This window comes from Streptomyces sp. NPDC014882 (genome assembly GCF_043081325.1).
Classification (GTDB): domain Bacteria; phylum Actinomycetota; class Actinomycetes; order Streptomycetales; family Streptomycetaceae; genus Streptomyces.
In genome coordinates, this window is record NZ_JBIBWL010000001.1 from 398,834 (window position 1) to 456,504 (window position 57,671).

General features: G+C 73.4%; 44 protein-coding genes, 1 pseudogene and 1 riboswitch (1 of these 46 cut by a window edge). Of the genes and pseudogenes, 25 read left to right on the forward strand and 20 right to left on the reverse strand.

Annotated elements, in window-relative coordinates:
* Window positions 1–24: 24 nt before the first annotated feature.
* Window positions 25–201: a hypothetical protein gene (locus ACF09K_RS01810; protein ID WP_392240483.1), complete on the forward strand. Its 177-nt coding sequence runs from the start codon at window positions 25–27 to the stop codon at window positions 199–201.
* 250 nt (window positions 202–451) lie between these two features.
* Here ACF09K_RS01810 and ACF09K_RS01815 read toward each other — a convergent pair whose 3' ends face one another.
* Entirely contained in the window at window positions 452–601 is a 150-nt protein-coding gene (locus tag ACF09K_RS01815) for a hypothetical protein (protein ID WP_392240484.1), read from the reverse strand.
* Window positions 602–870: 269 nt separating this feature from the next.
* Between ACF09K_RS01815 and ACF09K_RS01820 the strand changes: the two genes are divergently transcribed.
* From ACF09K_RS01820 to ACF09K_RS01830, 3 genes are all read left to right on the forward strand, one after another.
* Window positions 871–3,738, forward strand: a complete 2,868-nt coding sequence (locus tag ACF09K_RS01820; RefSeq protein WP_392240485.1) for a putative dsRNA-binding protein — start codon at window positions 871–873, stop codon at window positions 3,736–3,738.
* 44 nt (window positions 3,739–3,782) lie between these two features.
* Entirely contained in the window at window positions 3,783–4,385 is a 603-nt protein-coding gene (locus tag ACF09K_RS01825; RefSeq protein WP_392240486.1) for a hypothetical protein, read from the forward strand.
* 211 nt (window positions 4,386–4,596) lie between these two features.
* Window positions 4,597–5,007, forward strand: coding sequence for a hypothetical protein (locus ACF09K_RS01830; RefSeq protein ID WP_392240487.1), 411 nt, complete (start codon window positions 4,597–4,599; stop codon window positions 5,005–5,007).
* Between the two features lie 64 nt (window positions 5,008–5,071).
* On the opposite strand, the gene ACF09K_RS01835 is transcribed toward ACF09K_RS01830, so the two are convergent.
* From ACF09K_RS01835 to ACF09K_RS01860, 6 genes and pseudogenes are all read right to left on the reverse strand, one after another.
* A complete protein-coding gene (locus tag ACF09K_RS01835; RefSeq protein ID WP_392240488.1) occupies window positions 5,072–5,500 on the reverse strand; it encodes a hypothetical protein in 429 nt (142 codons plus the stop codon).
* 67 nt (window positions 5,501–5,567) lie between these two features.
* Window positions 5,568–6,032 (reverse strand): RloB family protein, encoded by a 465-nt coding sequence (locus ACF09K_RS01840; protein WP_392240489.1) that lies wholly within the window; start codon window positions 6,030–6,032, stop codon window positions 5,568–5,570.
* 44 nt (window positions 6,033–6,076) lie between these two features.
* A pseudogene (locus tag ACF09K_RS01845) lies at window positions 6,077–6,190 on the reverse strand (hypothetical protein); the annotation flags it as partial.
* 302 nt (window positions 6,191–6,492) lie between these two features.
* The gene (locus ACF09K_RS01850; RefSeq protein WP_392240490.1) at window positions 6,493–7,182 is read right to left on the reverse strand and encodes an ester cyclase; all 690 of its coding nucleotides are present in this window, start codon (window positions 7,180–7,182) and stop codon (window positions 6,493–6,495) included.
* 190 nt (window positions 7,183–7,372) lie between these two features.
* Window positions 7,373–8,146: an SDR family NAD(P)-dependent oxidoreductase gene (locus ACF09K_RS01855; RefSeq protein WP_392240491.1), complete on the reverse strand. Its 774-nt coding sequence runs from the start codon at window positions 8,144–8,146 to the stop codon at window positions 7,373–7,375.
* 98 nt (window positions 8,147–8,244) lie between these two features.
* A complete protein-coding gene (locus tag ACF09K_RS01860; RefSeq protein WP_392240492.1) occupies window positions 8,245–8,913 on the reverse strand; it encodes an MOSC domain-containing protein in 669 nt (222 codons plus the stop codon).
* Window positions 8,914–9,006: 93 nt separating this feature from the next.
* Here ACF09K_RS01860 and ACF09K_RS01865 point away from each other — a divergent pair, with 93 nt between their 5' ends.
* Window positions 9,007–9,909, forward strand: a complete 903-nt coding sequence (locus tag ACF09K_RS01865) for a LysR family transcriptional regulator (RefSeq protein WP_392240493.1) — start codon at window positions 9,007–9,009, stop codon at window positions 9,907–9,909.
* A gap of 75 nt (window positions 9,910–9,984) precedes the next feature.
* Here ACF09K_RS01865 and ACF09K_RS01870 read toward each other — a convergent pair whose 3' ends face one another.
* On the reverse strand, window positions 9,985–10,311 hold the full coding sequence (locus ACF09K_RS01870) for a WhiB family transcriptional regulator (protein WP_392240494.1): 327 nt from the start codon (window positions 10,309–10,311) through the stop codon (window positions 9,985–9,987).
* Between the two features lie 379 nt (window positions 10,312–10,690).
* On the opposite strand from ACF09K_RS01870, the gene ACF09K_RS01875 reads away from it, so the two are divergent.
* The 4 genes from ACF09K_RS01875 to ACF09K_RS01890 all read left to right on the forward strand — a co-directional run bounded on the left by ACF09K_RS01875 (window position 10,691) and on the right by ACF09K_RS01890 (window position 15,650).
* Complete coding sequence (locus tag ACF09K_RS01875) at window positions 10,691–11,302, forward strand: response regulator transcription factor (RefSeq protein ID WP_003948568.1); 612 nt, start codon at window positions 10,691–10,693, stop codon at window positions 11,300–11,302.
* A 757-nt stretch (window positions 11,303–12,059) separates the two neighbouring features.
* Window positions 12,060–12,647 (forward strand): sigma-70 family RNA polymerase sigma factor, encoded by a 588-nt coding sequence (locus ACF09K_RS01880; protein WP_392240495.1) that lies wholly within the window; start codon window positions 12,060–12,062, stop codon window positions 12,645–12,647.
* 270 nt (window positions 12,648–12,917) lie between these two features.
* Complete coding sequence (gene guaB, locus ACF09K_RS01885) at window positions 12,918–14,420, forward strand: IMP dehydrogenase (RefSeq protein WP_392240496.1); 1,503 nt, start codon at window positions 12,918–12,920, stop codon at window positions 14,418–14,420.
* 105 nt (window positions 14,421–14,525) lie between these two features.
* Window positions 14,526–15,650 carry a GuaB3 family IMP dehydrogenase-related protein gene (locus ACF09K_RS01890; RefSeq protein ID WP_392240497.1) on the forward strand — a complete coding sequence of 375 codons (1,125 nt, stop codon included), beginning with the start codon at window positions 14,526–14,528 and terminating at the stop codon, window positions 15,648–15,650.
* Window positions 15,651–16,230: 580 nt separating this feature from the next.
* Here the strand turns inward: ACF09K_RS01890 and ACF09K_RS01895 are convergent.
* Window positions 16,231–17,439 carry a nucleotide sugar dehydrogenase gene (locus tag ACF09K_RS01895; protein ID WP_392240498.1) on the reverse strand — a complete coding sequence of 403 codons (1,209 nt, stop codon included), beginning with the start codon at window positions 17,437–17,439 and terminating at the stop codon, window positions 16,231–16,233.
* A gap of 291 nt (window positions 17,440–17,730) precedes the next feature.
* Here ACF09K_RS01895 and ACF09K_RS01900 point away from each other — a divergent pair, with 291 nt between their 5' ends.
* From ACF09K_RS01900 to ACF09K_RS01935, 8 genes are all read left to right on the forward strand, one after another.
* Window positions 17,731–19,437, forward strand: coding sequence for a glycerol-3-phosphate dehydrogenase/oxidase (locus tag ACF09K_RS01900; protein WP_392240499.1), 1,707 nt, complete (start codon window positions 17,731–17,733; stop codon window positions 19,435–19,437).
* 618 nt (window positions 19,438–20,055) lie between these two features.
* Complete coding sequence (locus ACF09K_RS01905; protein WP_392240500.1) at window positions 20,056–22,170, forward strand: serine/threonine-protein kinase; 2,115 nt, start codon at window positions 20,056–20,058, stop codon at window positions 22,168–22,170.
* A 360-nt stretch (window positions 22,171–22,530) separates the two neighbouring features.
* Window positions 22,531–25,065, forward strand: a complete 2,535-nt coding sequence (locus ACF09K_RS01910; RefSeq protein ID WP_392240501.1) for a protein kinase — start codon at window positions 22,531–22,533, stop codon at window positions 25,063–25,065.
* A 171-nt stretch (window positions 25,066–25,236) separates the two neighbouring features.
* Window positions 25,237–27,084 (forward strand): serine/threonine-protein kinase, encoded by a 1,848-nt coding sequence (locus tag ACF09K_RS01915; RefSeq protein ID WP_392241000.1) that lies wholly within the window; start codon window positions 25,237–25,239, stop codon window positions 27,082–27,084.
* Window positions 27,085–27,241: 157 nt separating this feature from the next.
* Complete coding sequence (locus ACF09K_RS01920) at window positions 27,242–28,852, forward strand: serine/threonine-protein kinase (RefSeq protein ID WP_392240502.1); 1,611 nt, start codon at window positions 27,242–27,244, stop codon at window positions 28,850–28,852.
* Window positions 28,853–28,944: 92 nt separating this feature from the next.
* Window positions 28,945–30,846, forward strand: a complete 1,902-nt coding sequence (locus ACF09K_RS01925; protein ID WP_392240503.1) for a serine/threonine-protein kinase — start codon at window positions 28,945–28,947, stop codon at window positions 30,844–30,846.
* 298 nt (window positions 30,847–31,144) lie between these two features.
* Entirely contained in the window at window positions 31,145–32,758 is a 1,614-nt protein-coding gene (locus ACF09K_RS01930; protein ID WP_392240504.1) for a succinic semialdehyde dehydrogenase, read from the forward strand.
* Window positions 32,759–32,992: 234 nt separating this feature from the next.
* Window positions 32,993–34,789, forward strand: coding sequence for a GMC family oxidoreductase N-terminal domain-containing protein (locus tag ACF09K_RS01935; protein WP_392241002.1), 1,797 nt, complete (start codon window positions 32,993–32,995; stop codon window positions 34,787–34,789).
* Window positions 34,790–34,947: 158 nt separating this feature from the next.
* Here the strand turns inward: ACF09K_RS01935 and ACF09K_RS01940 are convergent, their stop codons facing one another.
* Together ACF09K_RS01940 and ACF09K_RS01945 are read right to left on the reverse strand one after the other, a co-directional pair.
* A complete protein-coding gene (locus ACF09K_RS01940; RefSeq protein ID WP_392240505.1) occupies window positions 34,948–35,982 on the reverse strand; it encodes an LAETG motif-containing sortase-dependent surface protein in 1,035 nt (344 codons plus the stop codon).
* 742 nt (window positions 35,983–36,724) lie between these two features.
* Window positions 36,725–37,048, reverse strand: a complete 324-nt coding sequence (locus ACF09K_RS01945; protein ID WP_392241004.1) for a chorismate mutase — start codon at window positions 37,046–37,048, stop codon at window positions 36,725–36,727.
* A 382-nt stretch (window positions 37,049–37,430) separates the two neighbouring features.
* Here ACF09K_RS01945 and guaA point away from each other — a divergent pair, with 382 nt between their 5' ends.
* Complete coding sequence (gene guaA / locus ACF09K_RS01950) at window positions 37,431–39,011, forward strand: glutamine-hydrolyzing GMP synthase (protein ID WP_392240506.1); 1,581 nt, start codon at window positions 37,431–37,433, stop codon at window positions 39,009–39,011.
* Window positions 39,012–39,059: 48 nt separating this feature from the next.
* Here the strand turns inward: guaA and ACF09K_RS01955 are convergent, their stop codons facing one another.
* Window positions 39,060–39,551 (reverse strand): pyridoxamine 5'-phosphate oxidase family protein, encoded by a 492-nt coding sequence (locus ACF09K_RS01955; protein ID WP_392240507.1) that lies wholly within the window; start codon window positions 39,549–39,551, stop codon window positions 39,060–39,062.
* A 172-nt stretch (window positions 39,552–39,723) separates the two neighbouring features.
* Window positions 39,724–40,350 carry a hypothetical protein gene (locus ACF09K_RS01960; protein ID WP_392240508.1) on the reverse strand — a complete coding sequence of 209 codons (627 nt, stop codon included), beginning with the start codon at window positions 40,348–40,350 and terminating at the stop codon, window positions 39,724–39,726.
* Window positions 40,351–40,818: 468 nt separating this feature from the next.
* Here ACF09K_RS01960 and ACF09K_RS01965 point away from each other — a divergent pair, with 468 nt between their 5' ends.
* Together ACF09K_RS01965 and ACF09K_RS01970 are read left to right on the forward strand one after the other, a co-directional pair.
* Window positions 40,819–42,096, forward strand: a complete 1,278-nt coding sequence (locus ACF09K_RS01965; RefSeq protein WP_392240509.1) for a hypothetical protein — start codon at window positions 40,819–40,821, stop codon at window positions 42,094–42,096.
* A gap of 223 nt (window positions 42,097–42,319) precedes the next feature.
* Window positions 42,320–42,853, forward strand: coding sequence for a DoxX family protein (locus ACF09K_RS01970; RefSeq protein WP_392240510.1), 534 nt, complete (start codon window positions 42,320–42,322; stop codon window positions 42,851–42,853).
* A gap of 34 nt (window positions 42,854–42,887) precedes the next feature.
* Here ACF09K_RS01970 and ACF09K_RS01975 read toward each other — a convergent pair whose 3' ends face one another.
* Together ACF09K_RS01975 and ACF09K_RS01980 are read right to left on the reverse strand one after the other, a co-directional pair.
* On the reverse strand, window positions 42,888–43,181 hold the full coding sequence (locus tag ACF09K_RS01975; RefSeq protein WP_392240511.1) for a hypothetical protein: 294 nt from the start codon (window positions 43,179–43,181) through the stop codon (window positions 42,888–42,890).
* Window positions 43,168–44,598 (reverse strand): PspC domain-containing protein, encoded by a 1,431-nt coding sequence (locus tag ACF09K_RS01980; protein WP_392240512.1) that lies wholly within the window; start codon window positions 44,596–44,598, stop codon window positions 43,168–43,170. The genes ACF09K_RS01975 and ACF09K_RS01980 overlap by 14 nt, the downstream gene beginning before the upstream one ends.
* Window positions 44,599–44,777: 179 nt before the next feature.
* Between ACF09K_RS01980 and ACF09K_RS01985 the strand changes: the two genes are divergently transcribed.
* Window positions 44,778–46,064, forward strand: coding sequence for a PspC domain-containing protein (locus ACF09K_RS01985; protein ID WP_392240513.1), 1,287 nt, complete (start codon window positions 44,778–44,780; stop codon window positions 46,062–46,064).
* Complete coding sequence (locus tag ACF09K_RS01990; protein ID WP_392240514.1) at window positions 46,064–46,804, forward strand: LuxR C-terminal-related transcriptional regulator; 741 nt, start codon at window positions 46,064–46,066, stop codon at window positions 46,802–46,804. The genes ACF09K_RS01985 and ACF09K_RS01990 overlap by 1 nt, the downstream gene beginning before the upstream one ends.
* A gap of 10 nt (window positions 46,805–46,814) precedes the next feature.
* Here the strand turns inward: ACF09K_RS01990 and ACF09K_RS01995 are convergent, their stop codons facing one another.
* Window positions 46,815–47,885: an NlpC/P60 family protein gene (locus tag ACF09K_RS01995; RefSeq protein WP_392240515.1), complete on the reverse strand. Its 1,071-nt coding sequence runs from the start codon at window positions 47,883–47,885 to the stop codon at window positions 46,815–46,817.
* 494 nt (window positions 47,886–48,379) lie between these two features.
* Here ACF09K_RS01995 and ACF09K_RS02000 point away from each other — a divergent pair, with 494 nt between their 5' ends.
* Window positions 48,380–48,733 carry a hypothetical protein gene (locus ACF09K_RS02000; RefSeq protein WP_392240516.1) on the forward strand — a complete coding sequence of 118 codons (354 nt, stop codon included), beginning with the start codon at window positions 48,380–48,382 and terminating at the stop codon, window positions 48,731–48,733.
* On the opposite strand, the gene ACF09K_RS02005 is transcribed toward ACF09K_RS02000, so the two are convergent.
* On the reverse strand, window positions 48,711–49,685 hold the full coding sequence (locus ACF09K_RS02005) for a tellurite resistance/C4-dicarboxylate transporter family protein (protein ID WP_392240517.1): 975 nt from the start codon (window positions 49,683–49,685) through the stop codon (window positions 48,711–48,713). The genes ACF09K_RS02000 and ACF09K_RS02005 overlap by 23 nt on opposite strands.
* Window positions 49,686–49,852: 167 nt before the next feature.
* A complete protein-coding gene (locus ACF09K_RS02010; protein WP_392240518.1) occupies window positions 49,853–51,028 on the reverse strand; it encodes an NlpC/P60 family protein in 1,176 nt (391 codons plus the stop codon).
* A gap of 8 nt (window positions 51,029–51,036) precedes the next feature.
* Window positions 51,037–51,211, reverse strand: a riboswitch (cyclic di-AMP (ydaO/yuaA leader).
* Between the two features lie 231 nt (window positions 51,212–51,442).
* Here ACF09K_RS02010 and pcrA point away from each other — a divergent pair.
* Window positions 51,443–53,926, forward strand: a complete 2,484-nt coding sequence (pcrA, locus tag ACF09K_RS02015) for a DNA helicase PcrA (protein ID WP_392240519.1) — start codon at window positions 51,443–51,445, stop codon at window positions 53,924–53,926.
* 64 nt (window positions 53,927–53,990) lie between these two features.
* Here pcrA and ACF09K_RS02020 read toward each other — a convergent pair whose 3' ends face one another.
* Together ACF09K_RS02020 and ACF09K_RS02025 are read right to left on the reverse strand one after the other, a co-directional pair.
* Window positions 53,991–55,520 (reverse strand): M23 family metallopeptidase, encoded by a 1,530-nt coding sequence (locus ACF09K_RS02020; RefSeq protein ID WP_392240520.1) that lies wholly within the window; start codon window positions 55,518–55,520, stop codon window positions 53,991–53,993.
* A 348-nt stretch (window positions 55,521–55,868) separates the two neighbouring features.
* Window positions 55,869–56,786, reverse strand: coding sequence for an esterase/lipase family protein (locus ACF09K_RS02025; RefSeq protein ID WP_392240521.1), 918 nt, complete (start codon window positions 56,784–56,786; stop codon window positions 55,869–55,871).
* Window positions 56,787–57,259: 473 nt separating this feature from the next.
* On the opposite strand from ACF09K_RS02025, the gene ACF09K_RS02030 reads away from it, so the two are divergent.
* Window positions 57,260–57,671: the 5' portion of a cobalamin B12-binding domain-containing protein gene (locus ACF09K_RS02030; RefSeq protein ID WP_392240522.1), read on the forward strand. 5 nt of this gene lie beyond the right edge of the window; only the first 412 of its 417 coding nucleotides appear in the window; the start codon lies at window positions 57,260–57,262; its stop codon lies off the right edge, out of view.

The following is a 57,671-nucleotide window of genomic DNA, read 5'->3' on the forward strand; positions in this document are numbered from 1 at the left end:
GCACAGGAGCTGAGTGGGAGCGGCGTGGGTGGGTCCGGTGAAGAGCCGCCGGCCTGGGACTTCCGGCTCGACCGCTCTGGACTGGTCGTCAAGGCGGGGCGGCACCTGCAGCTCCAGGTCTCCCTGGCACTGCTGCTGTGGCTGGTTGCGGCTGTAGCCGGTCTGGGGGCCTTCCATGGGGAGTGGCCTCCTGTGCCGTAGACCCACCGTCATGACCCCATGAGGCAAACGCGTGAGGGACCCCCGCTTTCAGCGGGGGTCCCTCACGCGTTTGCCTATAACCGGGGAAGGGTCATGGGCGCCGCTCCGGTTCGATCATCTCCCCCAGGCCGTCGAGAGCGGCGGGACACCACGCCCCGTGCCTCCCGGCCCGCGGAAAACCCGGCTCAGCTTGCCGCCGGCACCGACCGCAGTCCCTTCACGAACAATCCGGCCGGCACCTCCCACTCCGTCACCCGGCCCACCACTTCCACCGGCCGTCCGTCCAGCGGCTGCAGGACACTGGGCCCAGTCCTATCCGCCAGTGGACGAGCTCGGCCGTGCGGCCCGCCGCGTCCTGTGCGGTGAAGACCTGGACCGGGCCGTCGACTCGGGCCGTCACGACGGTGAGGGGCAGCAATGCGGTGCCGTGAGGGGTGGGCTCCCCGACTTGGGAGAGCCGGCGGGAACCTACTCGGAAACCCTCCCGAGCCGATCGATGGAGACGTACGCTCACCTGGGAGTTCGCCGTGATCACCGAGGTCGGTGGGGCGCGGTGGAACGAGAAGGGGAACCGAGAATGCCGGGCAGGGTCCGCCCGGACGCGCCGGGGAGCGCGTCGACGCCGCGCGCGGCGGTCCGGGCCGCGCCGCATCCGGCCGGGGGAGGGACATGAACCGCTGGGTCGGCATCGTGGCGCTGCGGGAGACCCCGGCGCCGACACCTGTGCACAGGATCGCGCTCGCCATCGAGGCCGCGCGGAAACGGACGTCGTACAGCCTAGGCGGCCAGAAGGTGTCCTACGCCCGGATGCGAGCCGCGCTGCGAAGGGTCGGCCAGGGGTACGCGGCCCGCTCCGAGTGGGACCGGTGGTCGTACTGCGTCGACCTGGCCGGAGAGTTCTTCGACGGTGGTGAGCCGCTGGGCGGGCTGCCCCGCTGGCTCACCGACGACCTCCGCGTCACGCTCGACCACGACAGGACGGCCACCGACGGCAGGCGCGCCCGCAGGCGGAAGCCGGAAACCGCCCGTTCCGGCAGCCCCCGGCCCCGACCGACGCTCCGGAAGGCCGCGCCCGCCCGGCCGGCCCCGCCCCGCGGGTCCCATGCGAGCCCCCGGCCGCAGTCCGCGCCCGTCGAGCCGTACGTCCGTGTCGTCCGGCGACTCGGGTGCCGGGACGTCACCCACCCGGCGTTGTCCGAGCCGCCCGCCCCGCTGGTCGGCACCTTCGGCGACACGGTCCGCACCGCGGTGGTGGAGGCCGTCGGAGGGTGGGACGCGAGGCCCGAGGCGACCGCGTGGCTCGGGCTCGCCGCCTCGCACCGCAGTCACCTCTACGAGAGCGGACTCGCCGAGACGGCCGTCACCCCGTTCGTGCTGGGCATGCTCGACCGGCTGGGACGCAGCACGGTCGGCGTGATCCTCATCGACGCGTACACCGGGGCGCACCGGCCGGAGAAGGTCGGCGTCCAGTCCACCGAACACAACCGGCGCCGGACGGTCGCCCGGCACGCGCTCGGCCGGTGGGCGGCCGGACACGGCCTCGTCCGCATGGGAGCGGGCGAAGCGCAGCGGCCCGCCCCCTCGGTCGCGGAGGCCGTCGCCTTCCAGATCCTCGGCGTGCTGAGCCTCCTCGACGCCCACGACATCGCGAGGCGGCTGGTCGAGGCCGTCTGCCCCGACCTGGACCGGCCCGCCGACGAGATCGGCGGCGCGGATCCCACCACCGAGGCACAGATCGTCTTCGCCAAGGACGACCTGACCTACGACTTCACCGAAGAGGGCCCCGAACACGGCAAGACCTTCCTGGCCACCGCCCGCACCCGCACCGGCCGCACCGCCCGGGGGACCGGCCTGAACAAGAAGGCGGCACGGGCCGCCGCCGCCCGCGCCCTGCTGAGCGTCCACCCGCCGGGCGGCGGAAAACCCGGCGGCGGACGGGTCGCGGACACGGCCGCCGCGCGACCCGCCCCGGCACCACAGCCGTACCTCACCCCGTCCCTGCGCCACAAGGACGCCCTCGCCGACCTGAAGACCATGTTCGACCTGGGCGGCGGCCGAGTGGACGGGCTGCTCGCCCAGGCCCTCACCCACTCCTCCTACGCCTACGAGAACCAGACCGCCGCGGCCGCCGTCCACCAGCGCGACAACCAGCTACTCGCACACCACGGCTCCGTGGTCCTCGACCACCTGACCACGCACGCCCGGGTCCGTCGCGTCCTGGCCCACGGACTCGTGCCGGACGAGGACGAAGCCCGCATCCACACACCCGCCAACGAGGACACCACCCGACTCGGCGACGAACTCGCCCTCGCACAGGGCCTTATGACGGGACGAGGAGCAGGCCTCCAACGGGAGACCATGGTCGCCGACGCCGCACAGGCCGTCACGGCCGCCGCCTGGCGCATCCACGGGGCACGTCTGCTGCACCGCAGGCCCGCCGCCCTCGACGACTGGCTCACCGGGCTCCAGCACCACCACGACCCGATCACCGTGCTGACGTACACGGCGAGCACGTTCGGGATGACCCTTTCCTTCGAGCACGAGCGCTCCGGCCCCGACCACCTCCAGACCTACACGTCGACCCTCGTCCTGCGCGACGCGCGAGGCCGCGTCCACCGGTGGACCGTGCCCCCGGACGGGCCCTGTTCCAAGACCGAAGCCGACCGCGCGACCGCCCGGGACGTCCTGGACCTCCTCACCGCGCCGGCCGACGACCTCCTCGACACCCTCACCGGCGAGGAGCGCGACCTGCTGAGCCACTTCCTCCGCGCTCAGATCGACGGTCTCGGACAGACGAACGAACGGCAGCGCGCCCGCATGATCGGCAGGGGTGACCTCGGCACGGACCTCCTCGCCACCGGGGACACCGAGGCCTTCCAGGCCTGGGCCGAACGCGTCCGTACACTGCTCGGCCCGGACGGCGCTACCGTGCCCGACACCCTGCACGACCTGTACCGGCAGATCGTCGCCGACACCCGTCGCGGCCCCCGCTCCCTCCTCCGGCGCATGGCCGCCGGCCAGGACGCGGACACCACGAGTGCCCTCCGACGGCACGCCGCCGACGCCGTGCGGCGTGCCCTGGACACCGGGCCCTGGCAGAAGCCCGTCCGCGACCTCGTCCAGGACTGGTGGCGCGACCAGGCGCCCGACACCGGCGTCACCGTCCGCGACCTGATGCGCCGGGAGACCTTCACGCCGCTGCGCGTACAGCTCGGCGCACTGCACGAGACGCTGAAGTGGTGCGGCGATGCGGCCGACGCGGCCAGTACCCCGGTCGACGTCGAACTCACCGTCCAGGACGGCACGCTGCACGCCTGGATCGGGCTGCACAGCGTCGACGTCAGGGCCGCCTGCGACGACTTCGCCCAACTCCTGTCCCGGACCCTGCCGTACACCGACTGCCTCGTCGACGACGACCACGTCCTGCTCCGGCTGCACGGCCGGCCCGACCCGCAGGATCTTTCCCCGCTCGCGGCGGCGGGGCTCGGCGCCTACCTCGGAGAGGAGGACACGGGACGGCCGACCGAAACCGCCTGACCCACATCCGTCCGACCGAACAAGAAAGAGAGAACCGACTCTCCATGTCTCCTCGTCCCCTCTCTCCCTCCACCGACTCCGACCCCGGCGACTGGGCGGTCCCGTACCAGCCCGCCGACTTCACCGACTTCGACCCGGCGTCCGTGACATGGCGGGGCAAGACGCCGGACCCCGCCCTGCTGGACGCCGTACGCAGGCTGGTACGAGGGGAAGGGCCGATCCACCGGGAAGTGCTCCGCCTCCACCTCGGCGAGGTGCTCTACCAGCCCAGGCTGACCGCGGCGAAGAAGCGTCTCGTCGACGCAGCCGAAGCCATGCTGACCGACGACGCAGACATCGTGGAGGCGAACGACTTCCTCGACGTGCCCGACCGGCCCTGCACGCAGGCACGCCGGCCACTGCCCGGTCTCACCCGCCGCCCGGTCGAGCACGTCGCCCCGGCCGAGCGACGGCGAGCACTCCTGGGACTCGTCGAGGACCGGCCGCGCGCCCTCAGCGCCGAGCAGGCCGTTGCCGAGGCGGTCGCCTTCTTCGGCTGGTCCCCGAGGACCGGCAGCGCGCCGGGGCGGCTGATGGCAGACCTGTACCGACTCCGCGACAGCGGCGCCCTCACCGGCTGGCCCGACAAGCTGGAACCTGTGGGCTGAACCACCACCGGCCCGCGCCGGACCGATTCCGCGACCGGCACAGGTGGCTCCTCGACTCCTACCAGGCCCCTCGGAACAGAAGGGCTGACATGATTCACTCATGCCGAGTGAGCATCCGATATCTCTCACCAAAACGCCGAAGCCGGGTTCCGTCCCCCGTCCCACGCGGCGCCTCGCCATCGGCCTGGCAGCCTTAGCTTCTCTGGCCGCTGTGGGCACGGCACTCCTCGTCTGGGAGCCGTGGGTCGACAGGACCCCGTTCACCGCCCGGAACTACGGCGTGCTGGGAGGGGCGATGTTCGTGGACGACGGCGACGGCTCGTGCCATGCGGAGGGCGCGGCAGCACGGGACAAGTTGCTCGGGGAGGACAAGAGGGTCCTGGCGACGGGCAGCTCTTGGGGTGGGGAGATCCTGTCGTCCGAGTACGGAGACCTCGCCGGCCGCTGTCTCGCCTATACGGAGTTCTCCGACGTCCCCGCCGGTGAGGACGCCTACTTCATCGTCTCAGGTGAGCGGTTGTACACAGCTGACGGCAAGGAACTGGGGCCGGCCGAAACGACCGAAGCCCTGTTGCGTCAATCCATGGCCGAGGCCGAGCAAGAATGGCTGAAGCCCAGGTAACCGGTTGACTGGTGTCACAGTCTCCCACTGCCGGCGTGACGTCTCCTCCACACATGGTCCACGCCTAGGCCAGGATGCGGGCCGGGAAAGACCCGCGGGAGACCAACGGCAGCTGCCCCTTCGGCCCGGAGATCCTGAGTTGCCTGCCCTGGTGAGCCGCGACCTTGACGGTCGAGGAGGTGGAAACGGTGAGGGGGATGAGCTGTGACAGCTCGTCCCGGGTGATCCCGGTGACCACTTCGGTGCCGCAGACCAGAACGGCGAAGACCAGGGGGGCCGGTTCGGACCCGATTCTCCTCTTGTCCTCGCCGGAGAAGGTGAAGAAGTAGTCTCCGGGGCCGTTGCCGTCGTTGTACTTGATGAACAGGTGGCGGTCGTGGTTCACCACGTAGTGCCCGTACTTCACGCTGGCGCGGTTGAGCGCGGTGAACTTCTCGGAATCGGCGATCGCCACCAGCGCGGCGCCGTGCATGAAATCTTTATGATCGATCACTTTTGTCCCCCTTCGGTCGACCATGGATCGACGAGCGATCACCAGAACGGACGCGTCCGCGCGGAAGTCAGTTCTGCAGATGTGCTGGGACGATCTCCCGGACCAGTCGCCACATCCCGCTCGACGGATTCCTCTTGTGTTCCTCGCCCGGCTTCGCCAGCGCCCGTGCCCGTTCCACAGCCTGCGGCCACGTCTCCCGGTAGAGGTCGAAGGTGAACCTGTCCGCAGCCTTGCTGTAACCGCGGTGGTGGGGGAAGAAGATGTCGTTCAGCCTGTCGGAAACCGTCGACGGGACGCTGTGGGCGCGGAAGTGGAGCAGGAGCCACAGTTCGAAGCACGGGTTCGACAGGGCGATGTCGATGCGCTCGGCACGGGCCAGCCGCAGCGCCTCGTCCAGGTGAGCGAAATCGTCCACGTCGAGGACGCACCACGTGTGGTCGTAATGATCGCTGGTCCGTGCGCGCTCACCGGCCGCGTGCCGGACCACGGACACCGGGTCCTGCGGGCAGACCTTGACCCGCACATCTGCCATGTGTCGCCGTGGTTCACCACCCGGCCGGGGTGCCCCTTCAACTCCAGCAGATAGAGGCCACCGGGTACGGCGATCAGTGCGTCGCACTCATTGATCCGGCCCGACGCCCCGGTGAGCTGAAACGCCGCCCAGGCCCGGTTCGGCTCGGTTGCCGGCATGAGCCCGCGAAGGTGGTCCAATCCCTCCTGCTCTCAGCGGAATCCGGATCGCCGGGGCTGGAACCAACGCTCCCGCGGAGCGAGGGCTGTCGGCTTGGGGACAGCGGGCACCGAGCACCTGCGAGACGGCACTGACACAGAGGAGGGAATCCTGAGGCCGAGCCGTCCGGGCGTCCTCCGAGGTCAGGCGGAAATCCTAGTCGCCCTCTACGACAGCCGGCCCGTGCCCTCTCGACGCAGGAAGACGGGGAGTCCCGTCCCCCGACGAGCGGGGCACGGGACCCTGGACGGCTCCTCGCGGGCTACCTCCCGGGTACCCCCAGTTGCTCCATCAGACCCGCGCGGTCGTACTGCCACCAGGCCTCGCAGATCATCCCGTCGCGGAACCGCTGCCAGGTCATGCCGGTCATGGCGACGGCCTGCCCGGTGGCGGGGAGGCCGAGGAAGGCGCCCTCGTGCCGGGCGGTCCAGGTCCAGCGGGTGCACACCCGGTCGCCCTGGGCGATCTGGTCGTCGACCCGGAAGGAGAAGTCGAAGGCCCGCCGCCAGCCCGCGAACTGCTCGCGCGCCGCCGCCAGGTCGCTGTCCTGCGGGCCGGCGGGATCGTGGTCCACGTAGTCGTCGGTGACCCGTTCGAACATCGCGCCGAGGTCGATCGTCCCGGCCCGCTCGAACCACTCCCGCGCCGTCGCGCAGTTCAGCTGCTCGTCGCGCACCACTTCCAGGTCGGTGAAGGTCGGCATCTCGTCACAGAGCGCGACCATGTCGTCGAAGATCTTCTCGGTCTCCGGCAGGCCCGAGTTCCGCATCGCCTCCTCGTACGACGGGAACTCCACGATCTCGACGACGTGCGACGCGTCCGACCGGTCCTTGCCGACTACCGCGTGCGTCGCCGTCCGCTTTCCCCTGGTCTTCTCGACCCAGGTGTCCATCAGCCGGTTCATCTCGTCGAACCGGCTCGTCCTGCAATCGATGAGCTGTACGAAGGTCATCGCGCCGCCTCCGGCCCCCCTGGGTCCGGCCCTGTCAGGGCCATTTTCCCACCGGAGCACCGAGACCGCCGCCCGCCACCGCGACCCGTGCACTCGCCCACCGGGGCGCGTGCGTCCGCCCACCGCAGCCCGTGCGCCCGCCCACCGGGGCGCGTGCGTCCGCCCACCGGGGCCCGGGTGCGGCCACCCGTTACTGCGGCCCGTACTTCCGCCCCGTCCGCGAGCTGATCCCGCCCAGCAGCGACCGGGGCGTCACCTTCACCAGGCCCATCAGCGCCTTGTAGCGCGCGTCGGGAATCGACACCGACTTCCCGCGCGCCAGGTCCGCCAGCGCCGCCGCGACCAGCTTGTCCGCGTCGAGCCACATCCAGCCGGGGATGTTGTCCGTGCCCATCCCGGCCCGCTCGTGGAACTCGGTGCGCACGAACCCCGGGCACAGCGCCATCAGCCGCACCCCGCTGCCCGCCAGGTCCTTCGCCGCCCCCTGCGTGAACTGCACGACCCACGCCTTGGAGGCGCCGTACGTCCCGCGCGGCACGAAGGCCGCCACCGAGGCCACGTTGACGACGCCCCCGCGCCCCCGCTCCCGCATCGCCGCGGTCGCCGCCGACGTCAGCCGCAGCACCGCCTCGCAGTGCACCTTGAGCATCCTCAGCTCGTCGGCCATCGACACGTCGAGGTAGCGGCCCTTGTTGCCGAAGCCGGCGTTGTTGACCAGCAGGTCGACGGGGTTCCTGGGGTCGCCGAGCCGGGCGGCCACCGTCTCGATGCCCCGGTCCGTGGCCAGGTCGGCCGTCAGCACCTCCGCCTCGATGCCGTGCCGGTCGTGCAACTCGGTCGCCTGCTCGCGCAGCCGCTGGGTGTCCCGGGCGACGAGGACGAGGTCGTGCCCGTCCGCCGCGAGCCGTCGCGCGAACGCGGCACCGATGCCCGCGGTCGAACCTGTGATCAGAGCCGTTGTCATGGCAGAAGGTTAGTGACCCGGACTCCGGGCGTCCGCTCCGCGCACACGGCCTGCGGAAAGTGGAGGAACCGTGCGCGCGGCCGCCGGTGGCCGACGGCTCAGCCGCCGTACTTCTCGACGTGCGCGCGGGCCGCCGCCAGCGCCTCCGGGTGCAGCGCCTCGCCGGCCGCCAGCAGCCGCGGCAGCAGTTCCCGGTGGGTGGTGGTGGCCTGGAACTCCATCCGGGCCGTCACCTCGTGCTCCGGCAGGTGGACGATCTCCACGGCGTCCCCCGCGCGTATCTCGCCCGGCGTGATCACCCGCAGGTAGGCGCCCGTCGCGGCCTTCCGCGTGAACCGCCTGACCCAGCCCTTCTCCCCCAGGTGCCCCTGGAAGGTGCGGCAGGGGATCCGCCCCGACGTCACCTCCAGCACCACCCGCGGGCCGATCCGCCAGCGCTCGCCGATCCTCGCCCCGGACACGTCCAGCCCGGTGGTGGTGAGGTTCTCGCCGAACGCCCCGTTGGGGAACGCGCGTCCCAGCTCGCGCTCCCAGTCGTCCAGGTCCTCGCGCGCGACGGCGTACACCGCCTGGTCGTCCCCGCCGTGATGGCGCAGGTGGCACACCGCGTCCCCGGCGAGCCCGCTTCCGCCGACCCCCTTCGGACCGGGCGCGGCCACCCGCACCGGCCCCTCGACGGGCCGCTTGTCGATACCGGTCAGCCCGTCCGGCTGGTCGGTGTACGGCACGGCCTTCGGACGGCCCACGTTGACGGACAGAAGCCTCATGGCGGCACGCTAGGCGACCGGCGGTCAAAGTGTCGACGCATTATCCGCCCCCTCTCCCAAGGCTCCCTTATGCCACTCGCCTATGCTCGAAGGATGATCGAGGCCCGTCACCTGCGCGTGCTGCGCGCCGTCGCCGCCACCGGCTCCTTCTCGGCGGCGGGCCGCGAGCTGGGCTGCACCCAGCCCGCGGTCAGCCAGCAGATGAAGGCGCTGGAGACGTCCGTCGGCACACCGCTGCTGGTGCGCAGCGGCCGCGAGATGCGCCTGACCCAGGCGGGCGAGGCCCTCGTGCGGCATGCCGCCGGGATCCTCGCCGGACTCACCGCCGCCGAGGAGGAGGTCGCCGCGATCGCCGGTCTGCGGGCCGGCCGGGTCCGCCTCGTCTCCTTCCCCAGCGGCAGCTCCGCGCTCGTCCCGACCGCGCTGGCCGCCCTGCGCGCCGCGCACCCCGGGACCCGCGTCTCGCTGGAGGAGGCCGAGCCGCCCGCGTCGGTCGACAAGCTGCGCGCCGGCGACTGCGACGTCGCCCTCGCCTTCCGCTACGAGGACGCGCCGGGCGCCGAGGAGTGGTCCGACCTGGTCGTCCGCCCCCTGCTGACGGACCGGCTCGTCGCCCTCCTGCCCGAACGCCACCCGCTCGCGCGCGCGGACTCCCTCGCCATCGGCGAACTCGCCCGCGAGCCGTGGATCGCCGGCTGCCCGCGCTGCCGGGGCCGGCTGGTGGAGGTGTGCGAGGCCGCGGGCTTCACCCCCCGCATCGACTTCGCGACCGACGACTACCCGGCGGTGGCCGGCCTGGTGGGCGCGGGCCTCGGCGTCGCCGTCCTCCCCGGGCTCGCGATCGAGTCCGTACGGCCGCGGGGCGCGCGTGCGGTGACCCTGGAGCCGGCGGTACGGCGCGAGGTCGTCGCGCTCACCCTGCCCGACCTGGCCCAGGTGCCGGCGGTGGCGGCGACGCTGGAACACCTCGCGCACGCGGCGGCACGCCAGCCGTGACGAGAGGTGCCGGCCGCACCAAGAGTGGAGGGCACGCGCGTGTGCGTGCCCTCGGATGAATGAAGAAACGTTCCTTCAGCTGTTCGAGCCGCCGCTCGCGCCGGCCGACGCCGGCACCAGGCGGTTGCGCGCCCGCCCCATGAGCTCCTCGCGCTCGTCCTCGGTCAGGCCGCCCCAGACGCCGTACGGCTCCCTCACCGCCAGCGCGTGTGCCGCGCACTGCGCGCGCACCGGGCACCTCATGCAGACCTCCTTGGCCGAGTTCTCGCGAGCGCTCCGCGCCGCCCCGCGCTCGCCCTCGGGATGGAAGAAGAGCGAGCTGTCCACCCCGCGGCAGGCGGCCAGGAGCTGCCAGTCCCACAGGTCCGCGTTCGGTCCGGGAAGGCGGGAGAAATCTGCCATTGCGTGACCCCTTGTAGCCGTGCTGAGCGGATACGGTGCCCACGACCGTACAACTACGATCTAAGGAGATGAAAATATGACTCATTGCGAATCTAGCCTCAGACACCAGTAAATGGGAAGAAATAGGGCTGAACGGGGCACGGGTTGTGAGGAAAGCTCGTGGGACCGCGCGGCACTCTCGGCCGTGTTCGCCTCCTCACGTAGAGTGCCGAAGAATGCACGCGGCCCCGTAACTCTTTCGAGTGACCATCGTTGAGTGTGCGATGGCGGTTGAAAACGCAAACGCTCGGGCAGGCGTCCGAGACGGTCGACCGCACAGGTGACGATACGTACCAGCCTGGAGGCACAAGGTGACGCGCATCAGCTGCGGAGGACGGCCATGACTTCCGTCCTCGTCTGTGACGACTCCCCGCTTGCCCGAGAGGCGCTCCGCCGCGCGGTCGCGACCGTGCCCGGCGTCGAGCGCGTGACGACGGCGGCCAACGGCGAGGAAGTCCTCCGCCGCTGGGGCGCCGACCGCTCGGACCTCATTCTCATGGACGTGCGCATGCCGGGGCTGGGCGGTGTGGAAACCGTCCGCCGGTTGCTGTCCGCCGACCCGGGCGCACGCATCATCATGCTGACCGTCGCCGAGGACCTCGACGGCGTCGCGCTCGCGGTGGCCGCCGGCGCCCGCGGCTACCTGCACAAGGACGCCTCGCGCGCCGAACTGCGCGCGACGGTCACCCAGGCCCTGGCCGACCCCACGTGGCGGCTCGCCCCGCGGCGGCTGCGCTCGGCCGAGATGGGCGCCGCGCCCACGCTCACCGCGCGGGAGATCCAGGTCCTGGAAGGCATGAGCCACGGCCGCTCCAACGCCGAGATCGGCCGCGAGCTGTTCCTCTCCGAGGACACCGTCAAGACCCATGCCCGCCGTCTGTTCAAGAAACTCGGCGCCTCGGACCGTGCCCACGCCGTGGCGCTCGGCTTCCGGTGGGGCCTGGTCCGCTAGGGCGTGTCTGACCATGCGCGTCGGATCAGCGCGCGGCGTCCGGTGCGGTGCATCGCAAGGCGGAGGGTCGCCCGTGTACTGGGTGTACTCGGGTGGTCCGACGACGCGGCGGTGGGGGTCCCTCCCGCGCGAGCGAAGCCGAGCGTGGGGGAGCCGTGCCGGGCGTCGCGCGCCCGACGGGAATGGTCAGACACGCCCTAGGGCCTCTCCGGCCCGGTCCCGGCCTGCCCCCGCCCGTCCGGCGCACCGCTTCCGGTGGGCGGCGGCACGTGCTGGACCGCCGGTGAGCGGGGTCCGGCGCGTGAGGCCGCCGGAAGCGGCCGGCGCGGCCGGCACGGTGGTCTTCGCGGCTGTCGGCGCTCGCGGGTGCCGGCGGCGAGGGCGCGCGTGCGGTGCCGGACCGCCTCCTCGGAGTCACCGTCCCGCCGGGCCGCGCGGCGCACTTTTCGAGCAACCGATCCCAGGGACAGGAGCGGGGGAATGGACGAACCTCCCTGCTCGCGCGGGGTGCAGGAGGTGCGGGAACCCCCGGCCGGCCGGCCGGGGCCCGGCGGCGGCGCGGTACCTCGCCGGATGCCCGCTGCTCGTTTCGCCGCGGATGCCGCATCCTTGAGGTGTGGAGTTCCTCGGGGACGAGTCGGTCGAGCGGGACGGGAGGGCGCAGGGGATGAGTTCCGGCGCACCTGCTCATAACGCTTCGGTGCACAACGAAGGGCACGGTGCCGCGGCCGGTCCGGCCGCAGTGCACCATGGACCGATGCGCGAAGACGAGGCGGTCCGTGCCCCCGGGCCCATCGGCGGACTCGTCCACCGCGCGGTGGACGGCGACGAGCAGGCCACCCACGACCTGCTGGCCCACGTCCACCCCCTCGCCCTGCGCTACTGCCGTACCCGGCTGTCCCGGCTCCCCGGTGACGCGCGCCACTTCGTGGAGGACCTCGCGCAGGAGGTCTGCGTGGCCGTCCTCCTCGCCCTTCCGCGCTACAAGGACACGGGCCGTCCCTTCGAGGCCTTCGTCTTCGCCATCGCCGCCCACAAGGTCGCCGACCTCCAGCGCGCGGCGATGCGCCACCCCGGTTCCACGGCGGTCCCCTCCGACGAGATGCCGGAACGCCCCGACGACTCCCTCGGCCCGGAGGAGCGGGCCCTGCTCAGCAGCGACGCCGAATGGGCGAAGAAACTGCTGGCCAACCTGCCCGAGAACCAGCGGGAACTGCTCCTGCTGCGCATCGCGGTGGGCCTCACCGCGGAGGAGACCGGCCAGATGTTGGGAATGTCACCCGGGGCCGTGCGCGTGGCCCAGCACCGCGCGCTGAGCAGGCTGCGGGCCCTCGCCGAGCAGTAGCACCGCCGCGGTCACGCCGTGCTCCCGCCCGGGTCCCCCCGAGCGGACCGGACGGCGTCCGGCGCCGGACAGCCCCTAGGCTGGACGGTGCTGGTGGTCCGCCCGCCGCACGGGTGCCGGCGGCCCGCCCGCTGAACGGGCCGAGCGCTGTCGCCGTACGAACATACGAACATGTGAAGTCCTGAGCCATGCCGGAGCGTGGAATTCCGGGGGTGCGCTTCCCGTTAGCATGGACATCCGCACCGATCAAGGCCATTTGGGGAAGGTGTCATGACTGCCAACGTCGACGGAGTGCCCGCCAAATTCGCGACCCTCGGGCTCACCTACGACGACGTGCTGCTGCTGCCGGGCGCATCCGAGGTGCTCCCCAACGCGGTCGACACCTCGTCCCGCATCTCCCGCAACGTCCGCGTCAACATCCCGCTGCTCTCGGCGGCGATGGACAAGGTGACCGAGTCCCGCATGGCCATCGCGATGGCCCGCCAGGGCGGCGTCGGCGTGCTGCACCGCAACCTCTCCATCGAGGACCAGGTCAACCAGGTCGACCTGGTGAAGCGCTCGGAGTCGGGCATGGTCACCGACCCCATCACGGTGCACCCGGACGCGACACTGGCCGAGGCCGACGCACTGTGCGCCAAGTTCCGCATCAGCGGCGTCCCGGTGACCGACGGCGGCGGCAAGCTGCTCGGCATCGTCACCAACCGTGACATGGCCTTCGAGTCGGACCGCACCCGTCAGGTGCGTGAGGTCATGACCCCGATGCCGCTCGTCACCGGCCACGTCGGCATCTCCGGCACGGACGCCATGGAGCTGCTGCGCCGCCACAAGATCGAGAAGCTCCCGCTGGTCGACGAGGCGGGCGTCCTCAAGGGCCTCATCACGGTCAAGGACTTCGTCAAGGCCGAGCAGTACCCCCGGGCCGCCAAGGACGCCGAGGGCCGGCTGCTCGTCGGCGCCGCCGTCGGCGCCAGCCCCGAGGCGCTCGAGCGCGCCCAGGCCCTCGCCGAGGCCGGCGTGGACTTCCTGGTCGTCGACACCTCCCACGGCCACAACAGCAACGCCCTCGCCTGGATGGCGAAGATCAAGTCGAGCGTGCGCGTCGACGTGATCGGCGGCAACGTCGCCACGCGGGACGGCGCCCAGGCCCTGATCGACGCCGGCGTCGACGGCATCAAGGTCGGCGTCGGGCCCGGCTCGATCTGCACCACCCGCGTGGTCGCCGGCATCGGCGTCCCGCAGGTCACCGCCATCTACGAGGCGTCCCTCGCCGCCCGCCCGGCGGGCATCCCGCTGATCGGCGACGGCGGCCTGCAGTACTCCGGCGACATCGGCAAGGCGCTCGCCGCCGGCGCCGACACGGTGATGCTGGGCAGCCTCCTCGCGGGCTGCGAGGAGTCGCCGGGCGAGCTGCAGTTCATCAACGGCAAGCAGTTCAAGTCGTACCGCGGCATGGGCTCGCTGGGCGCCATGCAGTCCCGCGGCCAGGGCAAGTCGTACTCCAAGGACCGCTACTTCCAGGCGGAGGTCGCGGCCGACGACAAGCTCGTGCCCGAGGGCATCGAGGGCCAGGTGCCCTACCGCGGCCCGCTCGGCACCGTGCTGCACCAGCTCGTCGGCGGCCTGCGCCAGACCATGGGCTACGTGGGCGCCGCCACCATCGCGGAGATGGAGACCAAGGGCCGCTTCGTCCGGATCACCTCCGCGGGCCTCAAGGAGAGCCACCCGCACGACATCCAGATGACGGTCGAGGCACCCAACTACAGCAGCAAGTAGCCGCACGGGCTTCCCAGGGCGGTCCCGGAACCTCCGGGGCCGCCTTCGCCGTGCCCGTCGGCGATACTGGAAGACGCTGCAACGCATCAGGGAAAGGCCACACACGTGACTGAGATCGAGATCGGGCGCGGCAAGCGCGGCCGCCGGGCGTACGCATTCGACGACATCGCCGTCGTCCCCAGCCGCCGTACGCGGGACCCGAAGGAGGTCTCGATCGCCTGGCAGATCGACGCCTACCGTTTCGAGCTGCCGTTCCTGGCCGCCCCCATGGACTCCGTCGTCTCCCCGGCCACCGCGATCCGCATCGGCGAGCTGGGCGGCCTGGGCGTGCTCAACCTCGAGGGCCTGTGGACCCGGTACGAGGACCCGCAGCCGCTGCTGGACGAGATCGCCGAGCTGCCCGCCGACCGGACGACCCGCCGGCTCCAGGAGATCTACTCCGCGCCGATCAAGGAAGAGCTGATCGGGCAGCGCCTCAAGGAGGTGCGCGACTCGGGCGTGGTCACCGCCGCCGCGCTCTCCCCGCAGCGCACGGCCCAGTTCTCCAAGGCCGTCGTCGACGCCGGCGTGGACATCTTCGTCATCCGCGGCACCACGGTCTCCGCGGAGCACGTCTCCGGCTCGCACGAGCCGCTGAACCTGAAGCAGTTCATCTACGAACTCGACGTCCCGGTCATCGTCGGCGGCTGCGCCACCTACACGGCGGCCCTGCACCTGATGCGCACGGGCGCGGCGGGCGTCCTCGTCGGCTTCGGCGGCGGCGCGGCGCACACCACGCGCAACGTGCTCGGCATCCAGGTCCCGATGGCGACGGCGGTGGCCGACGTCGCCGCCGCCCGCCGCGACTATATGGACGAGTCCGGCGGCCGGTACGTCCACGTGATCGCGGACGGTGGCGTCGGCTGGTCCGGCGACCTGCCCAAGGCCGTCGCCTGCGGCGCCGACGCGGTGATGATGGGCTCCCCGCTCGCGCGCGCGACCGACGCGCCCGGCCGCGGCCACCACTGGGGCATGGAGGCCGTCAACGAGGAGCTGCCGCGCGGCCAGAAGGTCGACCTCGGCACGGTCGGCACCATCGAGGAGGTCCTCACCGGCCCGTCCCACACGCCGGACGGCTCGATGAACTTCTTCGGCGCCCTGCGCCGCGCCATGTCCACCACCGGTTACAGCGAGCTGAAGGAGTTCCAGCGCGTCGAGGTGACGGTGGCGGACTCGGTGCACCGGCGGTAGACCGCACGATTCCGGCATCGGCAGGGGCCGGTCGACTCACTCGGGTGAGGCGACCGGCCCCTTTCGCATGCCCGGACGGGCGCGGGGGCGCGGCGCGCGGAGGTGTGGGGGCGTGCGGCGCGTTGAGGGGGCGCACGGTTGCCTTCGGGGGGAATGCGGGCTGGTCAGGGGTGTCGCGGACGGTAGCGTCCGGATCGGCGCCCCAGTCGTGTGGGGTGCCCCCTTCCCAGGACATGGTTCCGGACCCGAGCCCTCGGGGCCCGGCCCGATTTCCTGAGCGAGCCGTCCACCGGGCCACTGGGCGGCTTCGTGGAAGGGGGCGCCCGTGGGACGCCACCGCAAGCCCACCCGCTGGGACCGACTCCGTCTCCGGACGGTGCAGTGCCGGAGGAGGTGGATCTTGCGGCTTTTCGGATGGTGAGCGGCCGCCCCCACACACACTAGGGGCGGACACTCCGTGAACCATCAGGCGCCTGCCGCAGTGGCCACTGCGGTGGGCGCCACCCGTTCGTACCGTACCGGCGGGCCGTGTCGTACGCCACCAGCGTCCGGAGCCCGGGTCCGCCTCGTGCGCCCCGGTTCACAACCGGTGCGCCGCCCCCGTCGGCGTGGCCCCCCGCGTGTCGAGCAGCAGCTGCGCCTTCACCGAGAGGCCCTGGAGGTCGTACGTCCGGTGCTGCTGGAGGAGGATCGTCAGGTCGGCGTCGGCGGCGGCCTCGTAGAGGGAGTCGGCGCGGGGGACCGGGCGGTCCAGGACGCTCCAGGACGGGACGTGCGGGTCGTGGTAGCTGACGGCCGCGCCGAGTTCCATGAGGCGGATCGCGATCTCCCGGGCCGGGGTGCCCTGCTGGTCGGCGAGGTCGGCCTTGTAGGTGACGCCGAGCAGCAGCACGCGCGCGCCCCGCGCCGACTTGCCGTACTCGTTGAGAAGGGTCGCGGCGCGCTGGACGACGTAGCGGGGCATGCGGCTGTTGACCTGCTGGGCGAGTTCCACCATGCGCAGGGGACTGCCGTGCTGGCCGGTGCGGTCCAGGGGCACGGAGTGGCCGCCGACGCCCGGTCCGGGGCGGAAGGCCTGGAAGCCGAACGGCTTGGTCTCGGCGCACCGGATGACGTCCCAGAGGTCCACCCCCAGGTCGTTGCACAGGACGGCCATCTCGTTGACGAGGGCCATGTTGACGTGCCGGAAGTTGGTCTCCAGGAGGGTCACCGTCTCGGCCTCCCTGAGGCCGCGCGCGCGGACCACCTTGTCGGTGAGACGGCCGTAGAAGGCGGCGGCGGACTCGGTGCAGGCGGGGGTGAGGCCGCCGATGACCTGCGGCGTGTTGGCGGGGGTGAAGTCGCGGCGGCCGGGATCGACCCGGCTGGGGGAGTACGCGAGGTGGAAGTCGCGGCCCGCCCGCAGCCCGGACATCTCCTCCAGGAGCGGCCGCAGGAACTCCTCGGTCGTCCCCGGGGGCACGGGCGACTCCAGGATCACGGTGGTGTGCGGGCGCAGGTGTCCGGCCAGGGTGCGGGCGGCCGCCTCCACCTGGCTCAGGTCGGGCCCGCCGTCGGCGTCGCGCGGCGCGGGGGCGCAGATGACGGCGGTGCGCACCCGGCCCAGTTCGGCCGGGTCGGTGGCGGGCCGGAAACCCCCCGAGAGCATCCGGCGCAGTTCGGCGGGGCTCAGGGAACCGGGTTCGGGTCCGGTGCGGTAGCCGAGCGTGGGGATGCCGGCGGCCACGGCGGCCTGGGCCAGGGGCAGGCCGAGCGGGCCGAGTCCGATGACGGCGAGATCTGCGGGCATGGCGTGGGCCGTCCTTCCCAGTAACCGAAGCGGGACAGGTGCGCAAGCCCTGTGGACAGGACGGGCGAGCGCAATGTCAGACTAGGAGTAAATATGACCGATTTACGGGATTGATCGGCTGCGTTTTCCGGTCGGCCGGCCGCGGGCGGGTGCGCTTCCGGGGAGTTGTCCACAGGCTGGGGCGAGTGGTGGCTGAACTCGGGCAACGCGGTCACCATGGGGGCAGAGGGACACGGCCGGGCCTCGCCCCGAAGGCGGTGCGGCCGACGCGACCGACAGCGGGAGGCAGCGGTGAGGACAGCGACACTGGGGCCGGCGCAGCGAGCCGAGTCACTTGCGGCCATGGCCGAGGGCGAGCTGGACGTGCTGGTCGTGGGAGGCGGGGTGGTCGGCGCGGGCACCGCCCTCGACGCCGTCACCCGCGGTCTGTCCACGGGGCTGGTCGAGGCGCGGGACTGGGCGTCGGGCACGTCGAGCAGGTCCAGCAAGCTGATCCACGGCGGGCTGCGCTATCTGGAGATGCTCGACTTCGCCCTCGTCCGCGAGGCGCTGAAGGAGCGCGGACTGATGCTGGAGCGGTTGGCGCCGCACCTGGTCAAGCCCGTGCCGTTCCTCTACCCGCTCCAGCACAAGGGCTGGGAGCGCTGGTACGCCGGTTCCGGCGTCGCGCTCTACGACGCGATGTCCATGGCCCGCGCCCACGGAAGGGGCCTGCCGACCCACCGTCACCTGAGCCGCCGTCACGCCCTGCGGATCGCACCCGCCCTGAAGAAGGACGCGCTCGTCGGAGCCCTCCAGTACTACGACGCCCAGGTGGACGACGCCCGCCATGTGGCCACCCTGGTGCGCACGGCGGCGGCGTACGGCGCGAGGACCGCCAACCGCGCGCGCGTGAGGGCCTTCCTGCGGGAGGGCGAGCGGGTCGTCGGCGCGCGCGTCCAGGACCTCGAGGGCGGCGGGGAGTACGAGATCCGCGCCCGTCAGGTCGTCAACGCCACGGGCGTCTGGACCGACGACACGCAGTCCATGGTGGGGGAGCGGGGACAGTTCCACGTCCGCGCCTCCAAGGGCGTCCACCTCGTCGTGCCCAAGGACCGCATCCACTCCTCCACGGGTCTCATCCTGCGCACCGAGAAGTCCGTACTGTTCGTCATCCCCTGGGGCCGGCACTGGATCGTCGGCACCACCGACACCGAGTGGGACCTCGACAAGGCCCACCCGGCCGCCTCCAGCGCCGACATCGACTACGTGCTGGAGCACGTGAACTCCGTCCTGGCGGTGCCGCTCACCCGGGACGACGTCGAGGGCGTCTACGCCGGACTGCGCCCGCTGCTCGCCGGCGAGTCGGACGCCACCAGCAAGCTCTCCCGCGAGCACACCGTCGCCCATCCCGTGCCCGGGCTCGTCGTGGTGGCGGGCGGCAAGTACACGACGTACCGGGTGATGGCCAAGGACGCCGTCGACGCGGCGGTGCACGGTCTCGACCTGCGGGTCGCCGAGTGCGTCACGGAGGACGTGCCGCTGCTGGGCGCGGAGGGCTACCGTGCGCTGTGGAACGCGCGGGCGCGCATCGCCGCCCGGACCGGGCTGCACGTGGTGCGCGTCGAGCACCTGCTCAACCGGTACGGCTCGATGACCGAGGAGCTCCTCGCGCTCGTCGCCGAGGACCCCACGCTCGGCGAGCCGCTCCACGCGGCCGACGATTACCTGCGCGCCGAGATCGTCTACGCCGCCTCGCACGAGGGGGCGCGGCACCTGGACGACGTGCTGACCCGGCGCACCCGCATCTCCATCGAGACCTTCGACCGGGGCACCCGCAGCGCCCGGGAGGCGGCGGAACTGATGGCGCCGGTCCTCGGCTGGGACAAGGGCCGGATCGAGCGCGAGGTCGAGCACTACGAGAAGCGGGTGGAGGCCGAGCGGGAGTCGCAACGGCAGCCCGACGACCTGACGGCGGACGCGGCGCGGCTGGGGGCGCCGGACATCGTGCCGCTGTGAGGGCAGCCCCGCGGGGTGCCGAACGTCGTGATGCGCGCCCACCGCCGGCCGCTCACCGCCGGTCGCCGGCTCCCGGCCGCCCGGCCCTGGCCGTCCGGCCCGGCCGGGCTCGGTCCAACCCGGCCGGGCCCGGCTTGGTCTGACCCAGTCTCACCTTGCCCGGTTCACGTCGGCCCGGCTTGGCCCGGCTCAGCCCGGCCCGGCTTGGCCGTACCGGAGGCGGACCAAGGGGCGCGGGGGCGGGCGGGGGAGGACCGTGGCGGGTCCCAGGAGGGCCGGGGCCGCGGGGACGGTCAGGAGCCCGCGCGGTGGCCGGACCGCGGGCCGCTCCCCTTCCGCTTCGTGTTCCCGGTGTGTCCGTCGTGCAGAGCGGGTGAGGAGGTCTCGCACCGGGGGCCTGAGCGGGCTCCGCGGCGGGTACCCGGTCGCCGTCGGGCTCACAGAAGGGGCTTTTCGTACACAGAGGAGTGCCGTTTCCGCCCGTTGGCCGGAGTCTGCTGCACCTTCTGGCCGAAATGCGTCGGTCCTGAGGGGTGGTGAGGGGCACCCTGGGCGTCGGGCACTTGTCGGGTGAGGGACAATGAAGGCTCTGTCAGGGCGGGTTGCATGAGGGGACGCATGTCGGAGGCGGAGCGGGCGGGAGCATCCCGTCAGGACAAGAGCGCACGTCTCCTCGCCGGGCGGTACCGGCTGGGAGACGTACTCGGCCGCGGCGGCATGGGGACGGTGTGGCGAGCGGAGGACGAGACCCTCGGACGCACGGTCGCCGTCAAGGAGCTGCGGTTCCCGGGGAACATCGACGACGAGGAGAAGCGCCGGCTGATCACCCGGACGCTGCGTGAGGCCAAGGCCATCGCGCGGATCCGCAACAACAGCGCGGTGACGGTCTTCGACGTGGTCGAAGAGGACGACCGGCCGTGGATCGTGATGGAGCTCGTCGAGGGCAAGTCGCTCGCCGAGGTCATCCGCGAGGACGGAGTGCTGGAACCCCGGCGCGCGGCGGAGGTCGGGCTCGCGATCCTCGACGTCCTGCGGTCGGCCCATCGCGAGGGCATCCTGCACCGCGACGTGAAGCCGTCCAACGTGCTGATCGCCGAGGACGGCCGGGTCGTGCTCACCGACTTCGGCATCGCCCAGGTCGAGGGCGACCCGTCCATCACCTCGACCGGCATGCTCGTCGGCGCGCCCTCCTACATCTCGCCGGAGCGCGCCCGCGGCCACAAGCCCGGGCCGGCGGCCGACCTGTGGTCGCTGGGCGGTCTGCTGTACGCGGCGGTCGAGGGCACACCCCCCTACGACAAGGGCTCCGCGATCGCGACGCTCACCGCGGTGATGACCGAGCCGCTGGAGGAGCCGAAGAACGCGGGTCCGCTGCGGGACGTCATCTACGGCCTGCTCACCAAGGACCCGGTGCACCGGCTGGACGACGCCGGGGCGCGGGCGAAGCTCAACGCGGTGCTCCACGCGCCGGAGCCCCGGGAGGCCGAACCGGCGGACGCGACGAAGCTCGTGCCGTTGCCGATGCAGCCGGACGCCTCCCGGAGCCGGTCGGGTGCGTCCGGGGGAGAGGCGGCCGAGAAGCTGCGCGGGGCCCTGCGGTCCGTGCGGAAGGCGGCGGCCGCCGCCGGGACGGCCGGCTCGGCCGCCGCCCGCGCCAAGTCGGCCGACGCGTCCTCCGCTCCGGCCTCGCCGGGCACGCCGGAGGAGACGCGGGGCGGTGCGGCCACCGGGGCCGTCACCTCGGCGTCGGCCGTGGCGGCCGCCAAGGCCGCGGGGACCGCCCGCGGGAGGACGACCACCACCGCGGCCTCCGCCTCCATGCCGGTGACCCGCACCACGACCGGGGCGGCCGGCGGCGCCGGAGCCACGGGACAGGAGGGACGCGGGGCGAACGGGCAGCCCGCCGGACGCAGTTCGGGGTGGCCCGTGATGACGCCGCCGGACCTGCCGCCGCGGCCCGTTCCCAGGGCGCCGCTGACCGACGTGGTGCCGAAGAGGACGCTGGTGATCATCGCCGTGGTGGTGGCGCTCGCCGTCCTCGGCACGGTGCTGGCCCTCACCCTCGGCGGTGGCGGCGACGACGCGAACGGCGCGGACGGCGCCAAGAGCGGCGGCGGTTCGCAGGCCGCCGCCAGCGACAGCGCCGCCGCCGACACCAAGGAGGACGAGAACGGCGGGACGCGGGCCGACGGCTCGGCGTCCCAGTCCGCGACGGCCGGCTCGGCCTCCGGCGACACCTCGCCCGGCAGCACCGCCACGGCCGACGGCACCGCTTCGGGCGGCTCCGCCACCGGAGCCGGCGCGGCCGTGACGACGTACAAGGGGAAGCAGGGCTACTCGATCGGGCTGCCCGCCGGCTGGAAGTACCAGTCCGCGAGCGCCGCGGGGGACCGTTTCACGGGGCCCGACGGACAGAAACTGCTGGTGGCCTGGACGACCACGCCCAAGGACGACCCGGTCGCGGACTGGGAGAACCAGGAGCGCTACATGAAGCGCTCCCAGTACCAGAAGGTCCGCATAGCGGAGGTGGACTACCGAGGCTGGAACACGGCCGACTGGGAGTTCACCTACACGGAGGGCGGGACGGCGTACCGGACGATCGACCGCGGCTTCGTGGTCGACGACCACCTCGGGCACGCGCTGATGTACACGGCGAAGGCCGCCGCGTGGGACGGCGATCTCCGGGTGAACACCTGGAAGACGCTCACGCAGACGTTCACGCCGAAGAAGTAGTGCCGGGCGAGGGCGAGGGCGAGGGCGAGGGCGGGAGAGGGCGCGGGGGCAGGGCTCCGCGGCTCCCCGCCCGTGCCGGTCCGCGTCCCGAAGGTTCCTGACGGGCCCTCGACGGTCCTTCGCCAGGTCCTCGGGGGGCCTCGGGGGCCCCGGGGGGCCTTCGGCAGGTCCCCGAACGGCTCCGGGCAGGGTTTCGGCGCGTGAGATCTGCCATCCCCTCTTTCCGGGTTGCCTCCGGCACGTATCGTGAGTGGCCGCGGACCGTAAGCAGTCGGCTGTCCGGCTGAATCCGGCTCGATCCGGCTGGAACGGCCCGCGGGACGAACGGATCTGACCGACCGGCCGGCCGGGGGAGGCATCGTGGACGACTACGCGGGACGGGTACTCGCCGGCCGCTACCGCCTGCCGTTGCCGCCCTCCGACGAGTACGAACTCACCGAGACCCGGGCCTTCGACACCTACAGCGGGCAGGAGGTCCTGGTCCGCCAGGTGCCGTTGCCGGAGGTCGTCGAGGCCGAGGTGCTCGACGCGGACGGGCTGCCCGAGGGGTTCACCGCGCGGGAGCCCGGAGCACGCCGGCCGGCGGGGGGCCCCGGCCCGGGCGCGAGCACGCGCCGGCCCGCCGATCCCGTCGTACGGCGGGCCGTGGAGGCCGCGCAGGCCGCCGCGAGCATCCCCGACCATCCACGGCTCGACCAGGTCTTCGACGTGTTCGCCGAGGGCGGCTCCCTCTGGGTCGTCAGCGAACTGGTGTCCGCCCGGCCGCTGGCGGCGCTGCTCGCCGAGGAGCCGCTGACGCCCTACCGGGCGGCGGAGATCGCCTCCGACGTGCTCATGGCGTTGCGGGTGCTGCACGCGCACGGCTGGGTGCACCGCAACATCACCCCGCGCACGGTGCTCGTCTGCGACGACGGCCGGGTCGTGCTGACCGGGCTGGCGGTCGGCGCGGCGGAGGAGACGCTGTGCGGGTACGACCCGGTGCCGGTGGACGAGGAGCAGGCGCGGGAGCAGCGGCGACAGGGAGAGCAGCCGCCCCACGGGCGGGAGGGCGCCGGGCCCGCGGGACCCGGGGACCCGGGCCCGGGGCGGGCGGGCATCGCGGTCGCCGGGACCGGCGGTGCCGGTGGCGGGGACCCCGAGGCCGCACGGCGGGCGGCGATCGAGGCACGGGCCGCCGGCGGGCTGCCCGCGGCGGGGGTCGAGCCGGCTCCCGGGGCCTCCGGGGCGGTGGCCCGCCGGCCCGTGGAGACGGGCGGGGACATCCGCGCCGCGCGGGCCGGGGCGATCGCGGCCTACCGCGCGGGCGCGCGGGCGGCGGCGCGGGTGCACGAGGCGCAGCAGGGCGGCGGGCCGGCGCTGCCGGGTTCCCGCACCCCGGCCGGGGGCGACACCGGCACCGGGCCCGGCACCGCGGGCGCGGCGCCGTCGCCGTACGTCCTCGGCGGTGGCCCGGAGCAGGGACCGGGCGGCGCGGGGAGCGCGCCGCCCGGGCAGATCGCCGACCCCTACGGCGTGGCCGGCGCCCCCGGCCCGAGGCCGCTCGGGACCGGTGCGGTGTCCCTGCCGGAGCGGAGCGGCGGCGGGGCGCCGGCGGGGCCGCGCTGGGACGAGCCGGCCGGCGGGACCGGAGCACGGCGCGGGCCGGCCACGGCGCCGGCCGCGGAACGGGCGCGCCAGGCGCGGATGGCCGTGGTCGGCCCCGTCACCGAGCGCTGGGCGCCGGAGCAGGCCGGACCCGTGCACGAGAACTGGCAGCTGGCCGCGCCCATCGGGCCCGCGACGGACCTGTGGGCGCTCGGCGCGCTGCTGTTCCGCGCCGTGCAGGGCCACGCCCCCTACCCGGAGGAGTCGACGGCCGAACTGGTGCAGCTGGTGTGCGCCGAACCGCCCGCCTTCGCCGAGGAGTGCGGGCCGCTGCGACCGGTCGTGGAGTCGTTGCTGCGTCAGGACCCCATCGACCGGCTGGGCTTCGAGGAACTGCGCGGCTGGCTGCGGTCGCTGGTGCGCTCGGCACCCGAACCGGAGGCGGGGACCTACGTGGTCGCCGCGCCGCCCGCCGACCCGCGCCGGCTGCCGATCGTGCGCCGCAAGGGCGAGCTGGTGCGCAGACGGCGCGCGGGGCTGCCCGCGGCGCACGGGCGGCACAAGCGGGGCCGGCCGGACACGGGGCGTTCGCCCCGCAGCCTGGGTCGCACCCTGGTCGTGCTGGTGCTGCTCCTGCTGGCCGCGGCGGTCGGCTACGCCGTGATGTTCATGCCCAAGGCGGACGAGGCGGGCACCGGCGGCGCGGGCGGCGCGGAGCGCACCGGTGCCGCCGGCCAGGTGAACCCGGCTCCCGACGCGAGCAGCGAGCCCCGGCCCGACGACGGCAGCCCTCCGGCCTCGGGCAACAGCCCCTCCGGGTCGGCCTCCGGGAGCACCGGGACGCAGTCCGGCGGCCTGCCCGGCGGCTTCACGCTGCGCAAGGACGCCGAGGGCTTCCGGATCGCCGTCGCCGACGGCTGGGACCGCACCCCGAAGAACGGACGCGGTCAAGTCGTGTACACGCACGCGGGCTTCGAGCTGATCGTGGTGCCGGGGCGGGACTCCGCCGCCCGGTACGGCAGCGATCCGATGGTGTACCAGCGGGAGAAGGAGGGCGAGTTGCAGCCCTACCGAGACTCCAGCTGGGCGACCGCCTCCGGCCTGCGGACCATCCAGGTGGGCGGACGGACCTCGGCCGAGGGGCAGTTCACCTGGACCGGCGGCGACGGGCGCGAGCTGTTCGTGCGCAACGTCGCGCTGCTCCTCGACGGGCGCTACCACGTCGTGCAGGTGCGCGGACCGGAGGCCGAACGGGACGAGGTGACACGGCTGTTCGAGCAGGCGTCGGCCAGTTACCGCTACACGGGCTGAGCGGCCGCCCGGCGGCAGGCGCGGTTTCCCGGCCGGCGCCGACGGTTCCCTCGCGCGGGCAGAAGCGACAACCGTCACAGTGCGGTCTCCGTGGCCCCGCGCAGGTTCCCCGGACGCGGGCCGGTCTTTACGCTGATCCTGTCAAGAGCATTGCGGGGCAACGTGAATCAGATGCAGGGCCTGCTCGTCGCGGGCCGTTACCGGCTCGTCGACGCCATCGGCAGCGGCGGCATGGGCCGCGTATGGCGCGCGCACGACGACCTGCTGCACCGGTCGGTCGCCCTCAAGGAGCTGACCGCCGCGCTCTACGTCTCCGAGAGCGACCGTCCGGTCCTGCTGGCGCGCACCAGGGCCGAGGCCCGCGCCGCCGCGCGGATCAACCACTCCGCCGTCGTCACCGTGCACGACGTACTCGAACACGACGGCCGCCCCTGGATCGTGATGGAGCTGGTCGAGGGCCGTTCACTGGCCGACGCGGTCAAGGCGGACGGGCGTGTCGAGCCGACCGAGGCCGCCCGGATCGGCCTGTGGGTGCTGCGCGCCCTGCGCGCCGCGCACACCGCGGGCGTCCTGCACCGCGACGTCAAGCCCGGCAACGTGCTGCTCTCCGACGACGGCCGGGTCCTGCTCACCGACTTCGGGATCGCCCAGATCGAGGGCGACACCACCATCACCCGCACCGGAGAGGTCGTCGGGTCCGTCGACTTCCTCGCCCCCGAGCGCGTCCGCGGCCACGACCCGGGGCCGTCCTCCGACCTGTGGGCGCTCGGCGCCACGCTGTACACGGCGGTGGAGGGCCGTTCGCCGTTCCGCCGCACCTCGCCGCTGACCACGATGCAGGCGGTCGTCGAGGAGGAGGCCGCCGAGCCGCGGTACGCCGGCCCACTCGCCCCCGTCATCGCCGCGCTGTTGCGCAAGGAACCGGCCGCCCGGCCCGACACGGCCGCCGCGGAACGCCTGCTCGCGGAGGCGGCGGAGGGCCGCCGGCCGGACGAGGCCCAGGCGTACGTACCGACGCGCTACACGGGGCAGGGGCAGGACGCCCGGGGCGGCGGTGCGGCCGGGGCGGCGACCGGTGGGCGGGGCCACCTCACGGACGGCGAGGGCACGCCGTACCCGTCCGGGTCCACGCACGCCGGCGGCACGCCGTACCCGACCCCCGGCCCGTACGCCACGGCGGCCGCGGGGCCGGGCGCCCCCGCCACTCCCGCCTCCGCGACCCCCGTCCCGGCCGTCTCCGGGACGCACGCGCACCCCGTCACCGGTCCGACCGCCGTCGGCCCGACCGGGCCGGGAGCAGGGCCGGGAGCAGGGCCGGGAGCAGGGCCGGACGCCGGGCAGGCCCCGGCGGGCCGGCCGCCCCGGCGCCGTCGGCTGCGCACCCTCGCGCTGGTGGTGGTCGTCGCCGCGCTGGTCGGCGGCGGTACGGCGGTGGCCCTGCGGACCTGGGGCGGCGACGGCACGACGCGGGGCTCCGGTTCGCAGAGCCCCACCCCCACCCCCGGCCCCACCGCCACCGGCGGGCAGCAGGACCAGGGCGCCGCTCCCGACGCCTGGGTGGACGTCGACGACCCCCTCGGCTTCGGGCTCTCACTGCCCCGGACCTGGGAGCGGAAGCTGTTCCAGGACGACGGCGACCTGAAGCAGGTCGACTACTCGCCCGACGGCGGCGAGCACTTCGTCCGCATCGCCATCGACACCTCCCCGGACTTCGACGACCCCTACGCCCACCAGGCCGACCTCGAACAGCAGCTCCGGCGACTGGCCGACTACGAGCGGGTCACCCTCGAACCGAACACCTACCGCGACCGCGAGGGCGCCCGGTGGGAGTACACCTGGACCGCGCTCGCCAAGGACACGGACTTCCCCGGTCCGCGGCACGCGGTCGAGGAGGCGTACATCGCCCGCGACGGCACCGAGTACGTCATCTACATGTCCTCGCCCGCCGAGGACTGGGCGCGCACCGCCCGGCAGTTCACCTCGGTGCTGCAGAGCTGGCGGGAGCCGCCGGGCGCCTGAGGACTCTCCCGCGGATCAGGCCGGACCCCGCGGGGTCCGGCCTGATCCGCACCCGGGAGTCCGGCGGGTCCGGGCCCGTCCCGGCGGGGCGGCGCCGCGCGTGACTTGGCCGATCAGCGCCCCGGAGGCGTGACGTCCGGTGGGGCATGATGGGCGCATGGGGACCGAGGGGGACGCCGTCCGGGTCATCGCGGGCCGCTACCGGCTGGAGGCGAAGCTCGGGCGTGGCGGCATGGGGATCGTGTGGCGGGCGACGGACCACCTGCTGGGACGGCGTGTCGCGGTCAAGGAACTCGTCCAGGACGACTCCCTGTCCGCCGAGGAGGCCCGCGCCCGCCGCGACCGGACGCTGCGCGAGGCCCGCGCGGTCGCCCAGCTCAGTCACCCGCACGTCATCGTGGTGCACGACGTCGTCGTGGAGGACGAACGCCCGTACATCGTGATGGAGTTGATCGAGGGCGGCTCGCTCGCCGACCGGATCGCGGAGCACGGCCCGGTCGACCCGCGCGAGGCCGCCCGGATCGGCGCCGACCTGCTCGGCGCGCTGCGCGCCGCGCACGCGGCCGGGGTGCTGCACCGGGACATCAAGCCCGCCAACGTCCTGGTCGACTCCGCCACCGGCCGCGCCGTCCTCACCGACTTCGGCATCGCGCAGGTCGCGGGCGCCACCACCCTCACCGAGACGGGCTCCTTCGTCGGTTCGCCCGAGTACACCGCGCCGGAACGCATGTCCGGGGAGCGGACCGGTCCCGCGTCGGACCTGTGGTCGCTGGGCGCGCTGCTGTGCACGGCGCTGAGCGGCGAGTCGCCGTTCCGCCGCGACTCGCTCGGCGGCATCCTGCACGCCGTCGTCTTCGCCGACATCCGTACGCCCCCGCAGGCCGAGCCGCTCCTGCCCGTCGTACGGGGGCTGCTGGAGCGGGATCCGGACCGGCGGCTGGACGCGGAGCGGGCCGAGCGGATGCTGCGCGCCTTCCTGGACACCGGGCGCACGCCGGCCGACCGGACCGGGTACACGCCCACGCAGGCCGACCTGCCGCGGCAGCGGCCCGCCCGCCCCGCCCCGGACCCGCCGCTGCGCGAGCGGTCCACACGGGGCGCGCTGGTGGCCGCGCTGCTGGTCGCCGCGATGGCGGGCGCCGGCGTGTCGGCGGCGCTGCTGCTCGACCGGGGCGGCGACGGGGGCGGCACACCGTCGGCCTCGGCGCCGGGGGGACCGGGCGGCGCGGTGGGGACGGCGTCCGGCGGCACGCCCGCCCCCGCCTCCTCCACGCCGCACTCTCCCACCCGCGGCCCTTCCGGCACCCCGTCCCCGGGCCGCCCCAGCGCACCCTCCGGCTACCGCGTCGTCGACGACCCGGCCGGGTTCACCCTCGCCGTGCCGCAGGGGTTCACCCGCGACCCGCAGGGCGAACGGGTCTACTACCTGTCCCCGGGGCAGGTCTTCCGGATCGGCGTGAAGATCGGCGTGCCGCAGCCCGGGGGTCCCCTCGGGGTGATGGAACGCGCCGCGCTGGAGGGCCCCGACACCAACCCCGGCTACCGCGACGGCCGTGTCACCGAGACGACGCGCGCCGGACGGCCCGCCGCCCTCTGGGAGTTCACCTGGGACGGCTTCGACGCGGCGGAGGGCGCCCGGCACACGTACGACCTGTGCTGGGAGGACGGCGGGCGGCTGTACGACGTGTGGGTCTCGGCGCCGGCCGGCAGGGCGCGGGAGGCGCGCGGGTACTTCGACGTGGCCGTCGACACACTCGTACCGGAATAAGAGGGAGATAAGGGGCGGACCGCGTCACGGGTCTGTGACCGGTGGCGGCCGCTGGTGGATATCGGCCCGCGTGGCGCGATAAGGATGGACGCATGAGTCACGACGGGGGACCGGGCCACGGGGCCGACGACACCACGAGTTTTGTTCTGCAACCGCCACGGCAGGCGCAGTCGCCCGAGCCTCCCCAGGCTCCCCGGTCGTCCCTGCCTCCGCAGGCTCCCCGGTCCCCGCAGGTGCCCGGGCCCCAGCAGCCGCCGCGGTCCCACCCGCCGCAGGCGTCCCACGACACGCCGGCCCCGCACCCCGGCAACCCCTACGCGATGCCCGACGGGGCCGCGTCCGCCCCGCGGGAGAACGGCGTCGGGCGGCTCATCGCGGGCCGCTACCGGCTCCTCGCCAGACTCGGGCACGGCGGCATGGGCACGGTGTGGCGGGCCAAGGACGAGACGGTGGACCGGGAGGTCGCCGTCAAGGAGCCGCGCATACCGGACCACCTTCCCGAACGTGAACGCGCCAACGCGTTCGAGCGGATGCGGCGCGAGGCGCGGGCCGCGGCCCGGCTGGACCATCCGTCCGTCGTCAACGTCCACGACGTCGCGGTCGTCGACGGGCAGCCGTGGATCGTGATGGAGCTGGTCCACGGGCGGTCGCTCGGCGCCGCCCTGGAGGAGGGCACGCTCGGCGTGCGCGAGGCCGCCCGCGTCGGCCTGGAGGTGCTCGGCGCGCTGGAGGCCGCCCACGCGGCGGGCATCCTGCACCGGGACGTGAAGCCGGACAACGTGCTGCTCGGACGGCACGACCGGGTCGTCCTCACCGACTTCGGCATCGCCCGGATCGAGGGCGAGACCAACCTCACCGACACCGGCGGCTTCGTCGGCTCGCCCGAGTTCGTCGCACCCGAGCGGGTGCTGGGCCAGCGCCCCGGCCCGGCGTCCGACCTGTGGTCGCTGGGCGTGGTGCTGTACGCGGCGACGGAGGGCGTCTCGCCGTTCCGCCGCAGCAACACCCCCGCGACCCTCCAGTCCGTCCTCAACGCCGTGCCCGCGCCGCCCGCCGCCGCGCGGGGCCCGCTCGCCGAGGCCATCAACGGCCTGCTGGAGAAGGACCCGGCCCGCCGCCCCGGGGCCGCGCAGGTCCGCGCCCTGCTGGAGCGCGCCGCGAACCCGCCCGCCCCGGCGCCCACCCGGGCGGTCACCACGCCCGGGATCCTCACCGGAGCCGGAGCCGGAGCCGGAGCCGGAGCCGGAGCCGGAGCGGACACCGGTGTCGGAGCGGACACCGGTGTCGGAGCGGACACCGGTGTCGCGGCCTCGGCCGTCCCGATCGGCGGCTGGTCCGTCAAGGTCAGTGCCGGGCGTGCCGGCTGGGGCCTGCGGGTCGGCACCCGGCTGTTCTGGACCGGCCTCGGGGCGGCGGTCGTCGCCGCCGCGGTCGCGGCCTGGCTGACCGTCGCCGACCCCTCCGCCGGCGAGCTGCCCGCCGACTGGACGACGAGCGCACAGAAGGACGTCACCGCGACGCTGGCGGTGCCGCGGGACTACGTGATCGGCACGCCGGACCGGGAGTCGGACGACGGCCACTGGGTCAGCTTCACGGACCCGAGCGGGGCCGTCTCGATCCTCCTGGCCGTCGAGCGCAAGGCGGAGGACACCGGCGGCGGGATCAAGGACTCCGCGGCCGCCGAGATGTACGAGGACAACGACGACTTCAAGACCAACGGCGACTACGCCCTCGACATGCCGAAGGGGCCGAGGACCGCGCCCGACGCCAACGCCCGCCACCAGGGCAGGCCGGCCGCCGGGAACACGGTCGTCTACACCACCGACGACACCCGGGACCCGCGCCCCCGCGAGATGCGGATGCTCTACTACAAGTCGACCGCCGGCGACATGTACAAGCTCACCGTCACCTACCCCGGCAAGGGCGACTTCACGGAGCGGGGCCGGGAGGTGGCGCGGACGGCGATCGCCCACCTCGACGTGGACAAGCCCTGACGACGTGGACGAACTCCGACGACGTGGACGAGCCCTGACGGGCCGTCCGCTCGTGGGGGCCGTGCGGCACGGGTGACGACGGGGACCCGGCGGACGCGACCGGGGCGCCGCGGAACGGCAGCCGCCGCGGGAAACCGCCGCAAGGAACCGGGACGGGAAGCCGCCACGGGGAACCGCCACGCACAACCCGCTGATCAGCGGGTTTGTTGCCAGTGATCACTGGCAGCGTGTGTGTGGTCGGTGAATCCCTATTACCGACGGGTACCAAAAGCGTTCGCCACGTCATACCCTGCGGCTCATGACGGACTCGCAGGCCCCGGAGAAGACCGGTACCAACCCCCTCGCCCCGACCCCCGCCGGCGCCCGTACGGCCGCCGACGTGGTGACCCCCCAGCTCGTCGCCCACCTCACCAAGGGCGTCGCCGGCTCGGGGCTCACGGTGAACCACACGCCGTTCACCGGCGAGAAGCTCGCCGACCTGCCCGAGTCCACCCCGGAGGACGTACGGCGGGCGTTCGCCGAGGCCCGGGCCGCGCAGGCGGTGTGGGCGCAGGTGCCGGTGCGGGAACGGGCCGCGGTCCTGCTGCGCTTCCACGACTTGGTGCTCCAGCGCCAGGGCGAGGTCCTCGACCTGATCCAGCTGGAGACCGGCAAAGCGCGCCTGCACGCCCACGAGGAGGTGCAGGCGGTCGCCGTCGCGGCCCGGCACTACGGCCGCAAGGCCCCCGCCTACCTGCGGCCGAAGCGGCACGCGGGCGCCATGCCGACGCTGACCAAGGTCACCGAGCTGCGTCACCCGCGCGGGGTCGTCGGTCAGATCGCCCCCTGGAACTACCCGCTCGAACTCTCCGTCGGCGACGCCCTGCCCGCCTTCGTCGCGGGCAACGCGGTCGTCATGAAGCCCGACACGGAGACCTGCCTCACCGCGCTGTGGGCCCGTGACCTGCTCATCGAGGCCGGGCTGCCCGCAGAGGTCTTCCAGGTCGTCATCGGCGAGGGCCCGGTCGTCGGCCCCGAGGTCGTGCGGCACGCCGACTACGTCTCCTTCACCGGCTCCACCCGCACCGGCCGCGAGGTCGCGCAGGGCGCCGCCGCCCGCCTGGTCGGCGTCTCCCTCGAACTCGGCGGCAAGAACGCCATGCTGGTGCTGGAGGACGCCGACGTCGAGAAGGCCGCCGCCGGAGCGGTCCGCGCCTGCTTCTCCTCCGCCGGCCAGCTGTGCATCTCCATCGAGCGGCTGTACGTCCACGAGTCGGTCGCCGACGCCTTCCTGGAGCGCTTCGCCGCCCGCACGAGGGCCATGCGCCTCGGGACCGCCCTCGCCTACGGCGCCGACATGGGCTCCCTCGTCGGCGAACGCCAGCTGGAGACCGTGACCCGGCACGTGGAGGAGGCCGTCGCCCAGGGCGCCCGGGTCGTCGCCGGCGGTGTCGCCCGCCCGGACATCGGCCCGTACTTCTTCGAGCCGACGATCCTCGACGGCGTCACGGAACCGATGTCCGTGTGCGGCGAGGAGACCTTCGGCCCGGTCGTCTCCGTCTACCGCTTCACGACCGACGACGAGGCGGTCGAACGCGCCAACGCCACGCCGTACGGCCTGAACTCCTCGGTCTGGACGAAGGACGGCCGGCGCGGCCGCGCGATCGCCGCCCGGCTGCGCACCGGCACCGTCAACGTCAACGAGGGCTACGCCCCCGCCTACGGCAGCGTCCAGTCGCCCATGGGCGGCATGAAGGACTCCGGCCTCGGCCGCCGCCACGGCTCCGAGGGCATTCTCAAGTACACCGAGGCCCAGACGGTGGCCCAGCAGCGGCTGCTGCCGATGGCGCCGTCGCTGGGCATGGACGACGAGAAGTACGCGGAGTTCATGAGCCGCAGCCTGCGTCTGATGAAGGCGTTCCGCTTCCGCTAGACAGCACCCCGTTCTCGACGAGGAGAGCACGTGTCACAGGAGAACTCCGCCCAGCCCCGGGACGAGGACGACCCCGACCACCGGGCTGCCGAGGCCGGCCCCGACGCCGAGACGAACACCGGTACCGGTACCGACGCGAACGCCGGCTCCGTCCCCGACGCGAACGCCGGCCCCGTCCCCGACGCGAACGCCGGCCCCGTCCCCGACGCGACGGACGACGCCGACGCCGCAGACGTGGACGCCGTGGACGCAGAGGCGGACGCCGCGTACGACTACGACGTCGTCGTCGTCGGATCCGGCTTCGGCGGTTCGGTCACCGCCCTGCGCCTCACGGAGAAGGGGTACCGGGTCGGCGTCCTGGAGGCCGGCCGCCGCTTCACCCGCGAGTCGCTCCCGAAGAACTCCTGGGACCTGAAGAACTACCTCTGGGCCCCCAGGCTCGGCATGTACGGCATCCAGCGCATCCACCTGCTGGGCAACGTCATGGTCCTGGCCGGCGCGGGCGTCGGCGGCGGCTCCCTCAACTACGCCAACACCCTCTACGTCCCGCCGAAGCCCTTCTTCGAGGACCCGCAGTGGCGGCACATCACGGACTGGCAGGAGGAGCTGGCCCCCTACTACGACCAGGCCACCCGCATGCTCGGCGTGCGCCTCAACCCGACGACGACCCCGTCCGACGTGCACCTCAAGGCCGCGGCCGAGCGGATGGGCGTGGGCGACACCTTCCACATGGCCCCGGTGGGCGTGTTCTTCGGGGACGGCCGGGACGCCGACGGGTCGGTGACGGCCCGGCCCGGCGAGCAGGTCGCGGACCCCTACTTCGGGGGCGCGGGCCCCGCCCGCAAGGCCTGCACCGAGTGCGGCGAGTGCATGACCGGCTGCCGGCACGGCGCGAAGAACACCCTCAACGAGAACTACCTCCACCTCGCCGAGAAGGCGGGCGCCGTCGTCCACCCCCTGACGACGGTCGTCTCGGTCACCGACGACTCACGGGGCGGGTACGCGGTGGCGACCCTCCCGACCGACGACCGCCGCAGGTCACGCGGCCGCACCTTCACGGCCCGCCGGGTCGTCCTGGCCGCCGGCACCTACGGCACCCAGACCCTGCTGCACCGCATGAAGGCGGGCCGGCAGCTGCCGTACCTCTCCGACCGGCTCGGTGAGCTGACCCGCACCAACTCGGAGGCGCTGGTCGGCGCCCAGACCGACGACCGCCGCTACCGCAGGGCGACCGGGCGGGCGAGGGCCGACTTCACGCACGGCGTCGCGATCACGTCCTCGATCCACCCGGACCCGCACACCCACATCGAGCCGGTGCGCTACGGCAAGGGCTCCAACTCCATGGGCGGCCTGTCGATCCTCCAGGTGCCGTACGCGGAGGGCTCGTCGCGGGTCGCCGGGTGGCTGGCGCACGCCGCCCGCCACCCCGTCCTGATGCTGCGCTCCCTGTCCAACCGCCGCTGGTCGGAGAAGACCATCATCGGCCTGGTCATGCAGTCCCTGGACAACTCGCTGACGACGCACCTGAAGCAGACGGGCGTCGGCAAGGGCCTGCTCACCGCGCGCCAGGGGCACGGCAGTCCCAACCCCAAGCAGATCAAGGCGGCCTCGGAGGCGGCCGACGCCCTCGCCGCGGAGATCAACGGCTTCGCCGGCTCCAACGTGGGCGAGCTGATGGGGACCCCGCTCACCGCCCACTTCCTCGGCGGCTGCCCGATCGGCGACTCCCGCGAGACCGGCGTCATCGACCCGTACCACCGGCTCTACGGGCATCCCGGCATCTCCGTCGTGGACGGCGCCGCCGTCTCGGCCAACCTCGGGGTGAACCCGTCGCTGACGATCACCGCCCAGGCCGAGCGCGCGATGTCGTACTGGCCGAACAAGGGCGAACGGGACCCGCGCCCCGCGCAGGGAGCGGCCTACGAGCGGCTGAAGCCGGTGGAACCGCGCGACCCGGCGGTCCCGGCCGAGGCGTTCGCGGCCCTGCGGCTGCCGTTCCTGGGAATGCCGGCGATGCCCCCGAAGAAGTAGCCGGACACGGAACCGCGGACGGCACCGGACACGGAACCGCGGACAGTACCGGACACGGAGCCGCGGACAGCACCGGAACCGGGGACGGAAAGAGGGACCTGCGCCCCCCTCCGAGCGCAGGTCCCTCTCTCACGGTGGCCCCAGGGGCCTTGTCAGGCTTACGCCTGCGTCCTGCGGCGGCGCGCGGTGAACACCGCACCCGCACCGGCGACGACGGCGACACCGCCGACCAGGCCGATCATCGGCAGCACGGAGCTGGAGCCGGTCTCGGCGAGGCTGCCGGTGGCCGGGATCTCGTTGGCGCCGCCCTGCGGCTGCTTGCCGCCCGCGGGAGCCTTGCCCTCGCCCGGCTTGGCCTCACCCGGGTCGTCGTTGCTGCTGCCGGGCTTGAGCACGGTGAACTCGTAGAGCGCGAAGGAGCTGTGGACGCAGTTCTTCTCCTCGTCCACGTAGCCGCCGAGGCCCAGGGTGAAGCCGTCGCCGGCCGGGGCCTTCGCGGTGATGTCGACGCGCAGCTTGATGTCGACGGTCTCCTTGGGGCCGAGTTCCGTCTGGCCGAAGTAGAAGCCGTTGCCGAAGTCGTCCGCTATCGAGTCCCAGGCCTTGGCCTGCGGGTCGTAGTACTCGATCTTGGCGTAGGTGCTCAGCCAGGTCCGCTCGTCGTCGCTCATCGAGTCGTTGTCGATGGCCGCGAGCCACTGCACGGTGCCCAGGGCCTCGTCGCTGTGGTTGGCGGCGGTGAGCTTGAAGGTGTGCCACCCGCTGCCCGCGACGATCCTGCCGGGCAGACCGGACACGGACAGTTCCAGCTGGGAGTCGACGTCGACGCCGTCCTCGTCGACCGGGCAGTCGTCGGGGAACTCCGACGGCTCCTCGCCGGGCGAGGAGGACGCGGACGCCGACGCCGATGCCGACGACGACGAGGAGGACGAGGACGACGGGGAGCCGGTCGGCTTCGTGTCGTCGGAGGCGGACGCCGAGCTCGACGCGGACTCGGACGCGGACTCCGAGGCGGACGCGGACTCCGAGGAACCCGCCGAGTCGGACGGGGAGGCGGAGGTGCTCTCGGACGACGACGCGCTCGGCGACGCCGTACCGCCGTCCTCGGCGAAGGCGGTCGGCGCCGACAGCAGGGCCAGCGGCGCGAGGACGGCGGTCGCGGCCATGGTCACCATGGCCCGGCGGAGCTTCATGAAAAAAGGACCTCGATCGATGCGAAGCGCCACGGCGGTGAGACCGCGGCGCGGTTGAGGAGGCCTTCCGCATGGGGGAGCGGCTGAGGGCCCTGGGTTCGCTACGTGTGACCGGCGAAGCCTGTGAAGAGTTGCCCTCGCTTCACGCGTTCTTTATGTGTCATGCGTCACACCGGCATGGCGAAGGGCCCCGCGGGACGGATCCGCGGGGCCCTTCCTCATCGTCGGCACCGGCGTCAGGGCGGCGCCGGGGGGTCGCGCCGCCGGCTCGTCGGGCTTCCGCGTCCGCGCCGGGGGCGACGGGGCGCACGCGGAGCACGTGACTGGTCCGGACCTTCGACGGTCGGTGGGGACACGACACCACTCGTCGGGTCACCGCACGGGGGAGTGGTGCGATCTGGTCGTCCCCGGGGGGACTCGGGGCTTTCTCCGCGGTGTGCCGGACGGACGCGGCGTCCGCGACCGGCCGGCCCGGCCCTGGTGCGCCTCCGCCCTTCCCGCCGGCCGGCCCCGGGCGTCCCCGGGGCCGGCCGTTCTCTTGGGTGACCGGGCCGCTGTCCCCTGCCGTCCGGTCACTTCCCTGGAGCGAGGTCCCACGGCGCACGGCACGATCCGTACGCCTCACCGCTCCAGTGAGCCACGCGTGGTTCTTCCGGGCCCGCCCCTGGCTGGAACGGACACCGGGACCAACGAAGCCGCCCGGGGCCGGTCACGCGCCGTACGGGTGAGAGGGGCGCCGAACTCAGATGCGACCCCGGCACAGTTCGAGGAGCGTCATGGCGAGCGACGTGCCGGGCTTGCCGAGGGCCTGCCGGTAGCGGTCGAGGATCTCCATCTCGCGGGACAGGTTCACCCGCCGGCCGCCGGAGGTGATCCGGGCCTCCTGGATCACGGCGGACACGGCGGCCCGTTCCTGGATGAGACCGATGATCCGGTCGTCGAGCGCGTCGACGCGGTCACGCGCGCCGGTGATCACGTCGGCGGCGTCGGGGGTGCGGGCGCCGGTCACGTCGGTGGCGGTCACGGGGGCTCCTGTGGTGTGGGTGCGGATGCCCCGGAACGGCAGGACCCGGGAGAAACGACAGGCGCCCCGGGCCTTGTCGGCCCGGGGCGCCTGGGAAGTCGCTGCGTCAGCTCAAGCAGCGCGACCATGGCAGCCGGCGGGCCGGATGCCATAGGTAAAGACGAAGGTCGGGTGCGAGAGCATGCGGCCAGTATGCCACGGCGGGCGGGGCGAGAGCGGGGCAGGGGAGGGGCGAGGGCGGGGTGCGGACGGTCGGCGGGCGGACCGCGGGTGGTCGGCGGGCGGACCGTGGACGGTCGGCGGGTGGCCGACGGGCGGTGGGGGGCCGCGTGCCCGGCGGTCCCCGGCGAGGGGACCGGTTCCGCGCCCACCTCGGTAGAATTGGCCAGCACAGAGACCCCGCCCAAACCGCCGGAAGGCCCCCGTGTCATCAGCGACTCCTACTGCCGCCGCCCCCGACACCGTCCTGGTCGTCGACTTCGGCGCGCAGTACGCCCAGCTCATCGCCCGTCGAGTCCGCGAGGCCCGGGTCTACAGCGAGATCGTGCCGAGCACCACGCCGGTCGCGGAGATGCTCGCCAGGAACCCGGCGGCGATCATCCTCTCCGGCGGTCCCTCGTCCGTCTACGAGGAGGGCGCCCCCCGCCTCGACCGCGAGCTGTTCGAGGCCGGCGTCCCCGTCTTCGGCATGTGCTACGGCTTCCAGCTGATGGCGCAGGCCCTCGGCGGCACCGTCGACAACACCGGCGCCCGCGAGTACGGCCGTACCGACCTGCACGTCTCCCGCTCGTCCTCCACCCTCTTCGAGGGCACCCCGGCCGAGCAGGCCGTGTGGATGTCGCACGGCGACGCCTGCTCCGCCGCCCCCGAGGGCTTCTCCGTCACGGCCTCCACGGACGTCGTCCCGGTCGCCGCCTTCGAGAACGACGAGAAGAAGCTCTACGGCGTCCAGTACCACCCCGAGGTCATGCACTCCACGCACGGCCAGCAGGTGCTCGAGCACTTCCTGTACCGCGGCGCGGGTCTCACCCCGGACTGGACCACCGGCAACGTCATCGACGAGCAGGTCGCCGCCATCCGCGAACTCGTCGGCGACAAGCGCGCGATCTGCGGCCTGTCCGGCGGCGTCGACTCCGCGGTGGCCGCCGCGCTGGTCCAGAAGGCCATCGGCTCCCAGCTGACCTGCGTCTACGTCGACCACGGCCTCATGCGCAAGGGCGAGACCGAGCAGGTCGAGAAGGACTTCGTGGCCGCGACCGGCGTCCAGCTGAAGGTCGTCGACGCGGAGGAGCGCTTCCTCACCGCCCTCAAGGGGGTCTCCGACCCCGAGGAGAAGCGGAAGATCATCGGCCGCGAGTTCATCCGCGTCTTCGAGCAGGCCCAGGCGGAGATCATCGCCGACGAGGGCCCCGAGGTCGCGTTCCTGGTCCAGGGCACCCTGTACCCGGACGTCGTCGAGTCCGGCGGCGGCACCGGCACCGCCAACATCAAGTCCCACCACAACGTGGGCGGGCTGCCCGAGGACCTCGAGTTCCAGCTCATCGAGCCGCTGCGCAAGCTGTTCAAGGACGAGGTCCGCATGGTCGGCCAGGAACTCGGCCTGCCGGAGGAGATCGTCCAGCGCCAGCCGTTCCCCGGCCCCGGCCTCGGCATCCGCATCGTCGGCGAGGTCACCAAGGACCGCCTCGACCTGCTCCGCGACGCCGACGCGATCGCCCGCGAGGAACTGACGGCCGCCGGTCTCGACCGCGAGATCTGGCAGTGCCCCGTGGTCCTGCTCGCCGACGTCCGCAGCGTGGGCGTCCAGGGCGACGGCCGCACCTACGGCCACCCCATCGTCCTGCGCCCGGTCTCCTCCGAGGACGCCATGACGGCCGACTGGTCGCGCCTGCCGTACGACGTCCTCGCGAAGATCTCCACCCGGATCACCAACGAGGTCCGTGACGTCAACCGGGTCGTCGTCGACGTCACCTCGAAGCCGCCGGGCACCATCGAGTGGGAGTAGGACCGGACCGGCCCCTGGGGCGGGCTCCCCGGAGCGGGTCCCGCGGGGTCAGGTCCGCCTGAGGACGCGCACCGGCTCTCCGGGCCTCCAGACCTGGGCGACCAGGTACGCGTCGTCCTCGACGTAGGTCCGTACGACCTCCGTCAGCTCGGTGCGGAAGAGGTGGAACGGCTCCGGCGGTTCCACCTCTTCCACGTACCGGGCCCGCGCCGCGCCGTCCCCGACCTCGACGGCCCGCCCGCCGACCCGTACGTCGCCGCCGCCCATCCCGGTGCCCTCGCCCGGATTGGCCTGGAGCGAGAAACGGGGGTCGCGGCGCAGGTCGAGCACCTTGAGCGAGCCCGGCATCATGCCGAGCCACAGCTCACCGGCCAGGAAGCGCACCTCCAGGCCGCTGGTGCGCGGGGAGCCGTCCTTGCGCAGGGTCGCGAGGACATGGTGCGTGAAGGCGCCGAAACGGTCCTCGACGACCCGCGCGAACTCCGGCTCCGCCCCGGCGAACACCGCCCAGTTCACTGCTGTCGTGCCACGTGCTGTCATACGGCGAGTGTGGCGCCGATACCCGACATCTTCTGTCCGGTACGACGGGGCGGGGCCGCGACCCGCGAGCCGGAGGCCGGGATCGCGGGCCACGGGCCGTGGGTCACAGGTCGTGGGTCACAGGTCGTGAGTCCACCGGTCGCGGGTCGCGATCCGCGCCGGGAGGAGGGGATCAGACGGTGCGCGGCGCCGGCCGCACGTAGCGCACCCGACCCGACCCGTCCGGTACGGCCGTGCAGCCCGCCGCGACGAGCCGCCGCGCCAGCTTCGCCCGGCGGGAGGCGTTGACCCGCAGGGCGCCCAGCAGACCCAGCGGGGTCAGGACGGCGAGCGGGAGCAGCACGGCGTACTTCCCGGTCAACGGCGCCATCAGCAGGAACAGCGCGGCGGAGCCCCAGGCCATGGCGAGCATCTGCCGGCGGTTCACGGCCGCCTCCAGCGCCTCGTGACGGATGAGGGCCGTGAGCAGGTCGACGTCCGGCTGCGCCTCGGGGACCGGGGTGAGCGAGCCGAGGTACATGCCCGGCACGGGACGCCCGGCGCCCGGGTCGGGGAAGGCCGCGGTGTTCGCCGCCGCCCGCTGCCGCGCCCAGGGGGTGGTGTCGCGCACCAGGGTGACGTGGACGATCCGCTGCTTGCCGACCAGCCGGACGCCCGCGTAGCGGAAGCCGTAGCACTCGGCGACGTACGCCAGGGCGCCGAAGGTCTGCCACTCGGCGAAGGGATGGATGAGTTCGACCTCGTCGCGGGTGGCGATCTGCCGCATGAGGGAGGAGAGATGCCGATCGGTGCTGCTCACGTCGTGCTCCATGGGTGGCGAAAATCGTCATCTTCACATAACGGCTCTGTCCTTCTGTCCCTGACCATCGGCACCTTCCGCCGGCACCGCATCCCCGCACCGCATCCCCGTGCCGGAGGACCGGTGCACGGGTCCGCGTCTCCCGCCCCGCCGCCCCTCGGCCGCCCCGTCCTGATCGAGCACAGGGCGGCGGTGGCGACCCGGGAACAGGCCGGCGGCGGCCCGGTGGCGTGGAGCGACCGCCGGCCCCCGTGGCAGGACATCGGCCGCGGCGAACCCGGCCTGCTCGGTCGGTCACGTCAACACGGAAGGTCCGGGTTCACCCGCGCCGACCGGACCTGCCGGAGCGCGGCGGTGTGCCGTAGGGCACAATTCGCTGTCATCGCGGGGGCGTTGTTCACAGGGGCGGGGGCCGGTACTCACCGGGGCCACCAGCCGTACGGGTCATGGGGAAGGCAGGCGTCGGCAGTGGCGGTGCAGGAGGCGAGACAGGGCCCGGAACCGGGCGCGCACGACGGGGGCTGTGCCTGCGGGGACTGCCCGCACGGGGCGCGCGAGGGGCACCGGCGGGCGGTCGCCGCCTTCCTGGTGAAGCGGGACGGGTTCGCCGCCGGACAGGGCCTGCCGGCCGCCGTCGCCCACTCGGCGTCCGCCTCCCGCCAGTGGGTGTCGGAGGAACTGGCCCAGTCCGCCGAACTCGTCGCCGAACGCGGCCGTGCCGAGGGCCGGTCCTGGCTGAACCGCGTCTGGCCGCGCACGGCCTGCACGGTCGGGGCCGCGGTCGTCACCCTGCTGCTGGTGCAGTCCCTCACCGCGATCGGCGTCGGCTGGACGACGGCCCGCACCGCCGGACTGCTCGCCGCGCTGCTCGTCGGCGGCGCCCTGACCGCCGCCTCCTGGTTCCACCGGACGCGCGGCGGGGTACTGGCCCCCGTGATCGGCGAGGACAACCGCCTGTCCACCTCCCGTACGGTCGCCGCCGCCTGGGTGCTGTTCGTGGCGTACGCGGTGCTGGTCCTGGTGGGCAGACTGGCGGCCGCGTCCGGACCCGCCGAGCGCGACGCCCTGATCTCCGGACTCGACCTGGCGCGCGGCGCCGGCGCGGTGACCGTCCTCGCGGTGGTCTGCGCGATCGCCGTGCTGGTGCGGCGCGTGGTCGGTGTGCGCGTCCTCGGCCAGCGGCTCCAGAAGGTCCGGGCGCCCCGGCCCCGCGCCGCCGACCTGTTCACCGACGACGCCGGCCGCGGCGACTTCGCCGACATCCAGTACGTCGTCGTCAGCGCCGTCGCCCTGGCCTTCGCCGCCGTGCGCCTCGCCCGCCGCCCCGACCAACTGCCCGACCTGCCCTGGGGGCTGGCCGTGGTGGTGCTGGTGTCGGCCGCGACCTACCTCGCCGGGAAGTACGCCGAGGGCGGACGGCCCGTGATCCTGTCCGTCGTCCGCTCCCGCGAGGCGGGCGACCTGGACGCCCCGATCCGCACCGGCGACGACATCGAGATCCGCGGCGCCGGGTTCGTGCCGCCGGGCGCGCAGACCGCCGACCGCCTCTCCCGCATGGTCGTCCGCATCGGCCCCGTCCACGTCCACGTGCCCCTCGTCCCGGTCACGGGCGGCTTCAGCAACCCCACCGACGCGGTCCTCACCGTCCCGGTCCCGGTGGAGGTCGAGCCCGGCCGGGTGGAGGTGCAGGTGGTCACCGCGGCCGGCGTGGAGACGAACCGTTACGCGATCGACGTGACGGACTGAGACGCCCGGAGCGGGGACGTCCGGAACGGGGACGTCCGGAACGGGGGTGTCCGGAACGGGGGTGGGCGGATCCCGGACGCGCGGGTCCCGAACGCCCCGGCCCCGAACGCGCCCGGCCGGACGGGGGGTTCGGCAACCTGACCGATCATTGAGCGCACCGTCCCTTCCGTACGTATGGTTCGTCGAGGATTCCCTCACTGCGGGCGACGGGCGGCTACGGACGATGACTCACGGCAGGCGGACGGACACGCACCTCCTCCACGGCGACGGCGGCCGCGGCAGTCGGCAGGACATCGCCACCCGCTACGCCCTCCTCCCGCTCCGGATCTTCCTCGGCGTCACCTTCCTGTACGCAGGCCTGGACAAACTCACCGACGGCGCCTTCCTCAAGGACAGCGGCGCCGGCTCGATCGGCGACACCATGCGGGCCGTACGGGACTCCTCGGCCGTCCCCGCCCTGGTCGACCTCGCCCTCAAGAGCCCCACCGGCTTCGGCTACGCCATGGCCTTCGGTGAACTCGCCGTCGGCATCGGCACCCTTCTCGGCGTCCTCACCCGCCTCGCCGCCCTCGGCGGCGCGCTGATCTCCCTCAGCCTGTGGCTGACCGTGAGCTGGGCCTCCGACCCGTACTACTACGGCAACGACCTCGCCTACCTCATGGCGTGGCTGCCGCTCGTCCTCGCCGGTGCCCCGGTCCTCTCCCTCGACGCCGCCTGGCACACCAGGCGGCGGCAGCGGTCCGGAGGCTTTTCGTAGGCCGTGCCGCCCCGGCGCGGCCCCTCTTCCGGGGTCAGCTTCCCGCAGGTCTCGCAGAACTCGCAGGTCCCGCCGACCCCGACTGCTCCGCTCCCCCTCCCGCGCCCCGGTCCGCGGAGGCGTCCCGCTTCCCGTCCCGGTGTCCGCGGATCGCGCGGGCCACGAGGCCGGCGACGGCCGCCGCACAGAGGCCGGCCACGACGACGGGTACGACGGCGAACCAGGGCGTCTCCCAGTGACCGCCCGCGTCGCCCGCGTACAGGGCTCCCGCGAGGACGAAGGCGGCTCCGGCGACCAGCCGGCCCGGCCGGAACTCATGACGCAGCACGGGCCACCTCCGCCTGTCCCGCCCCGACCTGGAGGTCGAGGTCGATCGTCCCGGTGTCCTTGCCACCGTTCACGGGGGAAAGGGTCACCTCCTTGTGCTTGCCCGGCTCCACGTCCACGTCCTCCTGGTTCTCCCCCGGCAGCCGGATGTCGCCCAGACCCACGTCGATCCGGACGTTCACCGTCACGTCCCGGGGCACGATCACCCGCAGCCGGCCGAGCCCCACCTCGGCATCGGTGCTCACCGTCCGTCCCTTCGCGGGCCGGAGCCGGGACAGGTCCAGGGTGGCGTCGCCGGTGCCGAGGTCGTAGCCCTCCCGGACGTCCGCCACCGCCGTGGGCCGCCACGTCGTGTCGATCCAGCGCGTGCCGACGTTCTTCGGCACGGCGGCCGACCCGGCGAGCAGGCCGGCCGTGACGATCGCCAGGAGGACCGACCCCGCGCCGGTGCGCCCCAGCAGCGAACTGACCGCGATCCCCGCGCCGAGCACGACCAGCGCGACGGACAGGCCGGCCTGGAGACTGGTGCCCAGCGGATGTCCGTCCCAGGCGGCCCGGGTCGCCAGGCCGCCCGCGAGCAGCGCGAGCAGGAAGGACCAGCCGCCGATCCAGCGGGGACCCCGAGGCCGGGGCACCCGGCCGTGCAAGGCGCGTACGGCCTCCCGGGCGTGCGCGTGCCCGAGGAAGTCGACGTGCACCGACGACAGGGACTCCGGGGCGCGGGGGTCCCCGGGCCCCCACAGGTATCCCGTACCGCCGTCGTGCGTGCCGTCCTTCACGATCGGGTCGCGCCACCAGGACGGGTACGCGGCCGGGAACGGGGGCGCCTGGGCCTCCGGCGGGGCGTCGGCGACGGCCTGGGCGGCGAGGGGGTCGGCGTCGGAGGCCTCCCGGTACCGCGACCAGTAGCCGGCACCGGCCAGCAGGAGGGAGAGGACGACGGCGAAGGTGAGCACACCGCCGTTGTTGAGCATCGACAGGAACACCCCGCAGCCCACCAGCGCGAACAGCACGGCCGCGAGGGCCTGGCCGTCGACCCGGCCGGTCAGCAGCTTGCGCACCTCGTTCTGGCCGTCGTCGGCGTAGGGGACGAACAGCCAGGCGAAGCCGTAGAAGATGAGGCCGATGCCGCCGGTCGCGGAGAGCACGGCGAGCGTGATCCGGAAGATCACCGGGTCCATGTCGCACTGCCGTCCGAGGCCCGCGCACACGCCGGCGAGCATTTTGTGCTCGCGGTCGCGGCGGAACCGGTGCGGGGGGCGCTCGGCGAGGCCGGGGCCGCCGCCGGGGCCGCCGCCGGGAGGGGAGCCGGGGCCGGGCGCCGCCGCCCCGCCGTGGGCGCCGGCGGGCGGGGCGGCCGCGTCGGGCGCGCCGCTCCCGTCCGGTCCGGTGTCCGCGGCGTGCTGGTGATCCGTCATGAGTCCATGGTGGCGGGCGAGCGGCCCCGGTGGCAGTCGGAACGACCCTGGTCGGACCCTGATATCGGCCCTGAGCCGCCGCCCGGGACGCGTTCGACGTGCGGGGCCGTCGAAGATCAGGGGCGTCTCGGGGGCGAACCCTGATGTCCGGGCCCTGCGGCCGTGTGACCATCGTTGGCATGCCGGAAGCCGCAACAGCGCCACTCGCCGAACCGCGGCCGCCGCGCAAGCTCTACCGCAGCGGCGACGGACGCTGGCTGGGTGGTGTGGCGCGGGGGCTCGCCGGACATCTCGGGCTGCCCGTGATCTGGGTGCGGCTCGTGTTCGTCGGCCTGTTCATGGCGGACGGCCTCGGCGCCCTGCTCTACGCGGCCTTCTGGTTCTTCGTGCCGCTCGGCATCGGCGGGGTCGGCGACCAGCGGCCGCCCTCCTTCGTCGCCACCGGGACGGCGCCCGACGGCCGCCGCAGACTCGTCGCCCGCAAGCCCGACAAGGGCCAGATGGTCGCCCTGCTCCTCATGGTCGTCGTCGCCATGGTCTTCGTCGGCAACGTGAACCTGGGCAGCGGCGCCAAGGCCTATCTCCTGCCCGCCGTGCTCGTCGGCGCGGGCGTCGCCCTCGTCTGGCGCCAGGCGGACAACGCCCGGCGGGCCCGCTGGGTCGAGGCCGGCCGCCGGCGCCGTACGCTCACGCTGCTGCGTGCCGGCGCCGGTGTCCTGCTGGTCACCGCGGGCGTCTCCGGCATCTTCGTCCTCCAGGGTTCCGCCGCCCACCTCGGCTCGGTCCTGCAGGCTGCCCTCGCCGTCCTGGTCGGCATCACCCTGCTCGCCGGGCCCTACCTGGTGCGCATGACGCAGGACCTGTCCGAGGAGCGGCTGATGCGCATCCGCGCGCAGGAACGGGCCGAGGTCGCCGCCCACGTGCACGACTCGGTGCTGCACACCCTGACCCTGATCCAGCGCAACGCGGAGAACGCGGGCGAGGTGCGCCGCCTCGCCCGCGCCCAGGAGCGCGACCTGCGCACCTGGCTGTACAAGCCGGAGGGCACCGGCAAGGACGAGGCGGACGAGCCCACCACCCTCGCCGACGCGGTCCGCCGCCACGCCGCCGAGGTGGAGGACAAGCACGGCGTCCCCCTGGAGGTCGTGGTCGTCGGCGACTGCCCGCTCGACGAGCGGCTGACCGCGCAGATGCAGGCCGCGCGCGAAGCGATGGTGAACGCCGCCAAGTACGGTGGCGAGGGCGGCGCCGTACAGGTCTACGCCGAGGTCGAGGGCAGGACGGTCTTCGTGTCCGTCCGGGACCGCGGTCCCGGCTTCGACCTCGACTCGATACCCGCCGACCGGATGGGCGTCAGAGAATCGATCATCGGCCGCATGGAGCGCAACGGCGGCACGGCGCGGCTGCGGGCGGTCCCGGGCGGCGGCACGGAGGTCGAGCTGGAGATGGAGAGGGCGGAGAAGTGATGAGCGACCCGACCGAGACGAACGGCACGACGGGGGCGGCCCCGGCGGCCGCGCCCGCGCACGGCGAGGGCGGCGCCGGCCGGCACGTGCGGGTGGTCCTCGTCGACGACCACCGCATGTTCCGCACGGGCGTGCAGGCCGAGATCGGCCGGACCGAGGAGACCGGGGTGGAGGTCGTGGGCGAGGCCGCCGACGTCGACCAGGCGGTCACGGTCATCACCGCGACCCGGCCCGAGGTCGTCCTGCTCGACGTGCACCTCCCGGGTGGCGGCGGTGTCGAGGTCCTGCGGCGGTGCGCCCCGATGATGAGCGACGCCGAGCGGCCCGTGCGGTTCCTCGCCCTGTCCGTCTCGGACGCCGCGGAGGACGTGATCGGCGTCATCCGCGGCGGCGCCCGCGGCTATGTCACCAAGACGATCACCGGCACCGACCTGGTGAACTCCGTCTTCCGCGTCCAGGAGGGCGACGCGGTCTTCTCGCCGCGGCTCGCCGGGTTCGTCCTGGACGCCTTCGCCTCCACCGACGCCCCGCCGGTCGACGAGGACCTCGACCGCCTCACCCAGCGCGAGCGCGAGGTGCTGCGCCTCATCGCGCGCGGCTACGCCTACAAGGAGATCGCCAAGCAGCTGTTCATCTCGGTGAAGACGGTCGAGTCCCACGTGTCGGCGGTCCTGCGCAAGCTCCAGCTCTCCAACCGCCACGAGCTGACCCGCTGGGCGACGGCCCGGCGGCTGGTGTGACGGGAGAGCCTCAGACCACCCGGGTCGCCCCCGCGTACGGCATCTCGTCGATCGGTGCCACGCGCACCGGGGCCGACGGGTTCGGGGCGTGGATCATCCTGCCGTTGCCGATGTAGAGCCCGACATGGGTGATGCCGGGGTAGAAGAACACCAGGTCGCCCGGCCGGAGTTCGGAGCGGGAGACGCGGCGCCCGGCGTCGATCTGGGCGTACGTCGTGCGGGGCAGGGAGACGCCCGCCGAGCGGTACGCCGCCTGGACCAGGCCCGAGCAGTCGAAGGCGTTCGGGCCGGTCGCCCCCCACACGTAGGGGCTGCCCAGCTTGGCGTAGGCGTAGGAGACGGCCGCCGCCGCACGGGGGCCGGCCGCGGTGGCCGCGCCGGGGGCGGGCAGGCCGGCGCGGGCTCCCGCCGAGGTCCGTGAGGCACGGGTGTCCGTCCCGCCGCCCGTGTCCGCGGTGAGCCGCGCCCGTTCCTCGGCCGTGAGCCGGTTCAGCAGGCGCCGCGCGGCGCCCAGCTTGTCGGTGATCGTCTTCTTGTGCCGCTTCAGCTCCGCCTGACGCGCCTTGAGCGAGGTCAGCTGGACGCGGGCGGCGCCGCGCAGCTGCTCGATCTCCCGCAGCTGCCTGCCGACCCGGGTGACGGCGGCGGACTGGCGGTCGCCCGCCCGTTCGGCGAGGGCGGCGTCGTCGAGGTACCGGTCCGGGTCGTCGGAGAGCGCGAGCTGCACCGCCTGGTCGAGGCCGCCGCCGCGGTACTGTGCCGCGGCCATCGTCCCGAGCGCCTCGCGGGCCGTGTTGAGCCGGGCCTCCTTGCGCGCGGCCTCGTCGCGCAGCGTCTCCAGCCGCCGTTCGGCGGTGGTCGCCTTCTCCCGGGCGCCGTTGTACTTCTCGGTGGCGGCCTCGGCCTCCTGGTACAGCTTGTCCACCTCGGCCTTCACCTGGGCCGGGGTGGGATTCGGCTCGGCGTGCCCGACCCCGTCGAAGGCGGTCGCGCCGGCCACCCCGGCGAGGGCGAGGGTCGCCGCCGCGCGGGCCGTGTGGCCGCCGGCCGAACGCTGACGGGGCTTGCGGTGCGCTGCCACGTAAGACTGCACGTCCTTTCGTCGACCGCCTCGTCGGTACGGCCGCCGGCGGCCGGGGCCGTGCGGGGACGGCCACGGCCGCCGGGGGAGCGGACGCACGGCCGCGCGGTGCGGCTGACGTGCCCGGCGACGCCCGCACGGGGGAGCGGAGCGCCGCCGGACTCTCGGCGGTGGTGTCCGACTGCCGCCCCCGGTCCGGGCGGCGGTGGGAAGTCGGTCACCTGGGGGAGGACGCTAGGCCCGTTCGTGCCGGTCCGGTGACGCGATGTACGGAAGTGACGGGAGTGGACTGCCGGGTGACCGGAAGTGGCCGTACCGCCGGTCCCAAGTCGTCGTCTTCACGCGGCGGGCCGACCGATGCGGTGGATCCGGGGCACCCCGGAGCGGCACGCTGCTATACGGTGCCGCGCGGCGCACGGGGGTACGCAGGGGGGGGGCGGTGGGAGCGGGCCGGTGTCGGGAGGCGTCCGGCCCGGTGGCTAGCATCCGGCCTCATGGAGCTACTCATCCACCTCTTCGTCGGCCTGCACATCGTCGGCATCGCCGCGCTGCTCGGCGGCTTCCTCACGCAGATGAAGGCGATGGGGCAGGGCACGGCCCGCTTCGTCCCCGCGATGCTGCACGGCGCCGCGACGATGCTGGTCACCGGCGTGATCCTGGTCGGCCTCCACCAGGCGGAAGGCCACGAGGTCGACAACGTCAAGATCGGCGTGAAGCTGGCCCTGCTGATCGTGATCCTCGGCCTCGTCTACGTGAAGCGGGACGACGAGCGGGTGGAGAAGCTCCTGTTCGGCCTGGTCGGACTGCTGACCACGGCCAACGTCTTCATCGCGGTGCTCTGGACCTGAGCGACGCCCGCCCGTCCGCGACCGCGCCCGCGGCGACGGCCGACCACGCCGCCACCGCGACCCACAGCAGCACCTCCCCGGGGCCCTTCAGCCACGGCACGTCGACGGCGGCGGCGACCGACAGCGTCGCCACCGCCGTCATCCCCATCGGGAACACCGTCGCCCAGCGGCGCACGTCGTAGCGCGTCCGCGGCCACAGCACCTCCGCGACGAGCAGCACGGTGTACCCGGCCAGGTCGAGCACCAGCAGCGCGACGGTCACCGTGCGCAGGGCGTCGCGGTCGTCCGCGTTCCACAGGTACGGGCCGCCGTCCCCGGCCGCCAGGAGCGTCGCCCCGGCCAGCGCCGAGATGGCGAGCGCCCCGCCCGCCACCCAGTGGTCCCCGGGTCCCTCCCGCACCTGCCGCGGGTCGAAGTGGACCAGCGCCAGGCCGTAGAGGACGAGGCCGAGCCAGAACAGCGCCAGTGCCGCGTGCGCCGGCCAGGCCACCGACCCGGCCCGCGCCAGACTCGCCGCGAGCACCGCGAGCCCCTGGGTCGCCACACAGCACAGGAACACCGAGCCGGGCATGCGCCGGCCCCAGTGCCGTACGACGTTCGCCAGGAGCACCGGCCACAGCACCGCGGCCAGGACCAGCAGCGTCCAGGCGAGCACCGGGCGGCCGGCCGCGGTGAGCCGGGTGCCGAGGACGGTGGTGGCCGCCACGGCCGTGAGCGACCCCGGCGTGACCGCCTCGGCCCGCCACCGGTCGCGCTCCCGCACCAGCCGCAGGACGAAGTCCGCCGCCAGCGCCAGCCAGGCCGCGCAGGTCAGCGCCAGGGCGATGCGGGACAGGACGTCGTGCCCCGTCTGCCGCAGGCCGACCGACAGGATGCCGGTCGCCATCACGGCGGCCCCGGCCGCCGGCGGACGCCGCGCCCACCAGGCGCGGAGGGAAGAGGTGCGGGGCATGCCGCCGATGCTAGGCAGCGTGCGGCGGCTTCGCCGGGGGCACGCGCGCGGGGGCGGCGAAATACGCGCGGGTGCGGGACACCCGGGGTGCGCGGGGTGCGCGGGGACGCGCGCGGTGCCGTGACCTCGTACCCGACCTCGTGTCCGGCCCCGCGCGCGGTGCTTCGTCAGGCGGGCCGGACCACGCTGTGGATCGACGACTCCCCGTCGTAGTAGATCGACTCCTCGCGCACGTACGCGCCGGGCTTCGGGGCGTGGATCATCATGCCGTTGCCGGCGTAGATGCCGACATGGGTGACGTCGGAGTAGAAGAAGACCAGGTCACCGGGTTGCGCGGCGGAGAGGGAGACGGTCGTGCCGGCATCGACCTGGTCGTAGGTGACGCGCGGCAGGGAGACGTCGGCGGCCTTCCAGGCGGCCTGGGTGAGACCGGAGCAGTCGTAGGAGTCCGGACCGGTCGCACCCCACACGTACGGCTTGCCGATCTGCGCGCGGGCGAACGCCAGCGCCTTCTCGGCCTTGGTGGCGTACGAGGAACCCGTGGACGGGGAGGGCGACGGGGAGGGCGTCGACGTGCCGGTGCCCGCCGTATCCGACGCGCCGGCGCTCTCCTGCCGCGCGGCCGCCGCCTGCGCCGCCTGCTGTTCGGCCAGCTCGGCGGCCTTGCGGGCGGCCTCCTGCCGCTTCCGCTCCTCGATCTTCGCCAGCCGGGCCTTCTCCTCGGCCGTCAGCTGCGACAGCAGCGCGCGGGCGGAGCCGAGCTTCTTCTGGACGGCGGCCTTGGCGGTCCTCAGGTCGTCCTGCGAGTCGGTCAGCGTCCGGAGGCTCTCGGAGGCCTCCCGGCGCTTCTTCATCGTCTCCGCCTGGTCGGCGAAGTAGTCGTCGACCGCGCCCTTCTGGCGGTCGGTCACCCGCCCCATCAGCTGCGTCTGGTCGAAGTAGTCCTGCGGGGAGTCCGCGAGCAGGAGGGTCGCCGTGTCGGGGGCGGAGGCGCCGGTGCGGTACTGGGCGGCGGCGTAGGACCCCAGCTCCTCGCGCGCGTCGTTGAGCTTCTGCGCGCGCTGTGCGACGTCGTCGAGGAGGGCGTCGACCTTCTTGCGCTGCTTGCCGGTCTTCTCCTTGGCCGCGTTGTACTTCTCGGTGGCCGACTCCGCCTGGCGGTAGAGGTCGTCGACCTTCTTCTCCACCTCCTCCAGGCTCGGCCTGTCGTCGGCGGAGGGGGCGGCGGTGGCCGTCTGCGAGAGCAGTGCCACCGAGGTGAGGGCGGCGGTGGCGAGAGCGGGCGTACGGATGCCTGCCGTGCGCGTGCTCGTGGAGCGCGGCTTGCGGTGCTGCGACGCCAAGGGAGGCGACTCCTTCCATGCTCCGCCTACCGGGTTAGCTGTCGGGTTCGGGCGAGGATGCTTCGGAAGGGTTGCCCTACGGCCCGTCCTCCCCGGAGGGGAGTGAGCCGATTCACCCCAAGGTCTCGGTGGGTCCCCGGCTCCGGCTGCCGCGGGGCACGCCGGACTCGGCGGAGGCCGCGCGGCCCGGCGAGGTTCGCCGGAAGGGGTCGAGCGGCCTGCCCGGCACGGTAGCCAACCGGTGTGCCCCCTGTGAAGGTTGGTGGGTGATATGCCCGATACATTTTCGTGACCTCCGGAGGGTTTGCCGTCCGCGGTCACCGACGGTGCAAGGGGGGCGCCGGAAGGTGAGGGGCCGGGATGTTTCCCGGACGGCTCCGGGTTGTCGGTGGGGCGGCCTAGACTCGGAGAGCGATGAGCAGCCTCTTTGACGACAGCTTCCTGGCGGACCTCCAGGCCCCCCGCGGCCACGACGAGGAACCCCCGCCGCCGCCCGAGGACGATCACTCTCCGGAACCGGTTCCGGACGATCTGTTCGGCGGGAAGTTCGACGTGCCGCCGGACCGGGACACCCACTACCGCGACGGCGCCCCGCGCCCCCCGGTCGACGCGGCGGCGCTCCTGGAAGGGCTCAACGAGAACCAGCGCGCGGCCGTGGTCCACTCCGGCACCCCGCTGCTCATCGTCGCCGGTGCCGGCTCGGGCAAGACGCGTGTCCTGACCCACCGCATCGCCCACCTCCTCGGCGAGCGGCACGTCCACCCCGGCCAGATCCTCGCGATCACCTTCACCAACAAGGCCGCGGGCGAGATGAAGGAGCGCGTCGAGCAGCTCGTCGGCCCGCGGGCGAACGCGATGTGGGTGATGACCTTCCACAGCGCGTGCGTGCGCATCCTGCGCCGCGAGAGCAAGCGGCTCGGCTTCACCTCGTCGTTCTCGATCTACGACGCCGCCGACTCCAAGCGCCTGATGGCCCTGGTCTGCCGCGACCTCGACCTCGACCCCAAGCGCTTCCCGCCCAAGTCCTTCAGCGCCAAGATCAGCAACCTCAAGAACGAGCTGATCGACGAGGAGGACTTCGCCGTCCAGGCGGCCGACGGCTTCGAGAAGACCCTCGCGCAGGCCTACGCCATGTACCAGTCGCGGCTGCGCGAGGCGAACGCCCTCGACTTCGACGACCTGATCATGACGACGGTCAATCTCCTGCGCGCCTTCCCCGACGTCGCCGAGCACTACCGGCGCCGTTTCCGGCACGTCCTCGTCGACGAGTACCAGGACACCAACCACGCCCAGTACGCCCTGGTCAGGGAGCTCGTCGGCTCCGTCGGACAGCCGGTGGACGCGCCTTCGGGCGAGGACGGCCTGCCCCCCGCCGAGCTGTGCGTCGTCGGTGACGCCGACCAGTCGATCTACGCCTTCCGCGGGGCGACCATCCGCAACATCCTCCAGTTCGAGGAGGACTACCCGGACGCCACCACGATCCTGCTGGAGCAGAACTACCGCTCCACCCAGACGATCCTCACCGCCGCCAACGCCGTCATCGAGCGCAACGAGTCCCGCCGTCCCAAGAACCTGTGGACCAACGCGGGTGAGGGCGCGCGCATTACCGGCTACGTCGCCGACACCGAGCACGACGAGGCGCAGTTCGTCGCCGACGAGATAGACCGCCTCACGGACGCGGGCAAGGCCAAGGCCGGCGACGTCGCCGTCTTCTACCGGACCAACGCCCAGTCCCGCGTCTTCGAAGAGGTCTTCATCCGCGTCGGCCTGCCCTACAAGGTCGTCGGCGGCGTCCGCTTCTACGAGCGCAAGGAGGTCCGGGACGTCCTGGCCTACCTGCGCGTCCTCGCCAACCCCGAGGACTCGGTCCCGCTGCGCCGCATCCTCAACGTGCCCAAGCGCGGCATCGGCGAACGCGCCGAGGCGATGATCGACGCCCTCTCCCAGCGCGAGAGGATCAGCTTCCCGCAGGCCCTCAAGCGCGTCGACGAGGCCTACGGCATGGCCGCGCGCTCCACGAACGCCGTCAAGCGGTTCAACACGCTGATGGAGGAGCTGCGCACGGTCGTCGAGTCGGGAGCGGGACCGGCGACCGTCCTGGAGGCCGTGCTCGAACGCACCGGCTACCTGGCCGAGTTGCAGGCCTCCACCGATCCGCAGGACGAGACCCGCATCGAGAACCTCCAGGAACTCGCGGCCGTGGCCCTGGAGTTCGAGCAGGAGTCCGGCGAGGGCGAGGCGACCGGCTCGCTCTCCGACTTCCTGGAGCGGGTCGCGCTGGTCGCGGACTCCGACCAGATCCCGGACGAGAGCGAGGACGGCTCCGGCGTCATCACGCTCATGACCCTCCACACCGCCAAGGGCCTGGAGTTCCCGGTCGTCTTCCTCACCGGCATGGAGGACGGCGTGTTCCCGCACATGCGCGCCCTCGGCCAGACCAAGGAGCTGGAGGAGGAGCGCCGCCTGGCCTACGTCGGCATCACCCGCGCGCGGGAGCGGCTCTACCTGACGCGCTCGGCGCTGCGCAGCGCCTGGGGGCAGCCGTCGTACAACCCGCCCTCACGGTTCCTGGAGGAGATCCCGGCCGTGCACGTGGACTGGAAGCGGACGGGGGCGACCTCGCCCGTGTCCTCCGGCCCGGTGTCCGGGGTGGCGGCCTCGCTGTCGTCGCGCTCGCGTTCCTCGGCGGCCGGCGCGTCCGGCTTCGCCACGCGGCGCACCGCGGAGAAGCCGGTGATCGCCCTGGCGGTCGGCGACCGCGTCACCCACGACCAGTTCGGTCTCGGCACCGTCGTCGGCGTGAAGGGCACCGGCGCCAACGCGGAGGCGACGGTCGACTTCGGCGAGCCCAAGCCGAAGCGGCTGCTGCTGCGCTACGCGCCGGTGGAGAAGCTGTAGCGCGCACGGCGCGAGCCCCCGGCGTCGGACCGACGGCGGGGGCTCATCGCGGGATCGAGGGGTGTTACGTCGGGTCGAGCCCGTGGCTGCGCAGCCACGGCAGCGGGTCGATCGCGGAGCCTCCGCCCGGCCGGACCTCGAAGTGCAGGTGCGGTCCGGTGGAGTTGCCGGAGTTCCCGGAGTACGCGATCGGGTCGCCGGCCTTCACCGTCGTCCCGGAGGCGACGCGGTAGCTGGAGAGGTGGCAGTACCAGGTCTCCGTGCCGTCCTTCGCCGTCACGATCATCATGTTGCCGTAGGCGCTGTTCCACTGGGTGCGGACGGTGCCGTCGGTCGCCGCCATCACGGTGGTGCCGTAGGACACCGGGAAGTCGATGCCGCTGTGCAGCGACATCCAGTTGACGCCGGACTGGCCGTAGTAGGCGCTCAGGCCGTGGTTGCCGACCGGCAGCGCGTACTTGGGGCGCAGCCGCTCCTTGCGGGCCGCCTCCGCCGCCGCCTTCTTCTTCTCGGCCTCCTGCTGGGCCTTGAGGTCGATGCGTTCCTGCGTGCGGCTGGCCCGGTCGGCGAAGGCGTCGGCCTCGGCGGTGAGCGTCTGGAGCTGGGTGTCCAGCATGTTGTTCGCGGTGGACGGCTTCACCGCCTGCGCCTCGGAGGCGGACGCCGTGGTGTCCTGGTCGTCGCCACCGGTCAGGGTGCCCACCGAGGCCGCCGCGATACCGGCGACGCCCATGACGCACGCCGAGGGCACGGCCACCGTCAGCAGCGCGGAGCGCCGCGCGGGCGTACGGCGCCGGGAGCGGTTCGCGTTGCGGGTGGCGGCCCGGCCGAGCGGGGCCGGAACGGCCTCCTCCTGGTCGTCGAGGAGGAACGGTGCGGCGTCGGCCGGCTCGTCGCCGCCGGGGCCGTCGCGGCCGACCTGCTCGAAGGTGGCGGTGGCCTGCTGGTCGAAGGGGATCTCGGCCTGCTGGTCGAGGGCGGTCTCGCCCGACGGGCCGTACTCGTCCGGCGCGTACTCGTCGCCGCTCTCCGCGGCCTCGCCGCCGTCGGAGTTCCACTGCGTGGCGTCGTAGGCGCCGGTGTCGAAGGTCTGCGTGCCCCATTCCCACTGCTGGGTCGGGTCGGCGGGGGCGCCGGCGTCCCCGGGCGCGCTCCAGGTGCCGGTGTCGCTCTCCGCGAGGGGGGATCCCCAGCCGCCGCCGTCGGTCGCCGTGGCCTGCGGCGGGATGCCCGACAGCTGCTGCTGGTCGGCGGACCAGGCGGTGGTGTCGTAGGCGCCCGTGTCGTAGGCGGCGTGGTGCTGGGCCGCGTACGGGTCGTGGTTCAGGGTCTGGTGACTGCCCGTGGACCACTGCGTGACGTCGTGGACCCCGGCCGGGGCGGCGTCGCCCTGCATGTGGCCGAAGAGGGGGTCGGCCGCGAAGTGGCCCGTGGCGTGCGCGCCGGTGTCGTAGGCACCGGAGCCGTAGCCGTGGTACGTGGTGAGGTCGCCGTACTGGGCCTCCGGGGAGCCGTACGACGCCTGGTGCGCCGGTGCGGCGTCGGAAGCCGGAGCCGGGGTGGTCATGGTCCCCGACGGGTGACGGTCGTCCACCAACTTCTCTCTCGCCTAGACAACAGGGTCTGCCAGAGCACAACAGGGGCTGCCAGAGCAGTGCGGCGACTGTACCCGGCGGTATGCGGGCGCGACAATCTTCCGCAGGTTTCATGCCTGCGGGAAAAGGGCATTCGGTGGGGTTTCGGGGAACGGCGGGCACGGGTTTGGCCCTACGTTCGAAATTTGTTCGAAATCTGACGACCGTCCCGGTGCGGAGTGGGGCGGGTAAGTCGGCCGCGCGGAGCGGCTGTTATGCCACCGCATGTCTGTTTGTGGCCGAAAGCGGCGACGGATGTCCGATCGCGAAGTGCCGGTGACGCCTTCCGGTCGTCCGGACGGTTGTTCTCAGGCGACTGTCAGGTCGCCGGTGTGCGCTCCGGGCGTGCCGGGCGTGGCGTCCGTCGCCGTGCCGTCTCCGTCGAGGGCGTCCCGTATGCCGGTCGCGACGGCCGGGTGCACCGGAAGGGCGAGGTGGCCGATACCGCTCACCTGCACGTTCTTCGCCAGGAGGTCGGGGTGGTCGAGGCGGGCGGCCTCCAGCGGCGCCATCAGGTGGTCCAGATCGCTCCAGAAGCTGACGAAGCGCGTGCGGCAGCCGGGTGCGGGCCGGGACAGTTCCTCGATGACCTCCGAGCCGGGGCGCATCTGGCGCACGATCGGGTGGGCGTTCGCCAGCGGCGCCACCCGGGTCCCGGCGTGCGGGGTGCCCAGCGTGACCAGTGTCCGCACGCGCGCGTCGCCGCCCAGCCGCTGTACGTAGTAGCGGGCGATCAGCCCGCCGAGGCTGTGCCCCACGACGTCCACCCGACTGCTGCCGGTGCGCTGGCAGATCTCCTCGATGTGCCGTCCGAGCAGCTCGGCGGCGATCCGGATGTCGCAGGTCAGCGGCGAGTAGTTGAGCGACTCCACACGGTGCCTGCCGTGCTGGGCGAGGCTGCGGCGCAGCAGGACGAAGACGGAGCGGTTGTCGATGAATCCGTGCAGGAGGACGACCGGGGGCGGGCCCTGCGTCGGCAGCCGTGCCGGATCCCCGGCCCTCCCGGTCCTCGCGGCGCCGCCGTCCAGGGGGAGCGCGGGCACGGTTTCGCCACGGCGCTCCTGGACGATGCCGGAGGGGTACAGGAGGAGGTGCCCCGTGAGGATCGCGAGTTCCAGGGCGGTCGCCTTCAGGAGCGTCGCGGAGAGTCCCATCAGTCCGCTCGGCAGCAGGCGCCGACAGAGGCGGTGGGGGAGAAAGGGCTCCAGGGCCCGGGTGACCTGCATGGCCGACCTCCTGTCGGCACGCCGAGGACGGCTCCGACCCCCGTGTGCCCTCGTGTGCCCTCGTGGAAGTCGCGGCGGAGGCGCTCGGCGGAGCGTGGAGGGCGGTGCGGCGGGGTGAGCGGTCCGCTCCCGGTCCTCCTGACGTCGACGGCCCTGCCTGCCTGCCCGTCCGGCCTGCGCCGATACGCCACGCTGCCACGGCGCGCGGTCTGCGACGCGGCGGTGCGGCGACCTCTGTGCGGCTCCCGCTTACGCGGATCTGTCCCGGGTTCCCCGTCGGGGAGGAGACAACCGCGTTCGGTGAACGTGTCCCATGGTGTGATTTCCCCCTCGGTACGCACCGTGAAACCGCCGGTTGCGGGATGCTGGGGATCTGGGGATAACGTTCGTTCACTTCCCCGGCCGGTGTGGTGGTACCTCTCGGTACGCAGGGAATCGGTACGGATGGATGTAGTCGCTTCATGGAGGCAGTGATGGGTGTGGCAGCCGGTCCGATCCGCGTGGTGGTGGCCAAGCCGGGGCTCGACGGCCACGATCGCGGGGCCAAGGTGATCGCGCGTGCGCTGCGCGACGCCGGTATGGAGGTCATCTACACGGGCCTCCATCAGACCCCCGAACAGATCGTCGACACCGCGATCCAGGAGGACGCCGACGCGATCGGTCTGTCCATCCTTTCCGGGGCGCACAACACGCTCTTCGCCGCCGTGATCGAACTCCTCCAGGAGCGGGACGCGGCGGACATCCTGGTCTTCGGCGGGGGGATCATCCCCGAGGCGGACATCGCGCCGCTGAAGGAGAAGGGCGTCGCGGAGATCTTCACGCCCGGCGCGACCACGGCGTCGATCGTGGACTGGGTGCGGGCGAACGTACGGCAGCCGGCCGGCG

What these genes read in the sequence shown, in the direction of transcription:
- ACF09K_RS01820 (WP_392240485.1), top strand. Translation starts at nt 871, where the DNA reads ATGAACCGCTGGGTCGGCATCGTGGCGCTGCGGGAGACCCCGGCGCCG.
- ACF09K_RS01825 (WP_392240486.1), top strand. Translation starts at nt 3,783, where the DNA reads ATGTCTCCTCGTCCCCTCTCTCCCTCCACCGACTCCGACCCCGGCGAC.
- ACF09K_RS01840 (WP_392240489.1), bottom strand. Translation starts at nt 6,032, where the DNA reads ATGGCAGATGTGCGGGTCAAGGTCTGCCCGCAGGACCCGGTGTCCGTG.
- ACF09K_RS01850 (WP_392240490.1), bottom strand. Translation starts at nt 7,182, where the DNA reads ATGACCTTCGTACAGCTCATCGATTGCAGGACGAGCCGGTTCGACGAG.
- ACF09K_RS01855 (WP_392240491.1), bottom strand. Translation starts at nt 8,146, where the DNA reads ATGACAACGGCTCTGATCACAGGTTCGACCGCGGGCATCGGTGCCGCG.
- ACF09K_RS01860 (WP_392240492.1), bottom strand. Translation starts at nt 8,913, where the DNA reads ATGAGGCTTCTGTCCGTCAACGTGGGCCGTCCGAAGGCCGTGCCGTAC.
- ACF09K_RS01865 (WP_392240493.1), top strand. Translation starts at nt 9,007, where the DNA reads ATGATCGAGGCCCGTCACCTGCGCGTGCTGCGCGCCGTCGCCGCCACC.
- ACF09K_RS01870 (WP_392240494.1), bottom strand. Translation starts at nt 10,311, where the DNA reads ATGGCAGATTTCTCCCGCCTTCCCGGACCGAACGCGGACCTGTGGGAC.
- ACF09K_RS01875 (WP_003948568.1), top strand. Translation starts at nt 10,691, where the DNA reads ATGACTTCCGTCCTCGTCTGTGACGACTCCCCGCTTGCCCGAGAGGCG.
- ACF09K_RS01880 (WP_392240495.1), top strand. Translation starts at nt 12,060, where the DNA reads ATGCGCGAAGACGAGGCGGTCCGTGCCCCCGGGCCCATCGGCGGACTC.
- guaB (WP_392240496.1), top strand. Translation starts at nt 12,918, where the DNA reads ATGACTGCCAACGTCGACGGAGTGCCCGCCAAATTCGCGACCCTCGGG.
- ACF09K_RS01895 (WP_392240498.1), bottom strand. Translation starts at nt 17,439, where the DNA reads ATGCCCGCAGATCTCGCCGTCATCGGACTCGGCCCGCTCGGCCTGCCC.
- ACF09K_RS01905 (WP_392240500.1), top strand. Translation starts at nt 20,056, where the DNA reads ATGTCGGAGGCGGAGCGGGCGGGAGCATCCCGTCAGGACAAGAGCGCA.
- ACF09K_RS01915 (WP_392241000.1), top strand. Translation starts at nt 25,237, where the DNA reads ATGCAGGGCCTGCTCGTCGCGGGCCGTTACCGGCTCGTCGACGCCATC.
- ACF09K_RS01920 (WP_392240502.1), top strand. Translation starts at nt 27,242, where the DNA reads ATGGGGACCGAGGGGGACGCCGTCCGGGTCATCGCGGGCCGCTACCGG.
- ACF09K_RS01925 (WP_392240503.1), top strand. Translation starts at nt 28,945, where the DNA reads ATGAGTCACGACGGGGGACCGGGCCACGGGGCCGACGACACCACGAGT.
- ACF09K_RS01930 (WP_392240504.1), top strand. Translation starts at nt 31,145, where the DNA reads ATGACGGACTCGCAGGCCCCGGAGAAGACCGGTACCAACCCCCTCGCC.
- ACF09K_RS01940 (WP_392240505.1), bottom strand. Translation starts at nt 35,982, where the DNA reads ATGAAGCTCCGCCGGGCCATGGTGACCATGGCCGCGACCGCCGTCCTC.
- ACF09K_RS01955 (WP_392240507.1), bottom strand. Translation starts at nt 39,551, where the DNA reads ATGACAGCACGTGGCACGACAGCAGTGAACTGGGCGGTGTTCGCCGGG.
- ACF09K_RS01970 (WP_392240510.1), top strand. Translation starts at nt 42,320, where the DNA reads ATGACTCACGGCAGGCGGACGGACACGCACCTCCTCCACGGCGACGGC.
- ACF09K_RS01980 (WP_392240512.1), bottom strand. Translation starts at nt 44,598, where the DNA reads ATGACGGATCACCAGCACGCCGCGGACACCGGACCGGACGGGAGCGGC.
- ACF09K_RS01985 (WP_392240513.1), top strand. Translation starts at nt 44,778, where the DNA reads ATGCCGGAAGCCGCAACAGCGCCACTCGCCGAACCGCGGCCGCCGCGC.
- ACF09K_RS01990 (WP_392240514.1), top strand. Translation starts at nt 46,064, where the DNA reads ATGAGCGACCCGACCGAGACGAACGGCACGACGGGGGCGGCCCCGGCG.
- ACF09K_RS02000 (WP_392240516.1), top strand. Translation starts at nt 48,380, where the DNA reads ATGGAGCTACTCATCCACCTCTTCGTCGGCCTGCACATCGTCGGCATC.
- ACF09K_RS02005 (WP_392240517.1), bottom strand. Translation starts at nt 49,685, where the DNA reads ATGCCCCGCACCTCTTCCCTCCGCGCCTGGTGGGCGCGGCGTCCGCCG.
- pcrA (WP_392240519.1), top strand. Translation starts at nt 51,443, where the DNA reads ATGAGCAGCCTCTTTGACGACAGCTTCCTGGCGGACCTCCAGGCCCCC.
- ACF09K_RS02025 (WP_392240521.1), bottom strand. Translation starts at nt 56,786, where the DNA reads ATGCAGGTCACCCGGGCCCTGGAGCCCTTTCTCCCCCACCGCCTCTGT.